At 65.7% G+C, this 57,095-nt stretch carries 51 protein-coding genes, 2 tRNA genes and 1 riboswitch (1 of these 54 running past the window's edge); of the genes, 32 read left to right on the top strand and 21 right to left on the bottom strand.

The window, feature by feature from the left end:
• A partial coding sequence (locus C7401_RS35530) for an NAD(P)/FAD-dependent oxidoreductase (protein ID WP_146758051.1) occupies window positions 1-584 on the bottom strand: 584 nt, incomplete at its 3' end.
• 176 nt (window positions 585-760) lie between these two features.
• Here C7401_RS35530 and C7401_RS35535 point away from each other — a divergent pair.
• A complete protein-coding gene (locus C7401_RS35535) occupies window positions 761-1,540 on the top strand; it encodes an SDR family oxidoreductase (protein ID WP_112176735.1) in 780 nt (259 codons plus the stop codon).
• A 63-nt stretch (window positions 1,541-1,603) separates the two neighbouring features.
• Window positions 1,604-2,044, top strand: a complete 441-nt coding sequence (locus C7401_RS35540) for an acyl-CoA thioesterase (RefSeq protein WP_112176736.1) — start codon at window positions 1,604-1,606, stop codon at window positions 2,042-2,044.
• Window positions 2,045-2,116: 72 nt separating this feature from the next.
• Here the strand turns inward: C7401_RS35540 and C7401_RS35545 are convergent, their stop codons facing one another.
• Window positions 2,117-2,689, bottom strand: a complete 573-nt coding sequence (locus tag C7401_RS35545; RefSeq protein WP_112176737.1) for a PAS and helix-turn-helix domain-containing protein — start codon at window positions 2,687-2,689, stop codon at window positions 2,117-2,119.
• A gap of 248 nt (window positions 2,690-2,937) precedes the next feature.
• Between C7401_RS35545 and C7401_RS35550 the strand changes: the two genes are divergently transcribed.
• The 16 genes from C7401_RS35550 (at window position 2,938) to C7401_RS35630 (ending at window position 18,341) form a co-directional block, all read left to right on the top strand.
• Complete coding sequence (locus C7401_RS35550; RefSeq protein WP_112176738.1) at window positions 2,938-3,657, top strand: CoA transferase subunit A; 720 nt, start codon at window positions 2,938-2,940, stop codon at window positions 3,655-3,657.
• Between the two features lie 15 nt (window positions 3,658-3,672).
• A complete protein-coding gene (locus C7401_RS35555; RefSeq protein ID WP_112176739.1) occupies window positions 3,673-4,314 on the top strand; it encodes a CoA transferase subunit B in 642 nt (213 codons plus the stop codon).
• A 286-nt stretch (window positions 4,315-4,600) separates the two neighbouring features.
• Complete coding sequence (locus tag C7401_RS35560) at window positions 4,601-5,494, top strand: alpha/beta fold hydrolase (RefSeq protein WP_112176740.1); 894 nt, start codon at window positions 4,601-4,603, stop codon at window positions 5,492-5,494.
• 88 nt (window positions 5,495-5,582) lie between these two features.
• Window positions 5,583-5,936, top strand: coding sequence for a RidA family protein (locus C7401_RS35565; protein ID WP_112176741.1), 354 nt, complete (start codon window positions 5,583-5,585; stop codon window positions 5,934-5,936).
• Window positions 5,937-6,032: 96 nt separating this feature from the next.
• On the top strand, window positions 6,033-8,282 hold the full coding sequence (locus tag C7401_RS35570; RefSeq protein WP_112176742.1) for a RelA/SpoT family protein: 2,250 nt from the start codon (window positions 6,033-6,035) through the stop codon (window positions 8,280-8,282).
• Between the two features lie 73 nt (window positions 8,283-8,355).
• Window positions 8,356-8,432 (top strand) — tRNA-Val (locus tag C7401_RS35575).
• Between the two features lie 295 nt (window positions 8,433-8,727).
• Complete coding sequence (gene thrS, locus C7401_RS35585) at window positions 8,728-10,635, top strand: threonine--tRNA ligase (RefSeq protein WP_112176743.1); 1,908 nt, start codon at window positions 8,728-8,730, stop codon at window positions 10,633-10,635.
• A gap of 50 nt (window positions 10,636-10,685) precedes the next feature.
• Window positions 10,686-11,207 carry a translation initiation factor IF-3 gene (infC, locus tag C7401_RS35590; RefSeq protein ID WP_083245567.1) on the top strand — a complete coding sequence of 174 codons (522 nt, stop codon included), beginning with the start codon at window positions 10,686-10,688 and terminating at the stop codon, window positions 11,205-11,207.
• 293 nt (window positions 11,208-11,500) lie between these two features.
• The gene (gene rpmI, locus C7401_RS35595) at window positions 11,501-11,698 is read left to right on the top strand and encodes a 50S ribosomal protein L35 (protein WP_004191477.1); all 198 of its coding nucleotides are present in this window, start codon (window positions 11,501-11,503) and stop codon (window positions 11,696-11,698) included.
• Between the two features lie 30 nt (window positions 11,699-11,728).
• Complete coding sequence (rplT, locus tag C7401_RS35600; protein WP_004192938.1) at window positions 11,729-12,088, top strand: 50S ribosomal protein L20; 360 nt, start codon at window positions 11,729-11,731, stop codon at window positions 12,086-12,088.
• 235 nt (window positions 12,089-12,323) lie between these two features.
• Window positions 12,324-13,337 (top strand): phenylalanine--tRNA ligase subunit alpha, encoded by a 1,014-nt coding sequence (gene pheS, locus C7401_RS35605; protein WP_165842092.1) that lies wholly within the window; start codon window positions 12,324-12,326, stop codon window positions 13,335-13,337.
• Between the two features lie 109 nt (window positions 13,338-13,446).
• Complete coding sequence (pheT, locus tag C7401_RS35610) at window positions 13,447-15,903, top strand: phenylalanine--tRNA ligase subunit beta (RefSeq protein ID WP_112176745.1); 2,457 nt, start codon at window positions 13,447-13,449, stop codon at window positions 15,901-15,903.
• A 91-nt stretch (window positions 15,904-15,994) separates the two neighbouring features.
• Entirely contained in the window at window positions 15,995-16,405 is a 411-nt protein-coding gene (locus C7401_RS35615; RefSeq protein ID WP_028204248.1) for an integration host factor subunit alpha, read from the top strand.
• A 128-nt stretch (window positions 16,406-16,533) separates the two neighbouring features.
• Entirely contained in the window at window positions 16,534-16,932 is a 399-nt protein-coding gene (locus tag C7401_RS35620; RefSeq protein ID WP_112176811.1) for a MerR family transcriptional regulator, read from the top strand.
• Window positions 16,933-17,070: 138 nt separating this feature from the next.
• A tRNA-Pro gene (locus C7401_RS35625) sits at window positions 17,071-17,147 on the top strand.
• A gap of 255 nt (window positions 17,148-17,402) precedes the next feature.
• On the top strand, window positions 17,403-18,341 hold the full coding sequence (locus C7401_RS35630) for a DMT family transporter (RefSeq protein WP_112176746.1): 939 nt from the start codon (window positions 17,403-17,405) through the stop codon (window positions 18,339-18,341).
• A gap of 78 nt (window positions 18,342-18,419) precedes the next feature.
• Here the strand turns inward: C7401_RS35630 and C7401_RS35635 are convergent, their stop codons facing one another.
• Window positions 18,420-19,832: an MFS transporter gene (locus C7401_RS35635; protein WP_112176747.1), complete on the bottom strand. Its 1,413-nt coding sequence runs from the start codon at window positions 19,830-19,832 to the stop codon at window positions 18,420-18,422.
• 493 nt (window positions 19,833-20,325) lie between these two features.
• Here C7401_RS35635 and C7401_RS35640 point away from each other — a divergent pair, with 493 nt between their 5' ends.
• The 3 genes from C7401_RS35640 to C7401_RS35650 all read left to right on the top strand — a co-directional run bounded on the left by C7401_RS35640 (window position 20,326) and on the right by C7401_RS35650 (window position 22,373).
• Window positions 20,326-20,895, top strand: coding sequence for an acyloxyacyl hydrolase (locus C7401_RS35640; protein ID WP_258397357.1), 570 nt, complete (start codon window positions 20,326-20,328; stop codon window positions 20,893-20,895).
• 85 nt (window positions 20,896-20,980) lie between these two features.
• A complete protein-coding gene (locus C7401_RS35645) occupies window positions 20,981-21,313 on the top strand; it encodes a DUF190 domain-containing protein (RefSeq protein WP_112176748.1) in 333 nt (110 codons plus the stop codon).
• Between the two features lie 199 nt (window positions 21,314-21,512).
• Entirely contained in the window at window positions 21,513-22,373 is an 861-nt protein-coding gene (locus C7401_RS35650; RefSeq protein WP_112176749.1) for a 3-hydroxybutyryl-CoA dehydrogenase, read from the top strand.
• A 24-nt stretch (window positions 22,374-22,397) separates the two neighbouring features.
• On the opposite strand, the gene C7401_RS35655 is transcribed toward C7401_RS35650, so the two are convergent.
• On the bottom strand, window positions 22,398-23,495 hold the full coding sequence (locus C7401_RS35655) for an aldose epimerase family protein (protein ID WP_112176750.1): 1,098 nt from the start codon (window positions 23,493-23,495) through the stop codon (window positions 22,398-22,400).
• Between the two features lie 61 nt (window positions 23,496-23,556).
• Window positions 23,557-24,771, bottom strand: coding sequence for a XylR family transcriptional regulator (locus tag C7401_RS35660; RefSeq protein ID WP_112176751.1), 1,215 nt, complete (start codon window positions 24,769-24,771; stop codon window positions 23,557-23,559).
• A gap of 309 nt (window positions 24,772-25,080) precedes the next feature.
• Here C7401_RS35660 and xylA point away from each other — a divergent pair, with 309 nt between their 5' ends.
• From xylA to C7401_RS35685, 5 genes are all read left to right on the top strand, one after another.
• Window positions 25,081-26,403, top strand: coding sequence for a xylose isomerase (gene xylA / locus C7401_RS35665; protein WP_112176813.1), 1,323 nt, complete (start codon window positions 25,081-25,083; stop codon window positions 26,401-26,403).
• A gap of 111 nt (window positions 26,404-26,514) precedes the next feature.
• Entirely contained in the window at window positions 26,515-28,005 is a 1,491-nt protein-coding gene (xylB, locus tag C7401_RS35670; protein ID WP_112176752.1) for a xylulokinase, read from the top strand.
• 229 nt (window positions 28,006-28,234) lie between these two features.
• Window positions 28,235-29,263: a D-xylose ABC transporter substrate-binding protein gene (gene xylF / locus C7401_RS35675; RefSeq protein ID WP_112176753.1), complete on the top strand. Its 1,029-nt coding sequence runs from the start codon at window positions 28,235-28,237 to the stop codon at window positions 29,261-29,263.
• Window positions 29,264-29,331: 68 nt separating this feature from the next.
• Window positions 29,332-30,885 (top strand): D-xylose ABC transporter ATP-binding protein, encoded by a 1,554-nt coding sequence (gene xylG, locus C7401_RS35680; protein WP_112176754.1) that lies wholly within the window; start codon window positions 29,332-29,334, stop codon window positions 30,883-30,885.
• On the top strand, window positions 30,882-32,081 hold the full coding sequence (locus tag C7401_RS35685; RefSeq protein WP_112176755.1) for a sugar ABC transporter permease: 1,200 nt from the start codon (window positions 30,882-30,884) through the stop codon (window positions 32,079-32,081). Before xylG ends, C7401_RS35685 begins: the two co-directional genes overlap by 4 nt.
• Before the next feature lie 157 nt (window positions 32,082-32,238).
• Here the strand turns inward: C7401_RS35685 and C7401_RS35690 are convergent, their stop codons facing one another.
• Complete coding sequence (locus C7401_RS35690) at window positions 32,239-32,532, bottom strand: hypothetical protein (RefSeq protein WP_112176756.1); 294 nt, start codon at window positions 32,530-32,532, stop codon at window positions 32,239-32,241.
• Window positions 32,533-32,578: 46 nt separating this feature from the next.
• Between C7401_RS35690 and C7401_RS35695 the strand changes: the two genes are divergently transcribed.
• The gene (locus tag C7401_RS35695; RefSeq protein WP_112176757.1) at window positions 32,579-35,431 is read left to right on the top strand and encodes an ATP-dependent Clp protease ATP-binding subunit; all 2,853 of its coding nucleotides are present in this window, start codon (window positions 32,579-32,581) and stop codon (window positions 35,429-35,431) included.
• An 82-nt stretch (window positions 35,432-35,513) separates the two neighbouring features.
• On the opposite strand, the gene C7401_RS35700 is transcribed toward C7401_RS35695, so the two are convergent.
• Window positions 35,514-37,805 (bottom strand): ATP-dependent DNA helicase, encoded by a 2,292-nt coding sequence (locus tag C7401_RS35700; RefSeq protein WP_112176758.1) that lies wholly within the window; start codon window positions 37,803-37,805, stop codon window positions 35,514-35,516.
• On the bottom strand, window positions 37,802-39,598 hold the full coding sequence (locus C7401_RS35705; RefSeq protein ID WP_112176814.1) for a VRR-NUC domain-containing protein: 1,797 nt from the start codon (window positions 39,596-39,598) through the stop codon (window positions 37,802-37,804). The genes C7401_RS35700 and C7401_RS35705 overlap by 4 nt, the downstream gene beginning before the upstream one ends.
• Window positions 39,599-39,741: 143 nt before the next feature.
• On the opposite strand from C7401_RS35705, the gene C7401_RS35710 reads away from it, so the two are divergent.
• Window positions 39,742-40,326, top strand: coding sequence for a hypothetical protein (locus C7401_RS35710; RefSeq protein ID WP_112176759.1), 585 nt, complete (start codon window positions 39,742-39,744; stop codon window positions 40,324-40,326).
• A gap of 55 nt (window positions 40,327-40,381) precedes the next feature.
• Here C7401_RS35710 and C7401_RS35715 read toward each other — a convergent pair whose 3' ends face one another.
• Together C7401_RS35715 and C7401_RS35720 are read right to left on the bottom strand one after the other, a co-directional pair.
• Window positions 40,382-41,698: a DUF3443 domain-containing protein gene (locus tag C7401_RS35715; protein WP_112176760.1), complete on the bottom strand. Its 1,317-nt coding sequence runs from the start codon at window positions 41,696-41,698 to the stop codon at window positions 40,382-40,384.
• Window positions 41,695-42,168 carry a DUF2844 domain-containing protein gene (locus C7401_RS35720; protein ID WP_112176761.1) on the bottom strand — a complete coding sequence of 158 codons (474 nt, stop codon included), beginning with the start codon at window positions 42,166-42,168 and terminating at the stop codon, window positions 41,695-41,697. Before C7401_RS35720 ends, C7401_RS35715 begins: the two co-directional genes overlap by 4 nt.
• 379 nt (window positions 42,169-42,547) lie before the next feature.
• Between C7401_RS35720 and bamC the strand changes: the two genes are divergently transcribed.
• Window positions 42,548-43,795, top strand: a complete 1,248-nt coding sequence (gene bamC, locus C7401_RS35725; RefSeq protein WP_112176762.1) for an NlpB/DapX family lipoprotein — start codon at window positions 42,548-42,550, stop codon at window positions 43,793-43,795.
• Between the two features lie 125 nt (window positions 43,796-43,920).
• Here the strand turns inward: bamC and C7401_RS35730 are convergent, their stop codons facing one another.
• From C7401_RS35730 to C7401_RS35750, 5 genes are all read right to left on the bottom strand, one after another.
• A complete protein-coding gene (locus C7401_RS35730; RefSeq protein ID WP_112176763.1) occupies window positions 43,921-45,522 on the bottom strand; it encodes an L-lactate permease in 1,602 nt (533 codons plus the stop codon).
• Between the two features lie 249 nt (window positions 45,523-45,771).
• Window positions 45,772-46,194, bottom strand: a complete 423-nt coding sequence (locus C7401_RS35735) for a hypothetical protein (RefSeq protein ID WP_112176764.1) — start codon at window positions 46,192-46,194, stop codon at window positions 45,772-45,774.
• Window positions 46,195-46,546: 352 nt separating this feature from the next.
• Entirely contained in the window at window positions 46,547-46,768 is a 222-nt protein-coding gene (locus C7401_RS35740) for a YMGG-like glycine zipper-containing protein (RefSeq protein ID WP_112176765.1), read from the bottom strand.
• 189 nt (window positions 46,769-46,957) lie between these two features.
• Complete coding sequence (gene thiC / locus C7401_RS35745) at window positions 46,958-48,889, bottom strand: phosphomethylpyrimidine synthase ThiC (RefSeq protein WP_112176766.1); 1,932 nt, start codon at window positions 48,887-48,889, stop codon at window positions 46,958-46,960.
• A 100-nt stretch (window positions 48,890-48,989) separates the two neighbouring features.
• Window positions 48,990-49,119: riboswitch (TPP riboswitch) on the bottom strand.
• A 93-nt stretch (window positions 49,120-49,212) separates the two neighbouring features.
• Window positions 49,213-49,620, bottom strand: a complete 408-nt coding sequence (locus C7401_RS35750; RefSeq protein WP_112176767.1) for a GreA/GreB family elongation factor — start codon at window positions 49,618-49,620, stop codon at window positions 49,213-49,215.
• A 668-nt stretch (window positions 49,621-50,288) separates the two neighbouring features.
• On the opposite strand from C7401_RS35750, the gene C7401_RS35755 reads away from it, so the two are divergent.
• Entirely contained in the window at window positions 50,289-51,212 is a 924-nt protein-coding gene (locus tag C7401_RS35755; protein WP_258397361.1) for an EamA family transporter, read from the top strand.
• 122 nt (window positions 51,213-51,334) lie between these two features.
• Here C7401_RS35755 and C7401_RS35760 read toward each other — a convergent pair whose 3' ends face one another.
• The gene (locus C7401_RS35760) at window positions 51,335-51,472 is read right to left on the bottom strand and encodes an entericidin A/B family lipoprotein (RefSeq protein ID WP_112176816.1); all 138 of its coding nucleotides are present in this window, start codon (window positions 51,470-51,472) and stop codon (window positions 51,335-51,337) included.
• A gap of 150 nt (window positions 51,473-51,622) precedes the next feature.
• Here C7401_RS35760 and C7401_RS35765 point away from each other — a divergent pair, with 150 nt between their 5' ends.
• Window positions 51,623-51,784: a DUF1328 family protein gene (locus tag C7401_RS35765; protein WP_112176768.1), complete on the top strand. Its 162-nt coding sequence runs from the start codon at window positions 51,623-51,625 to the stop codon at window positions 51,782-51,784.
• 54 nt (window positions 51,785-51,838) lie between these two features.
• Window positions 51,839-52,381 (top strand): ferritin-like domain-containing protein, encoded by a 543-nt coding sequence (locus C7401_RS35770; protein WP_112176769.1) that lies wholly within the window; start codon window positions 51,839-51,841, stop codon window positions 52,379-52,381.
• 50 nt (window positions 52,382-52,431) lie between these two features.
• Here the strand turns inward: C7401_RS35770 and C7401_RS35775 are convergent, their stop codons facing one another.
• The 5 genes from C7401_RS35775 to C7401_RS35795 form a co-directional block, all read right to left on the bottom strand.
• On the bottom strand, window positions 52,432-53,646 hold the full coding sequence (locus C7401_RS35775) for an MFS transporter (RefSeq protein ID WP_112176817.1): 1,215 nt from the start codon (window positions 53,644-53,646) through the stop codon (window positions 52,432-52,434).
• A gap of 125 nt (window positions 53,647-53,771) precedes the next feature.
• Window positions 53,772-54,599 carry a phosphodiesterase gene (locus C7401_RS35780; protein ID WP_112176770.1) on the bottom strand — a complete coding sequence of 276 codons (828 nt, stop codon included), beginning with the start codon at window positions 54,597-54,599 and terminating at the stop codon, window positions 53,772-53,774.
• Between the two features lie 22 nt (window positions 54,600-54,621).
• Entirely contained in the window at window positions 54,622-55,662 is a 1,041-nt protein-coding gene (locus C7401_RS35785) for an ABC transporter ATP-binding protein (protein ID WP_112176771.1), read from the bottom strand.
• Entirely contained in the window at window positions 55,659-56,606 is a 948-nt protein-coding gene (locus C7401_RS35790) for an ABC transporter permease (protein WP_112176772.1), read from the bottom strand. Before C7401_RS35790 ends, C7401_RS35785 begins: the two co-directional genes overlap by 4 nt.
• Before the next feature lie 28 nt (window positions 56,607-56,634).
• Window positions 56,635-57,095, bottom strand: partial view of an ABC transporter permease gene (locus C7401_RS35795; RefSeq protein ID WP_112176773.1) — the 3' portion only. It continues 364 nt past the right edge of the window; only the last 461 of its 825 coding nucleotides appear in the window; its start codon lies beyond the right edge, outside the window — the gene reads right to left on this strand; it ends in the stop codon at window positions 56,635-56,637.

The raw sequence follows: 57,095 nt of genomic DNA on the forward strand, positions 1-57,095 counted from the left end.
CAGAACAGCGTGTACTTCGCGTGCAACTCCATGCCGAGCTGGAAGTTCTCGGTCGGCTCGCCGTCCTTGCCCACGCCCATGTTGCCGGTGGCGACGCCTCGAACCGAGCCGTCTTCGTTGTAGAGAATTTCGGCGGCCGGGAAGCCAGGGAAAATCTCGACGCCCAGCGCCTCGGCCTGCTGGCCCAGCCAGCGCGTGACGTTCGCGAGACTGATGACGTAGTTGCCGTGATTCTTGAAGTTGTCGGGGAGTGCCCAGTTCGGCACAGATTTAGCCCCCGTTTCAGAAAGAAAAAGGAACTTGTCCTCGGTTACGGGCACGTCCAGCGGCGCGCCCTGTTCTTTCCAGTCAGGAATGAGTTCATTGAGCGCGCGCGGATCCATGACCGCGCCGGAGAGGATGTGCGCCCCGATTTCCGAGCCTTTTTCCAGCACGCACACGCCAATTTCGGCGCCTTTCTCTGCGGCCAGCTGTTTCAGGCGGATTGCGGCGGAAAGCCCGGCCGGGCCGCCGCCCACGATCACCACGTCGTATTCCATCGACTCGCGTGGACCGTACTGCTCCAAAAGACTTGCGGGGGTCATCTATGCTCCTCTTGCCATTAGAATGCTTTTTTCGGGTTCGTATTGTCGGGTAACGTTCCCCGTGCCGCAACCCAACGGGCTAACATTAGCACGCTCGTGCTATTCTGTGACCCCCGATTTGACGTGCGTACAACGCTGCGTTCTGGCGCTTTTTCACCTCTGAACAGGAACCGGAAATGGGCCGTTCGATCAATCTGGAAGGCAAGGTTGCGCTGATCACGGGGGCTTCCAGCGGGCTTGGCAAGCGCTTTGCCCAGGTGCTCTCGCAGGCGGGCGCAAAGGTCGTGCTGGCGAGCCGCCGCGTGGAGCGCCTGAAGGAGCTGCGCGCCGAAATCGAAGCCAGCGGGGGCGCCGCGCATGTCGTCTCGCTCGACGTGACCGACTATCAGAGCATCCGCTCGGCGGTGGCGCACGCGGAAACCGAGGCGGGGACGATCGACATCCTCGTCAACAATTCGGGGGTGTCGACGACGCAAAAGCTCGCGGACGTGACGCCCGCCGACTTCGAATACGTGTTTGACACCAACACGCGCGGCGCTTTCTTCGTGGCCCAGGAGGTTGCCAAACGCATGATGATGCGCGGCAACGGCGGCAGTACGAAACCAGCGTACCGGATCATCAACATCGCCTCGGTGGCGGGCTTGCGCGTGCTGCCGCAGATCGGCCTCTATGCGATCAGCAAGGCCGCGGTCGTGCACATGACGAAGTCGATGGCGCTCGAATGGGGCCGCCACGGCATCAACGTGAACGCGATCTGCCCCGGCTACATCGACACGGAGCTCAACCACCATCACTGGTCGACCGAGCAGGGGCAGAAGCTCGTTTCGATGCTGCCGCGCCACCGCGTGGGCAAGCCCGAGGACCTGGACGGCCTGCTGCTGCTGCTCGCCGCCGACGAATCGGCCTTCATGAACGGCGCAATCATCACCGCCGACGACGGTTTCGGGCTCGCCTGAGCGCCGGCGAGCCCGGCCGTTGCCGGCAATTTGTTTTCTCGAACCTACAGAAGTTGAAGTGCAATGAGTGATTACCACCCGGTATTTGAAATGACCATGCCGATCCGCTGGGGCGACATGGACGCGTTCGGACACGTGAACAACACGGTCTATTTCCGCTACATGGAGCAGGTGCGGATTTCCTGGTTCGAGCATCTGGGCGTCGTGGCCGAGGGCGGCGCCGATCAAGGGCCCGTGATCGTCAACGCTTCGATGGAATTCCTCAAGCAGCTCCATTACCCGGGGGACATCGTCTGCACGATGACCGTGGGGCAGCCCGGCCGCAGCAGCTTCGACACCGGTTTCGAGCTGCGCCGCGCCGACGAGCCGGACACGCTCTACGCGCGCGGCAACGCGCGCTGTGTATGGGTCGACTACGCGGCCGGCAAATCGGTGCCGATTCCCGACACGCTGCGCGCGACGATCGAGCACGCGGGGCTCGTCAAGTCCGGGCGCGTGGGCTGAGCCCGCAGGCCGTGCGCCAGCAGGCCGCCCGGCCGCTTTTTTCGCGCGCCTGCCCCGCCGGCTAACGCGCCTTCACTGGCCGAGCAGCCGCTGAAGCAATTCGGTGGCGTTGCCGGTGTCGTACTTGCGCATGAGCCGCGCGCGGTACACATCCACGGTGCGCGAGCTGATCGCCAGAATCCGCCCAATCTGCTTGCTGGTCTTGCCCGTGACGAGCTGCGCGGCGATTTCGCGCTCGCGCGGCGTGAGTTCGACCGCCACCCGGCGCGTCGCGCTCAGGTCCTCGAAAGTCCAGACGCCCGCCGCGTGGGGCGCTGCGCGGTCGATCGAGCGCCCCGTCACATGACACCAGAAGAGTTCGCCGTCGGCGCGCTTCATGATGCGGTCGTCGGCGTAGCTGCCTTGGGCGGTCATGATGGGCGGGATGCGCGCGCCGATGCGCTCGAATTCGTCCGCCGAAGGGTAGAGCACCTGGAACGACTGGCCGATCAGCGCTTCGCGCGGGCAGCGGAAGATGGCGGCGACCTGGTCGTTGCAGTCCATGATCGTGCGCTCGCGCGAAAGCACGAGGCCGATGGGCGCGAGATGGAACGCGGTCTGATAGTCCAGGGCGGAGCGTTCTGCGGGTTCGATTGGAGAGGGCATGGCGGGCGATGCGGGTATCGCTTTATGTAGTTTTGCGTATTGTGCCGCAACAGGCTGCCAGCGTACGCTTTGCACCCATCGGAGGGCCGGGCGCGCGGTGGTTTTTCAGTCCGCGTGCACGGATTGCCCAGGCGGCCGGCTTCACGGCAACGCCACCGGGGCATGACTAGAATTGAACATCCGGGCGCGCCAGACGTCCGCGCGCCAAACCGGATTGGCGAATTTCCATTCGAGGAAGGGACACACTGATGAACAAGGTCTACAAAAGCGCGGCAGCCGCGCTCGAGGGCATCGTCAAGGACGGCCAGACATTCGCGGTCGGCGGTTTCGGGCTGTGCGGCATTCCCGAAGCACTGATCGGCGCCCTGCGCGACACGGGCGTGAAGGGCATTACCTGCATCAGCAATAACGCGGGCGTGGACGGCTTCGGCCTTGGCCTGCTGCTGGAAACGCGCCAGATCAAGAAGATGATCTCGTCCTACGTGGGCGAGAACAAGGAATTCGAGCGCCAGTACCTCTCGGGCGAACTCGAGCTCGAATTCACGCCGCAGGGCACGCTGGCGGAAAAGCTGCGCGCGGGCGGCGCGGGCATTCCGGCGTTCTTCACGAACACCGGCTACGGCACGCTGATCGCCGAAGGTAAGGAAACGCGCCAGTTCGGCGACAAGCACTACGTCATGGAGCATTCGCTCACCGCCGACGTGGCGCTCGTGAAGGCCTGGAAGGCCGACAAGTCGGGCAACCTGGTCTATCGCCGCACGGCGCGCAACTTCAACCCGATGTGCGCGATGGCGGGCAAGATCACGGTCGTGGAAGTGGAGGAGATCGTCGAGAACGGCGAACTCGATCCGGACACGATCCATACGCCGGGCATCTTCGTGCAGCGTATCGTGCTCAACGCGCACCCGGAAAAACGCATCGAACAACGCACCGTGCGCGCAGCGTCGGGCAACCCTGCGGGCAACTGAGGAAGGAGACCGACCATGGCATGGAATCGTGACGAAATGGCCGCCCGCGCGGCGAAAGAACTTCAGGACGGCTTCTACGTGAACCTCGGCATCGGCCTGCCGACGCTCGTGGCCAACCATGTGCCCACCGGCATGGAAGTGTGGCTTCAGTCGGAAAACGGCCTGCTCGGCATCGGCCCGTTCCCGACCGAGGACGAAGTGGACGCCGACATGATCAACGCCGGCAAGCAGACGGTGACGACGCTGCCGGGCTCGTCGATTTTCTCGTCGGCGGACTCGTTCGCGATGATTCGCGGCGGCCATATCAACCTCGCCATTCTTGGTGCGATGCAGGTGAGCGAGAAGGGCGACCTCGCCAACTGGATGATCCCCGGCAAGATGATCAAGGGCATGGGCGGCGCGATGGACCTCGTGGCGGGCGTAGGTCGCGTGGTCGTGCTGATGGAGCATGTGGCCAAGGGCGACCAGCACAAGATTCTCGAAGCGTGCTCGCTGCCGCTCACGGGCGTGGGCGTGGTCGACCTGATCATTACCGACCTCGGCGTGATGGAAGTGAGCGACGCCGGTCTGAAGGTGACCGAGCTCGCACCGGGTGTGACGGTGGACGAGATCCAGGCGAAGACCGGCGCGCCGCTCGATGTGAGCGCGGTGAAGTAAGCGTCGTTGCATTGGCATGATTCGCGGCGGGCGGGACTTCGGTCCCGCCCGTTTCATTTGCGGTGCCTGAATTGTTGCGCGAGCACGCTCGCTTGAAACCTCGGCCGGACGGCATAGGCCGGATGGCCGAAGGCGCGCCGGTCGAAGCGCGGCCAGGCGGCGCTTCGACTCCGGCGGCCAGTCCTTCTGCGAGGTTTTCGCGTGCGGCTATGCCGCCCATGCCGCGGGGCAAAGCCGTTTACAATCGGCCGAACGCCTTGAAGCGCCTTTCAGCGAGGATCCTGCGATGACCGAATCGACCGCCGCGCCGCGCCAGCAGTCCGTCCAGTGCATCAGCCCCACGGGCCTGCACCGCATCGCGTACACGGAATGGGGCGACCCCGCCAATCCGCGCGTGCTCGTGTGCGTGCACGGGCTCACGCGCTCGGGCCGCGACTTCGACCGCTTCGCCGCCGCGATGGCGGGCGAGTATCGCGTCGTGTGTCCGGACGTGGCCGGGCGCGGGTTGTCGTCCTGGCTGCTCGATGCGCGCGGTTATGGCGTCGCGCAGTACGTGTCGGACATGGTCACGCTGATCGCGCGCACGGGCGCGGAGCAGGTGGACTGGTTCGGCACCTCAATGGGCGGCCTGATCGGCATGGCGCTCGCGGGGCTGCCCGGTACGCCCATTCGCGGCTTGCTGCTCAACGACGTCGGTCCGCATATCGAGCCTTCGTCGCTCGAGCGCATCGGCCAGTATGTCGGGCGCGACGAGCGTTTCGCCACGCTTCAGGAAGGCATCGACAATGCGGCGCTGCTCGCGGCCTCGTTCGGCCCGCTGAGCGCCGAGGACTGGCGCGAGATCAATACGCCGTTGCTGCACGAGGTGGAGGGCCAGTGGCGCTATCGCTATGACCCGCGCGTTGCGGAGCCCTTCAAGACACTCACGCCGGAACAGAGCGAGGAGGGCGAGAAGTTCCTGTGGCGCTCGCTTGCGGCGTTCGAAGGGCCGGTGCTGGTCGTGCGCGGCGCGCTTTCGGACCTGCTTTCGCGCGAAACGGTCGCGAAGATGGTCGAAACGGGGCGCAACGTGTCGAGCGTCGAAATCGAAGGCGTGGGGCACGCACCCGCGTTCCTCTCGGCGGACCAGATCGCGATCGCGCGCCGTTTCTTCGACGGCGAGGCCCTTCGCGGGTCATAATATGAGATTGGTCGGCCTATAACCGGTGGGCTTTCGTGCGCACCGGGTTGCACCGGCCCGCGTTTTCCACTCCCAGACAGGAATTTTCATGGCAGTCATTCGTCACCACGTTGGCCCGCGTCTTTCGGAAACCGCTATCCACAACGGCACCGTCTACCTCGCGGGCCAGATCGCCGAGGACACGAAGCAGGACATCGCCGGCCAGACGCGCGAAGTGCTCGGCCACATCGACCGCCTGCTGGGCGAAGCGAACAGCGACAAGTCGCTGCTGCTCTCGGTGCAGATCTATATCGCCGAGATGAAGGATTTCCCCGGCATGAATGCCGAGTGGGACAAGTGGGTCGCGCAGGGCGCGACGCCGCCGCGCGCGACGGTGGAAGCCAAGCTCGCGAATCCGGAGTGTCTGGTCGAGATCGTCGTGGTGGCCGCGCAGCGCGATTGAGTGCGCTCCGGCGCGATCCACGCAACCCGCGCAGACTGTCTGTTTATTTGATCCGTTCCGTTGTCGCCCGTCCGGTTTGCTGGCGGGCATCGCCTCATGAGTAGCGACACCGTACCTCCCGCTCCCGCGCTTCCCGCCGATTCCGTTGCGCTGCCGTCGCTCGACGACGCGCTTGCGTTCGTGCGCGAGCACGCGGGCGACGCACGTCTATCCACCGGCGAGCCGCTCATCGAGCACGCGCAGGGCACGGCGTCCATCATGGGCCGGCTCAACGTCGACCCGCCCGCGGTGCTCGCCGCGGCGCTCTTCAATCTCGCGCCGCATCTGGACGATCCGGAGGCCATGCTCGAGGCGCGCTTCGGCGCAGAGGTCGCGAAGCTCGTGTTCGACGTGCGCAAGCTCTTGCGGCTTGGCAGCGTGAGTCTGCGCGCGGCGCAGCAGGCCATGCCGGAGTCGGGGCGCGAAGGGCGCGACGCCCAGGCGGCGCGGCGCGCGCAGGTCGAGTCGCTGCGCAAAATGCTGCTGGCGTTCGCGCAGGACATTCGCGTGGTGCTGATCCGGCTGGCGTCGCGCTTGCAGTCGCTGCGCTACTACGCGGCGGCGAAAGTCACGCCGGCGCCGGAAATCGCGCACGAGACGCTCGAAATCTATGCGCCGCTCGCCAACCGCCTCGGCATCTGGCAACTGAAGTGGGAGCTCGAAGACCTGGCGTTCCGCTTCCAGGAGCCGGTCACCTACAAGCGCATCGCGAAGCTGCTCGACGAAAAGCGCGTGGAGCGCGAGAGCTATGTGTCCGAGGCGATCGCGCGGCTGCAACAGGAACTCGCGGCGGCGCACATCCCGGCCGAAGTGAGCGGGCGGCCCAAGCACATCTACAGCATCTGGAAGAAGATGCGCGGCAAGGAGATCGACTTCTCCGAGCTTTACGACGTGCGCGCGTTTCGCGTGATCGTGCCCGACATCAAGGATTGCTACACGGTGCTCGGCATCGTGCACAATCTCTGGCAGCCGGTGCCGCGGGAATTCGACGACTATATCTCGCGCCCCAAGGCCAACGGTTACCGCTCGCTGCACACGGTGGTGGTCGGCGACGACGGTCGCGCGTTCGAAGTGCAGATCCGTACGCAGGAGATGCATCAATTTGCCGAATACGGCGTGGCCGCGCACTGGCGCTACAAGGAAGCCGGCTCGAAGGGCTATGGCGGGCAGTTCAGCGCGAGCAGCAGCTACGACGAGAAGATCGCATGGCTGCGCCAGTTGCTCGCCTGGAAGGACGACGTGTCGGACGGGCGCCAGCCGTGGGAGCAGTTGCGCCAGGCCACGCTCGACGACGACCACATCTACGTCCTGACGCCCCAGGCGCGCGTGATCGCGCTGCCGCAGGGCGCGACGCCGCTCGACTTCGCCTACCACCTGCACAGCGAGCTCGGCCACCGCTGCCGCGGGGCGCGCGTGGACGGCGCGATGGTGCCGCTCAACACGCAGCTTCGCAGCGGCCAGACGGTCGAAATCGTCTCGGTGAAGGAGGGCGGACCTTCGCGCGACTGGCTCAATCCGCAGCTCGGCTATCTGCATAGCCCGCGCGCGCGCCAGAAGGTGCGCGCGTGGTTCAACTCGATCGAGGCGCAGGAAAATATCGCCAACGGCCGCGCGATGGTGGAAAAGACGTTGCAGCGTGAGGGCCGCACGTCCGTCAATCTCGATCAGCTCGCGGCGAAGCTCGGCTTCAAGTCGACCGACGATCTGTTCAGCGTGGTCGGCAAGGAAGAGTTCAGTCTGCGCAACGTCGAGCACGCGCTGCACGACGCGCCCCCGGCCGAGCCCGAAGAGGAGACGCCCGAGCAACTCACCAAGCGCGCGAGCGGCGCGAACGTGGCGCACGGCGGGTCGTCGGGCGTGCTGGTGGTGGGCGTGGACGCGCTGCTCACGCAGCTCGCGCGCTGCTGCCGCCCCGCGCCGCCCGACGACATCAGCGGTTTCGTCACGCGCGGCAAGGGCATGTCGATCCATCGCAGCGACTGCCCGACCTTCCTGCGCATGGCGAGCCGCGCGCCCGAGCGCGTGCTGCACACCACGTGGTCCGCCGACGTGATGGGCGGGCGCGGCCAGTCGGTCTATCCCGTCGATATCTCGATCGAGGCCACCGACCGCCAGGGCTTGCTGCGCGACATCTCCGAAGTGTTCGCGCGCGAGAAGATGAACGTGATCGGCGTGAAGACGCAATCGCGCCGCAATGCGGCATTCATGCAGTTCACGGTCGAAGTGTCGAACTCCGCGCAAATCCAGCGCGCCTGCGTGCTGCTGGGCGAGGTGGTTGGCGTGTTGCGTGCGTCGCGCAGGGGCTAGGGCGGCTTTTCATTGCCGCGCTGCAAAAAAGACTTGCCAAGTCTGTGAACACTTCATATAATCTTTCTTCTTCAGGCTCGTAGCTCAGCTGGTTAGAGCACCACCTTGACATGGTGGGGGTCGTTGGTTCGAGTCCAATCGAGCCTACCAACGAAATCGGGTTCCTGGTGCAGGCTGCCGGGAGCTTAAAAATGCAGTGAGCAGTAAGCGCTGGATCCTTAAAGGAAGCGCCAAAAGGCGAATACGGTTATGACACCGCGAACGTTTACCGAAACAACTTCGGAGCGACGCTAGTCGAGGACCTCTTTCGCCTCTGCTGTCTGGTTTGAAAAGTGAATGCGGCCCCTCGAAAGCGGGGCCGCATTTTTTTTTCGCCGCGAGATTCTGCGCGGGTCTGTCCTCACAAGAAATTCGACGTGCCCGCATGGCACTTTTGGAGAAAAGAATGGTTGCGATACGTCTGCCCGACGGTTCGGTTCGACAGTACGATCATCCCGTCACGGTCGCCGAAGTGGCGGCTTCGATCGGTCCCGGTCTCGCCAAGGCGGCGCTGGGCGGCAAGCTCGACGGCGAACTGGTCGATACGTCGACGCTGATCGATCGCGACGCATCGCTCGCCATCGTCACGGACAAGGACGCCGACGGTCTCGACATCATCCGTCACTCCACGGCGCACTTGCTGGCGTACGCGGTCAAGGAGCTGTTTCCCGAAGCGCAGGTCACCATCGGGCCGGTTATCGACAACGGCTTCTACTACGACTTCGCCTACAACCGTCCCTTCACGCCCGAAGATCTCGAAAAGATCGAAAACCGCATGCAGGAACTTGCGAAGAGGGACGAGCCGGTGTCGCGCCGTGTCGTGACGCGCGGTGAGGCGGTCGACTACTTCAAGAGCATCGGCGAGAAGTACAAGGCCGAGATCATCGAGTCGATTCCGGGCGCGGAAGAAATCAAGCTGTACTCGCATGGCGGCTTCACGGATCTGTGCCGCGGCCCGCACGTGCCGTCCACGGGCAAGCTCAAGGTCTTCAAGTTGATGAAGGTCGCAGGCGCCTACTGGCGCGGCGACGCGAAGAACGAGCAGCTTCAGCGCATTTACGGCACGGCCTGGACGAAGAAGGAAGACCAGGACCAGTACCTGCACATGCTCGAAGAGGCCGAAAAGCGCGACCACCGCAAGCTCGGCAAGCAACTCGACCTGTTTCACATGCAGGACGAGTCGCCGGGCATGGTGTTCTGGCACCCGAAGGGCTGGACGCTCTGGCAGCAGGTCGAGCAATACATGCGCGGCCGTCTGCGCGTGGCCGGCTACGACGAGATCAAGACGCCGATGATCATGGACCGCTCGCTCTGGGAAGCGTCGGGTCACTGGCAGAACTATCGTGAAAACATGTTCACGACGGAGTCGGAAAAGCGCGACTACGCGATCAAGCCGATGAACTGCCCGGGCCACGTCCAGGTGTTCAACCACGGCCTGCGCTCGTACCGCGATCTGCCCCTGCGTTACGCGGAATTCGGTTCGTGCCACCGCAACGAGGCGTCTGGCGCGCTGCACGGCCTTATGCGAGTGCGCGGCTTCGTTCAGGACGATGCGCACATCTTCTGTACGGAAGACCAGATCATCAGCGAGTCGATCGCCTTCAACACGCTGGCGATGAGCATCTACAAGGATTTCGGGTTCGATCACATCGACATCAAGCTCTCGCTGCGCCCGGATTCGCGCGCGGGGACGGATGAGACGTGGGATCGCGCCGAGCAGGGTCTGCGCGAGGCGCTCACGGCCTGCGGTCTGCAATGGGAAGAGTTGCCGGGCGAGGGCGCCTTCTACGGCCCGAAGGTCGAGTACCACATCAAGGACGCGCTTGGCCGCTCGTGGCAGTGCGGCACGTTGCAGCTCGACATGGTGCTGCCGGAGCGCCTTGGCGCCGAGTACGTGGCCGAGGACAACAGCCGCCGCCGCCCGATCATGCTGCACCGCGCCATCCTCGGTTCGATGGAGCGTTTCCTCGGCATTCTGATCGAGCACCATGCCGGCGCGATGCCGCCGTGGCTCGCTCCGGTGCAGGCCGTTGTGATGAATATCGCGGGAAATCAGGCCGAATACGCCGCGAATGTGGCCCAATCGTTGCAAAAACAAGGGCTTAGAGTGACGGCCGATTTGCGCAACGAGAAAATTAGCTATAAAATACGCGAGCACACGCTTGAGAAGGTCCCGTACCTGCTTGTCGTCGGCGACAAGGAGCGTGAAGCACAAACGGTAGCCGTGCGTGCCCGTGGCGGCGTCGATCTGGGTGTCATGCCCGTCGAAGCCTTTACTGCGCGTCTTGCGGAAGACGTCAAGACGTTCAAGTAAGCCACTGCGGCAGCGCGGCTCGTTTTTTTAATTTTTAGAGGAAACGTAACATCGCTACGGATAAGTCGCATCGCATCAACGGTGAAATCACTGCACCCGAGGTGCGTCTCGTCGGAATCGAGAACGAGCCGCTCGGCATCGTAAAGCTGGCCGATGCGTTCCGCATGTCGGAACAGCAGGACGTCGATCTGGTTGAAATTGCCCCCCAGGCGGTGCCGCCCGTGTGCCGCTTGATGGACTACGGCAAGTTCAAGTACCAGGAATCGAAGAAGCAGCACGAAGCCAAGCTTAAGCAGAAGGTCATCCAGGTCAAGGAAGTCAAGTTCCGCCCGGGTACCGACGACGGCGATTACAACGTCAAGCTGCGCAATCTGATCCGCTTCCTCGATGACGGCGACAAGACGAAGATCACGTTGCGTTTCCGCGGCCGCGAAATGGCCCACCAGGAAATCGGCATGCGCATGCTCGAGCGCCTGCGCACCGACCTCGAAGAAGTCGGTCAGGTCGAGCAGATGCCGAAGATGGAAGGGCGCCAGATGATCATGGTGCTCTCGCCGAAGAAGAAGAAGTAATCCGGCGTGCCGCGCGGTTCGACCTGCGTGGCGGCCAAATGAAGTTTTGAAAGACGTCTTTTCCGTGAGTGCATGGAGAAGGCGGGAAGCAGGTTCCGGAACGGCGCCCGCGCGCTGCACGTGAAGTGCGGCAAACGGGCGTTTTTCCTGAAAGCGGCGGCAAGCTTGTTTTTCAAAAGCCAGCCAGTCGCCAAAACAAGTGGAGTGGGTTTCGAAGGGCGGAGTCCCGGCCAGGTGTGTGAACACCGTGCCAACCGCACACCCATGTCCATCAAATAATGGAGTTGTCTGTCATGCCGAAGATGAAGACCAAGAAGAGCGCTGCAAAGCGCTTCGTGGTTCGTCCGGGCGGTACCGTCAAGCGCGGTCAAGCCTTCAAGCGTCACATCCTGACCAAGAAGACCACCAAGAACAAGCGTCATCTGCGTGGTGCAACGGCCGTTCATGATTCCGATCTGAACTCCGTGCGCGCAATGCTGCCGTTCGCGTAATCCTCAACCGATAACTCATAGGAGCGAAACATGCCTCGAGTCAAACGTGGGGTTACCGCACGGGCCCGCCACAAGAAGATCATCAACCTGGCCAAGGGTTACCGCGGCCGTCGCAATAACGTCTATCGCATCGCCAAGCAGGCGGTCATGCGCGCAGGCCAGTACGCCTACCGCGATCGCCGCAACAAGAAGCGTGTGTTCCGCGCACTGTGGATCACGCGTATCAACGCGGCGGTGCGTCAGCACGACATGACCTACAGCGTGTTCATCAACGGCCTGAAGAAGGCTTCGATCGAACTCGACCGTAAGGTTCTGGCTGACATGGCTGTGTTCGACAAGGCTGCATTTGCTGCGATCGTCAAGCAGGTGAAGGCCGCCGTCGCTGCCTGATTTCAGTCACTGAATTAGGTATTGCGCAGGTTCGTTGCAGCAGACATTCCGGTCGTTTCGGTGATGCTGCAACAAAAACGGGGCTCCTCACCGAGCCCCGTTTTTGTTGGTAATTACGCTTCTTGCGCCGCTTCATGGAGTGTCTTCGCGCGGTCATTGCCAGGTGTCACCATGGCGTGCCGCGAGCGCGGAGAGGCTCCAAGTCTCAAACTCTGACGCTGAAAAGATGGGATCAATGGATCTGGACCAGATTGTCGCCGACGCGCAACGCGCGTTCGCTGGCGCCCCCGACGTCAACACGCTTGAAAACGAAAAGGCCCGCTTTCTCGGCAAGTCCGGCGCGCTGACCGAACTGCTCAAGGGCCTCGGCAAGCTCGACCCGGAAACGCGCAAGACCGAGGGCGCGCGCATCAACGCCGTCAAGCAGCAGGTGGAAGCCGCGCTTAACGCGCGCCGCCAGGCGCTCGCCGACGCGCTGCTCAACCAGCGTCTCGCCGCCGAGGCGATCGACGTCACGCTGCCGGGCCGCGGCACGGGCACGGGTAGCCTGCACCCCGTGATGCAGACGTGGGAACGCGTCGAGCAGATCTTCGGCTCGATCGGCTTCGACGTGGCCGACGGTCCCGAGATCGAAACCGACTGGTACAACTTCACCTCGCTCAACAGCCCGGAAAACCATCCGGCGCGCTCCATGCAGGACACGTTCTACGTGGACGGCAAGGACGCCGATGGCCGTCAGCTTTTGTTGCGCACGCACACGAGTCCGATGCAGGTGCGCTACGCGCGCGCGCACACGCCGCCCATCAAGGTGATCGTGCCGGGCCGCACGTATCGCGTGGACAGCGACGCCACGCACTCGCCGATGTTCAACCAGGTCGAAGGCCTGTGGATCGAAGAGAACATCAGCTTCGCAGACCTGAAGGGTGTCTACACCGACTTCCTCAAGAAGTTCTTCGAGCGCGACGACATCCAGGTGCGTTTCCGCCCGTCGTACTTCCCGTTCACGGAACCGTCGGCCGAAATCGACATGATGTTCGAGCACGGCAAGAACGCCGGCAAGTGGCTCGAAATCTCGGGCTCGGGCCAGGTGCATCCGACCGTGATCCGCAACATGGGTCTGGACCCGGAGCGCTATATCGGCTTTGCGTTCGGCAGCGGCCTCGAACGCCTGACGATGCTGCGTTATGGCGTGCAGGACCTGCGCCTGTTCTTCGAAGGCGATCTGCGCTTCCTGCGTCAGTTCGCCTGAAACGGCGACGCACGCGTTAGCAGTGCGCGAGGCGGACGCTGCACCTGAAAAAAGGTGCGCGGGAACCCGCCTTCGCGACGGTCACAATCTGTCTGGAACGTAAAACCAAATGCTATTCCCCGAATCCTGGCTGAGAAGCTTTGTCGATCCGAAGCTCACGACCGATGAACTCGCCCACGCACTCACCATGGCCGGCCTCGAAGTCGAAGGCCTGAGCCCGGCCGCGCCGCCCACCACGAAGATCGTCGTGGGCCGCGTGCTCGAAGTCGTGAAGCACCCGGACGCGGACAAGCTCAACGTCACGCAGGTCGATGCCGGCACCGGCGCGACGCTGCAAATCGTGTGCGGCGCGCCCAATGTCGCGCCCGGCATCAAGGTGCCCGTGGCGCTCGTGGGCGCGGAACTGCCGCCTGCCGAAGAGGGCGGCAAGCCCTTCGCGATCAAGCTCTCGAAGCTGCGCGGCGTGGAAAGCCAGGGCATGCTGTGCTCGGCGCGCGAGTTGAAGCTCTCGGAAGACCATAGCGGTCTGATGATCCTGCCGGAAGACACGCCGATCGGTCAGGACATCCGCGAAGCGCTGAATCTCGACGACACCATCTTCGAAATCAAGCTCACGCCGAACAAGGCCGATTGCCTTTCGGTGTACGGCATCGCGCGCGAAACGGCCGCGATCACCGGCGCGCCGCTCGAAGCGCCCGTGTACCCGAAGGTCGAAGTCAAGCTCGATGAGAAGCTGCCCGTGAAGATCTCGGCGCCCGATTTGTGCGGGCGATTCTCGGGCCGCGTGATTCGCGGCGTGAACGCGCACGCGAAGACGCCGATGTGGATGGTCGAGCGCCTCGAGCGTTCGGGCCAGCGCAGCATCTCGGCGCTCGTCGATATTTCGAACTACGTGATGCTCGAACTCGGCCGCCCGTCGCACGTGTTCGATCTCGACAAGATCCACGGCTCGATGGACGTGCGCTGGGGCAAGAAGGGCGAAACGCTCAAGCTGCTCAACGGCAACACCGTCGAAGTCGATGAAACCGTCGGCGTGATCGCCGACGACCGCGAGATCGAAAGCCTCGCGGGCATCATGGGCGGCGACAGCACGGCAGTGACGCTCGACACCACGAACATCTATCTCGAAGCCGCATTCTGGTGGCCGGACAGCATTCGTGGCCGCTCGCGCCGCTACAACTTCTCGACCGATGCAGGCCATCGTTTCGAGCGCGGCGTGGACTGGTCGACGACCGTCGAGCACATCGAGCGCATCACGCAACTGATCATCGACATCTGCGGCGGCGCAGCCGGCCCGATCGACGATCAAACCGTGAACGTGCCCAAGCGCGAAGCGGTGAAGATGCGCGTCGCGCGCGCGAACCGCATCATCGGCGTGAAGATCAGCGCCGACGAGATCGCGCAAATCTTCACGCGCCTCGGCCTCACGTTCGAACGTAGCGTTGACAATGCGGGCGACGAGAGCTTCAGCGTGACGCCGCCGCCGTACCGCTTCGACATCGAGATCGAGGAAGACCTGATCGAGGAAGTCGCGCGTATTTACGGCGTCGAGAAGATTCCGGCGCTGCCGCCGGTTGCGCGCAGCGAAATGCGCGCGACGAACGAAACGCGCCGCTCGATCCACGCGATCCGCCACGCGCTCGCCGCGCGCGACTACGCCGAGACGATCAACTTCAGCTTCGTCGACGCCGAGTGGGAGCAGGACTTCGCGGGCAATGCGAATCCCGTGAAGCTGCTCAACCCGATCGCAAGCCAGCTTTCGGTCATGCGCACGACGCTGTTCGGCAGCCTCATCAACGTGCTGCGCCACAACCTCAACCGCCGCGCTGACCGCGTGCGCGTGTTCGAGTCGGGCCGCGTGTTCCTGAACGATCCGTCGATCAAGGCAGGCGAGATGACGGTGGAAGGCTTCGCACAACCGAAGATGATCGGTGCGCTCGCCTACGGTCCCGCGCTCGAAGAGCAGTGGGGCGCGCAGACGCGCGGCGTGGACTTCTTCGACATGAAGGGCGATCTCGAAGCGCTGTTCGCGGGTCTTGGCGTGGCAAAAGCGCCGCGTTTCGTGAAGGCCGAGCATCCTGCGCTGCATCCGGGACGTAGCGCGCGCATCGAAGTCGATGGCCGTGCCGTGGGCTGGATCGGCGAGCTGCATCCGCGCTGGATGCAGAAGTACGATCTGCCGCACGCACCGATCCTCTTCGAGGTTGAAGCCGAGGCGCTGATGGCGCGCGAGCTGGCAGCGCCTGGCGACGTCTCGAAATTCCCGCCTGTCCGTCGTGACATTGCTCTTGTCGTAGATCAAAAGATTGAAGTGCAAGCGCTGCTCGACGAGTTCCAGAAGGGCATGCAAGACGAGCCTTGCCGGATTGTGCAGAGGGTTGCGTTGTTCGATGAATTTCGTGCAAAATCAAATACTTCCGGACTTGGCGCGGACGAGAAAAGCCTTGCCTTCCGGGTGACCCTGCAAGATACTGGCGGAACCCTTCAGGACGAAACGGTCGATGCGGCCATCAAGTCCCTGGTGGATCGCCTGGCTCGAGTGCATGGCGCCCGGTTGCGCGGATAAGCTCCACGGCTCATCACCTACCGACATCGGCTTCCGGTTTGCGAGGTTGCAAGACGTTCTTGCAACCGGAAGCGCGCCATTTCATAGATAGATGAACGAAATGAACTCGAGTGATTTCGAAGCCCTTCTCGCGGCACAGCGTAGCGCCATGATTCGCGACATTCCTGCCTCGTCGGCAAGCGCCACGAACGACACGCCCACGCTGACGAAAGCCGAACTCGCTGAGCTGCTGTTCGACAACGTCGGTCTCAACAAGCGCGAAGCGAAGGACATGGTCGAAGCCTTCTTCGAAGTGATTCGCGACGCGCTTGAAAGCGGCGACAGCGTGAAGCTGTCGGGCTTCGGCAATTTTCAGTTGCGCGACAAGCCGCAACGTCCTGGCCGCAATCCGAAGACGGGCGAGGCGATTCCTATCGCCGCGCGCCGCGTCGTGACGTTCCATGCGAGCCAGAAGCTGAAGGCGCTCGTGGAGAGCGGCGCCGAGGCGAGCTTCCCGCGTTGACGCTTTGAGTTAGCGCGCCCGCGCTGGTGGCAAGATGGCGGGCGTGTATGGATTGAGCGGAATGAGCGGGCTACAAGGACCCAGGCGGCAACGCCTAATTGCGCAACCACCACGACGGCAACCCGGCGATGACATCGACAAGCGAAAAGGTCGTCTTGCCTCCGATACCGGCCAAGCGTTACTTCACCATTGGCGAGGTGAGCGAACTGTGTGGCGTGAAGCCCCATGTGCTGCGCTATTGGGAGCAGGAGTTCACGCAGTTGAAGCCGGTGAAGCGGCGAGGCAATCGCCGCTATTACCAGCATCACGAGGTCTTGCTGATCAGGCGCATACGCGAACTGCTTTACGAGCAGGGGTTCACGATCAACGGTGCGCGCAATCGTCTTGATTCGCATGGTGCGATGGTCAGCGAGGGCGCGCAATCCGAAGCATCAGGTGAGCCCGTTGTTGAAGGCACGATGGCGCTCGTTGATGTCGATCAGTTGCGCAAGGAGTTGCTGCACGTGCTCGATGCGCTGGGTCGGTGAGGCGTCGTTCTGAACGCCTGCATGCGGGTTGTTCGAACGGGCCGTTCGCGCTCATGCGAATCAGTCATGCGGATTGTTCAAGATTTACTCGCGAAGTGGTTCTAATTAGAGAAAGCCTCTGTTATACTTTCTAGCTCTCGGGGCGTAGCGCAGCCTGGTAGCGTACCTGCATGGGGTGCAGGTGGTCGGAGGTTCAAATCCTCTCGCCCCGACCAAGAAATAGAGCCCGCGTAATCGAAAGATTGCGCGGGCTTTGTCTTTTGTGCGCCGCCAAACAGGTTCCAGGCAGGTTCCAGGCAGGTTCCAGGCGGGGTAGGGTACCGCAGGGCGCCGGGATGACACCGCAAGATCCGGCTGTCAATTTTTCTCACATATCGGTGAGAATCCTTCGTTATACGGCGAGCTTCACTCGCCTTACGATACGCGTACTCCCGCGCGCGCAATGCCGTGCTCACCCAGCACCTCCAATCATGAATCCCATCGAACTCGCGCAACTCATCGTCCTCGCCGCCCTGTGGGGTGGGTCGTTTCTGTTTATCCGTGTCGGCGTGACCGACTTCGGCGTGGCGCCGCTGATGGCGCTGCGCGTCGGCATCGGCGCGCTGTTTCTGCTCATCGTGCTGTTCTCGCGACGTCCCGCGCGTGAGGCGATCGGCTCGCTGCGCGAGCGCGCCTGGCCGCTCTTCGTCGTCGGCATCCTTAATTCGGCCGCGCCTTTCTGTCTGTTCGCATGGGCCGAGCTCACGCTGTCGGCCGGCGTCACGTCCGTCATCAACGCAACCACGCCGCTGTGGGGCGCCGTGGTTGCGTACTTCTGGCTCAAGGACCGGCTGAGCGGTCTGCGCGTCGTCGGACTTGCGATCGGTTTCGCGGGTGTGCTGGCGCTGGTCTGGGATCAAATCTCGACGCACGCGGGCGATGGCGCGTCGTCGACGAGCGCGGCGCTCGCCGCACTCGCGGCACTGGTCGCGGCGGCGCTTTACGGCGTTGCCGCGAGCTACACGAAGCGTCACCTCACGGGCGTCGATCCGCTCACGGTGGCCGCCGGCACGATGACGGGCGCAAGCCTCGTGCTCGCACCGTTCGCCGTGGCGACCTGGCCGGCCGCGCCCATTTCTCTGCATTCGTGGGCGGCGGTGCTGGGGCTTGGCGTGGCGTGTACGGGCGTGGCGTATCTGCTGTTCTTCCGGCTGATCGCAGCCATCGGCCCGGCGCGCGCAATTACGGTGACGTTCGTGATTCCGATCTTCGGCATTCTGTGGGGCGCGCTCTTTCTCGGTGAGCGTGTCTCGATGGGGATGGTCGAGGCGTGCGCCGCGATTCTGGTGGGCACCGCGCTGGCCACCGGTTTCGTGAAGCGTTTGCCTGGCTTCACGACGCGCCGCAGCGGCGCAGGCGCGGAGCGCTAAACGATTCGGCCCGCGCAAGGCGGGCCGACAGTCAGTGCTTCACGTCAGGCACCCCGCGCCATCGCGCGGGGTTTGCCCTCAGCCTGCCGCGCGCGGCACGGCCTTCACTTCCTTCTCGCGTCCGAGCGGCAGCGTCGCGACGATCACGGCCCCGAGCACGAGTAGCACGGCGGAATAGATGAGCCCTGCGGCGTAGCTGTGCGTCGCATCCTTGAGCCAGCCCACTACGAGCGGATTCGCCGCCGAACTGATATTGCCGATCGCGTTGATCACAGCAATGCCAATCGCGCGTGCCTGCGGCGTGAACGCCTGGTCGGGCGTGGTCCAGAAGATCGACATCGCCGTATAGGAGCCCGCCGAGGCCAGGCATACGCCCAGCAACTGCACGAGCGGTGCGCCGCCTTGCGCGGTCAGCACGCAACCGAAGCCGGAGAGCAGCATCGGCGCGGCGAGGTGCCATTTGCGCTCCTGGAGGCGGTCGGAGCGGCGGCCCCAGGCAATCATCGCGACGATGGTCACGAGCTGCGGAATCGTCGCGACGAGGCCCACCGTCACGTTGCTCGCACCGGCGCTGAAGCCCTTCACGATCAGCGGCGCCCATACGGCGACCATCGCGAGCGTGTTGACGAGGCAGAAGTACGCCGCTGCGAAACGCAGCACTACGGGCGAGCGCAGTTGCTGCCAGAGGCCGGGCGGCTGCGTCGGCTGGGTGCCGGGCGTCGTGTGCGCTGCTTGCATGGCGTGCACGGCGTGCATTTCGCCCGGTTCGGCCAGCGCGGCTTCGAGCGTGCGTTTCTCTTCCGTGCTGAGCCAGCGCGCGGCGCGCGGCGTGTCGTCGAGATAGAAGAACGCCACGCAGCCGAGCAGCGCCGCCGGCATGCCTTCGAGCACGAAGAGCCATTGCCAGCCCGCGAGCCCCGCGTGGCCGTCGAGCTTGAGGATGTAGCCGGAGACCGCGGAGCCGAGCGCGGCCGTCACGGGCATGGCGATCATGAAGAGCGCGTTGGCGCGGGCACGCCACGCGCTCGGGAACCAGCAGGTGAGATAGAGCAGCATGCCGGGCAGAAAGCCCGCCTCGGTCACGCCGACCAGCATGCGCAGCCAGTAGAGCGTGGTGGCGTTGGAGGCGAACATCGTCGCGGTGGAGGCGAGGCCCCACGCGATCATGATGAAGCTGATCCAGCGGCGTGCGCCCACGCGTGCGAGCATGAGATTGCCCGGAATGCCGCACGCGATATAAGCCACGTAGAAGAGGGTGGTGGCGAAGCCGAACTGCGTGCTCGACAGGCCGAGGTCCTTCATCATCGTCAATCCCGCGAAGCCGATGTTGATGCGGTCGAGGAACGAGACGACGAACAGCAGGAACAGGAAGCCGAGCAGATGGCGCGAGACTTTGCGCGTGACCTGCTCGGTGGCGGCTGCATGGCTGGACTGCGCTTGCGCGCACGATTGCGGCACGCGCGATGCGTGCCCTTGCGGGATTGGGCTCATGGGTCTCCTCCGAAGCACCGGGACGTGAGCGGGGCAAGGGTTATGCCGTTGTTGTTTGCCGCGGATCACAATTCAGGCGGATTATGCGAGGGCCCTGGGCGTTGTCTGTCCTCAATTTGGGTACAACGCACGATTGAACGTCCCAACAGTGCGATGGCAGCACTCGCGGCAATAGCGGCAATGCCATCAACAGCGGCCTATGCCTGTTGCCGGAAATGCCTCCGCAGAATGGCCGGTCCTCGCCATTTATCCCATGCAGTCGTTAGAAAGAAAGCGATGGGTCAAGAAGCGCGTATGCGCTCCGGGCATGCCTGGCTCCCGCCAGGATTGTGTGGGCGCGGTAACGGGCACCTTCATTTTTCGAGGCTACACTCCCGACTGATAGGTGCGCCGGTCATTAGTGAACATGTGTGCTTTTGGCTGTCATTCGCACTGCCGTAGTCGATAGGCTTTATCCAGCGCGTCGTGCCGGATCGTTCGAGTCGGGGCAAACGTGAGACCAGGAAAGTCGGCCTGGCGGGGCCGGATCGTGAGCGGGGCGGCCGCCGCGTGCTGCGCGTTCGCCGCGGTCAGCGCCCATGCGGAGAATACGTTCGGCATCCAGTTCGGCGCGGGCGTTGCGGATAACGACGTGAAGAAGCTCGACCTCGGCCTCGTGTGGGATCCGAGTCTGCAATGGTGGCACTTCGGCGGCTATCACTTCACGCTGGTGGGCGAGGCGCACGTCGCGTACTGGAAGCTCGACGACCCCAACGCCATCTATGCCAACACCTGGGAATTCGGTTTGACGCCGGTTTTTCGCATCATCAAGGATACCGGCTGGTTCAAGCCCTTTTTCGAGGCGGGCATCGGCATCCGTTTCCTCTCGCACGTGCGCCAGACGCCGTTTCGCACGATGTCGTCGTCGTTCCAGTTCGCCGACGTGGTGGGCGTGGGCGCGCAGTTCGGCGAGCACGGCAACTATCAGTTGGGATTTCGCTTCGAGCACATTTCGAATGCGGACATCGAGCAGCCGGACCCCGGCCTGAACTTCAGCCAGATCTATTTCCAGTACAACTTCTAGCGCGGCAGCGCCCGCACGGGTGCGTGCTAGAATTTTTTCGTATGCCGCCTGTTGCGCGGCGGCCATTCGCCGCACGAGCGGCTGCATGGAGGTTCCCGTGCCCGCAGGCAGTCAACTCACGCTCTACACGAGCCGCAAGCACAAGAAGGGCCACAAGTCCGCGGTCTCGTGGATCATCGACATCGCGCGCGCCCAGGGCTGTTTCGGCATCACCGTGCTGGAAGGCTATGAAGGTCTCGATGCCCACGGCAAGCTGCACGCCGCTCACTTCTTCGATCTGGCCGACGAACCGGCCGTAGTGCTGATCGTCGCCGACGAGCCCAGCATCGACGCGCTCCTCGTCACGCTGGAAGCGGGCGGCATCGAGCTTTTCTATACCCGCAGCGCGATCGAGTACGGCCGCCTCGCCGGCGCCTGAGCGTTTGCGCTCCCAGGCTTCGGCGCCGCGCGCTTTGCGGCGGCGGCAGTATCGTGCACGCCCCCCTGTCAAGTGAGTTCCGGTCGTTTCTCCCAACCCGTTACACTGTGGGCTTTGGTGCGGTGCACCACGCGCCGCATGACCGGCATTTTCCATAGGCGACACGCCGGCGTCGCAGACAAGGAGTGAGGAGCGAAGGATGGCAATCGAATCTGTAGGGATCGTGGGCGCGGGCACGATGGGCAACGGCATTGCTCAGGCGGTGGCGGTGGCGGGGCTCAAGGCGGTGATGATCGACGTGACCGACGCGGCGCTCGCCAAGGGCGTCGCCGCGCTCACGCACAGCCTCGAGCGGCTCGTCTCGAAGGGCAAGCTCGATGCCGGCGTGCGCGATGCCGCGCTCGCGCGCATCGAGACGTCCACCGATTACCAGCGCCTGTCCGGCGTCGATCTCGTGATCGAGGCGGCGACCGAGAACGCCGAGCTCAAGACGCGCATCCTCAAGCAGATCGAGGCCGCGGCCCGCCCCGACGCGATCATCGCTTCGAACACCTCGTCGATCTCGATCACGGCGCTCGCCACGACGCTCGCCGACCCGTCGCGCTTCATCGGCATGCACTTCTTCAATCCCGTGCCGATGATGCCGCTCGTCGAAGTGATTCGCGGCCTGCAAACGAGCCCGCAGGTGGCCGAGTCGGTGCGCGAGATGGCGGTGCGCCTCGAAAAGACGCCGATCGCCGTGAAGAACGCCCCCGGCTTCGTCGTGAACCGCATTCTGGTGCCGATGATCAACGAAGCGTTTTTCGTGCTCGCGGAAGGCATTGCGAGCGCCGAGGAAATCGACGCGGGCATGAAGCTTGGCGCCAATCATCCGATCGGCCCGCTCGCGCTGGCGGACCTGATCGGCCTCGACGTGTGCCTGTCGGTGATGGACGTGTTCCTCAAGGACTTCGGCGATTCGAAGTATCGTGCCTGTCCGCTGCTGCGTGAAAAGGTCGCGGCGGGTCAGCTCGGCCGCAAGACCGGCCGCGGCGTGTATCAGTACGACAAGGTGTCCTGATCCACGCCGGCGCGGCACCCGGCTTCAGGTGAGCACGCTCACCTGATACTGCGTGACCTGGCGGTACGGTTTGCCAGGCTGTAGCACCACCTCTTCGCACGCGGGCGCTTCCATGTTGATCTGGTTCGGGAAACCGCCTGCTTCCAGACACAGCCCCGCGTAGCGCACGCACGGCGCGCCCCGGCGCGCCGGCTGTCCTTCCAGATAGTTCCCCGTATAAAGCTGCAAGCCGCGCTGGTCGGTCGAGACGGCGAGCTCGCGCCCGCTGCCCGGCTCGTAGACGCGCGCCACGGTGCGCAGCGGCCAGCGGCCCGTCGCCGCGTGCAGCGTGCCCGCCGTGTTTTCCGGCGCGCGCAGCACATAGCAGTGGTCGAATCCGTGCGCGCGGGCGAGCTGCGCGTGCGGCCAGTCGAGCCGCGCGCCGAGCGGCGCGCCGTGGCGGAAATCGAACGCGCTGCCCGAGACGTCGGCGATGCGCACGGGAATCATCTGAAGATCGACTTCGAGGAACGCGTCCGCATCGATCGTGAGCACGTGGCCGCGAATATCGGCGCCCGGCTCGCCCGTCAGATTGAAGTAGCCGTGGCTCGTGAGATTGAGCGGCGTGGGCGCGTCGCTCACGCCCTCGTATTCGATCGTGAGCGTGCCGTCGTCGTCGAGCGTATAGCGCACCTGCACGCCGACATTGCCGGGAAAACCGCCGTCGCCTTCGGGCGAGTCGAGGCGCAGCAGCAGCGAGCCGCGGTCGTCTTCCACCTGCCAGAGCTGCCGGTGAAAGCCGTTCGCGCCGCCATGCAGCAGATTGCCGTTCTCGTTGCGATCGAGTGCATAGTCGATGCCGGCGAGCGTGAAGCGCGCCCCGGCGATGCGGTTGGCCCAGCGGCCGACCAGCCCTCCCATGTAGGTGGTCGCTTCGAGGTAGGCGGCGGGCGTGTCGTGACCGAGCAGGATGTCCGCGAGGCGGCCCGCGCGGTCCGGCGCGAGCCATGAGACGAGCGTCGCGCCGAGGTCGCTGACCGTCACCTTCATGCCTTGCGCGTTGCGCAGCGTGTAGAGCCGGACGGCGTCGCCGCCGGGCAGTGCGCCCCACGGCCCGGAAGTCAGTTGGGCAAGACTGTTCATGAGGTGAAGTGGAAAGTGAGCAGTAAAGGTAGCCTGAATGACCGGGCGGACAATGCCGCCTTCAAGGTGTGGACACGCGCGCGCCGGATGCGTTCGCCACGCGGTCCTGATATTCGCGCGGCGTGCAGCCCAGCTCGCGCCGGAACACCGCATACATGTACTGCAACGACGTGAAGCCGCAGCGGATCGCCACCTCGGCGCTCGCGGCGTCGCGGCTCGCGAGCATGGCCTTCGCCGCGTCGAGTTTGTGGCGCAGGATCTCCTGGTGGACCGTGCACTGGAGTTCACGCCGGAAATATTCTTCCAGCGACGAGCGCGACACGCCCACATAGTCGGCCACCTGCTCGGTCTTGATCCCCTGGCAGGCGTACTGGCGGATGAAATGGCGCGCGCGCATGACATGCGGGCTCGACAGCGGTTCATGGCGGGTCGATTCGAGCACATTGATGCCGACCGGCGGAACCAGAATGCGTTGTCCCGGAAAACGTGCACCGCGTAGCATCTGGTGCAGCAGGTGCGCGGCCGTCTTGCCCATTTCCTCGGTCCCCTGGATCACTGACGAAAGCGGAATGCGTGTGAGCGTGCGGGTGAGCGGGTCGTTGTCGATACCGATGATCGCCACCTGCTCGGGCACCGCGATGCCGTGGATGAGGCAAGCCTGAAGCAAATGCCGCGCCCGCGCGTCGGTCACGGCGATCACGCCCACCGGCTTGGGCAGGCTATGCAGCCAGACGCTCAATTGTTCGACGGCCTGGTTCCACGCGACCGCGCTCGTGGCCAGCCCGCGGTACACCGGCGCCGCCATGCCTTCCTCGCGCGCGAGCGCCTGGAACGCCAGTTCGCGCTCCTGCGCCCAGCGGTTTTCCTGTGCGACGGGCAAGCTGTACATGGCGAGATTGGGCAAGCCTGCGCCGATCAGGTGCGTCAACGCGAGCGAGACCAGCTTGCGGTTGTCGGTCGCGATATAGGGCAGTTCGGCCGGGTACTGCGTCGCGTCCTCGAACGACGAGCCCACGGCCACCACCGGCAGCGGGCAGCCGCGCAGCGCGTCGGCCACGGCGGGGTCGTCGAAGTCGGCGATGATGCCGTCGCCGTCGAAGCGCTCGATGCCGGCAAGGCGGCAGCGGAAGTCTTCTTCCAGAAAGAGGTCCCACGCCACGCGTGTGGAGCGCAAATAGTGGCCGATGCCGGCAATGATCTCGCGGTCGTAGACCTTGTTGGCGTTGAAGAGCAGCGCAATGCGGTGAGGCGTCTGGGAAGCGGGGGCGCGGGTCATATCGTTTCGGCGGCGTACGGGCGGGCGAGGTGCGCGCGCGTTCGCTGCCATGTCTCCGGTTCGGGCGCGGTGCATGCCGCCAGGCGCCGCGCTACGATGTCTCTCACGCCAGTGGCGCGTCGTTTTAAGCGTCGGGTTATTTTAGGCCCACATGCGGGCTTGCGGGCGTAACGGTTGCGTGCGTCGGCAGGAAACATTAAAGGTCTCACGCAATTTCGCAATTGCCGCGCTTTGCGCACAGCGGGCAGTATGGCGTCACACAGACCGGTGTGCGCCACGCCGCTGCGCCGCAACAACCTTGGAGACATCATGTCGTATTTCGAATCCATCCCCGCAATTCGATACGAAGGCCCGCAATCGGACAACCCGCTTGCGTACCATCATTACGATCGGACGAAGAAGGTGCTCGGCAAGACGCTCGAAGAGCACCTGCGCATCGCCGTGTGCTACTGGCATTCGTTCGTCTGGCCCGGTAACGATATTTTCGGGCAGGCGGCGTTTCACAGGCCGTGGCAGCAGCCGGGCGACGCCATGGAGCGCGCGCGCCAGAAGGCCGACGCCGCGTTCGAGTTTTTCACGAAACTCGGTACACCTTACTATACGTTCCACGACACCGATGTCGCGCCCGAGGGCAAGAACCTGAAGGACTACACGGAGAATTTCAAGCGCGTGGTCGACTACCTCGGCGAGCGTCAGCAGGCGAGCGGCGTGAAGCTGCTCTGGGGCACTGCGAACCTTTTTTCCAATCCGCGCTATGCGGGCGGGGCGGCGACGAATCCCAATCCCGAAGTTTTCGCCTATGCCGCAACCCAGGTCTGCCATGCGCTCGACGCCACGCGCAAGCTCGGCGGTGAAAACTACGTGCTGTGGGGCGGTCGCGAGGGCTACGAGACGCTGCTCAACACCGACCTGAAGCGCGAGCGCGATCAGTTCGCGCGCTTTCTTTCGATGGTGGTCGAGCACAAGCAGCGCACGGGCTTCACGGGCACGCTGCTGATCGAGCCCAAGCCGCAGGAGCCGACCAAGCACCAATACGACTATGACGTGGCGACGGTGCACGGTTTCCTCACGCAATACGGCTTGCAGAATGAGATCCGCGTGAATATCGAGGCGAATCACGCGACGCTCGCGGGTCACTCGTTCCATCACGAGATTGCGACGGCCTACGCGCTGGGCATCTTCGGCAGCGTCGACGCAAATCGCGGCGACCCGCAAAACGGTTGGGACACCGATCAGTTTCCCAACAGTGTCGAAGAACTCACGCTCGCGTTCTACGAGATCCTGCGCCACGGTGGCTTCACCACGGGCGGCATGAACTTCGACGCGAAAGTGCGCCGCCCGAGCATCGATCCTGAAGACTTGTTCTACGGCCACGTCGGCGCGATCGACGTGCTCGCGCTCGCGCTGGAGCGCGCGGCCGTGCTCGTGGAAAACGACCGGCTTGAGCAGTTCCGCAGCCAGCGCTACGCGGGCTGGGACAGCGAGTTCGGGCGCAAGATTCTCTCGGGCGGCTATTCGCTTTCGTCGCTCGCCGCCGACGCGCTTGCGCACGGCATGAATCCGCAGCACGTGAGCGGCCAGCAGGAGCGGCTCGAAAACGTCGTGAATCAGGCGATCTACGGTCAGCGCTAGGCGCGCCACGGCGCGTGCAAGCCGCGAAAAAACATTAGCGCGCGCCGTCAAATTCGCAATTGCGCCAGTTTGCGTTGAAGGCAAACTGGCGCAAAAAAGAAGGAAGGAGACATGTTCATCGGTATCGACCTCGGCACGTCGGGCGTGAAGGCCGTGCTGCTCGACCGTGCGGGCGACGTGCTCGCCAGCGCGAGCGCGCCGCTCACGGTGAGCCGGCCGCAGCCACGCTGGTCCGAACAGGCGCCGCAAGACTGGTGGCTCGCCACGCGTGGCGCACTGCGCGCGCTCATCGAAGAGGCGCGCGCTCGCGGTATCGACGCTGCGCGTATCGAGGCGCTGGGACTCACCGGACAGATGCACGGCGCGACGCTGCTCGACGCGCAAGGCGAAGTGCTGCGCCCCGCGATTCTGTGGAACGACGGTCGTTCGGATGCCGAATGTATCGAGCTGGAGCGCGCCGCGCCGCAACTGCATGCGGTTGCGGGCAATCTCGCGATGCCGGGCTTCACCGCGCCGAAGCTGCTATGGGTGCGCAAGCACGAGCCGGACATTTTCGCGCGCATCGCGCATGTGTTGCTGCCCAAGGACTATTTGCGCTGGTTGCTCACTGGCGTATTCGCGACGGACCCGTCGGACGCCGCAGGCACGCTGTGGCTCGACATTGCCCGGCGCGACTACAGCGACACGCTGCTCGCGGCGTGCGGCCTCACGCGCGAGCAGATGCCGGACGTGCACGAAGGCAATCAGGTGACTGGCACGCTGCGCCCGGAACTCGCGCGGGAATTCGGTCTGCGTGAAATTCCTGTCGTGGCGGGCGGCGGCGACAACGCGGCGGGCGCAGTGGGCGTGGGCATCGTGCGGCCGGGCGACGCGATGCTTTCGCTCGGCACCTCGGGCGTGTATTTCGCCGTCTCGGACGGCTTTCTCGCCAATCCCGATTCCGCCGTGCACAGTTTCTGCCATGCGTTGCCGCACACGTGGCACTTGATGTCCGTGATGCTCAACGCCGCGAGTTGCCTCGACTTCACGGCGCGGCTCACGCATTACGAAAGCGTCGCCGCATTGCTTGCCGACGCCGAAGCCAACTCGAACGCCGATCTCGATGCGCGCCGGCCCTGGTTCCTCCCGTATCTGAGCGGTGAGCGCACGCCGCACAACAACGTCAACGCAAAGGGCGTGTTTTACGGCATGACGCCACAGACTTCGCGCGCCGATCTCGCGAATGCGACGCTCGAAGGCGTGGGCTTCGCGCTGCTCGACGGCATGGACGCGCTGCATGCGGCGGGGCTCGTGCCCGAGACGATCACCGTGATCGGCGGCGGCTCGCGCAGCGCCTGGTGGACGCAAATGCTCGCCGATATCAGCGGCCGCGCGCTCACGTTGCGCGCGGGCGGCGAGGTCGGCCCGGCGCTTGGCGCCGCCCGGCTCGCGCATCTTGCGCTCGAACCCGGCGCCTCGCTCGACGAGGTGTGCCCGCAACCGCCCGTGCTCGCGGTACGCGAGCCGCACGCCGCGCGTCACGCGTGGTATCGCGATGCGCGCCGTCCGACCTTTCGCGCGCTCTACCGCGCGCTAGAACCGGTTTTCGCAACCGGCGCCTGAAAAGGCGCGGGTGAAGAAAAAGCTGCGCGGCCGGCGTAGCCACGCAGTCGATTGGCAGTCCTATGGTTATACCGCGCGCTATGCTGCTTGGCGTGCGTCCCGGAGCTATCCAGGTAGAGGCAGTAAGGCCCAGGCAATAACGTCCAGGCAATAACGATCTGGCAACCGTCGCCGCGCCGGCAGCGCCAGCGCATGACCGTGCAGCGGCAATCAAGAGGAGTGTGGAGACATGAAATTCGCCAAACGTCGTTCGGTTCTAGGCTCGCTCATTTGTGGCGCCGTGCTTGCGAGTCTCTCGCTTGCCGCGCCGCTCGCGCACGCAAGCAAGGATCACCCCGAAATCGGCTTCTGCATCGACGACCTGCGCGTGGAACGCTGGTCGCGCGACCGCGACTATTTCGTCGCGGCGGCGGAAAAGCTGGGCGCGAAAGTCTCGGTGCAGTCCGCCGACGCGAGCGAGGAGCGGCAGATCTCGCAGATCGAAAACCTCATCTCACGCGGCGTGGATGTGATCGTGATCGTGCCGTTCAATTCGAAAACGCTCGGCAATGTGGTGGCCGAAGCGAAGAAGGCGGGCATCAAGGTCGTCTCGTATGACCGCCTGATTCTCGACGCCGATATCGACGCCTACATTTCGTTCGACAACGAAAAGGTCGGCGAGCTTCAGGCGAAGGGCGTGTACGACGCGCAGCCCAAGGGCAACTACTTCCTGCTGGGCGGCGCGCCCACCGACAACAACGCGAAAATGCTGCGCGAAGGACAACTGAAGGTCTTGAAGCCGGCGATCGATCGCGGCGATATCAAGGTGGTCGGTCAGCAGTGGGTGCCGGAGTGGAGCGCTTCCACGGCCCTGCGCATCATGGAAGACGCGCTCACCGCGAACAACAACAAGATCGACGCCGTGGTCGCCTCGAACGACGGCACGGCGGGCGGCGCGATCCAGGCGCTCGCCGCACAGCATCTCGCGGGCAAGGTGCCGGTGTCGGGCCAGGACGCGGATCTCGCGGCGGTCAAGCGTGTGGTGGCGGGCACCCAGACCATGACGGTCTACAAGCCGCTCAAGCTCATCGCGGGTGAAGCCGCGAAGCTCGCCGTCGATCTCGCGAAGGGACAGAAGCCCGCTTACAACGCGCAGTACGACAACGGCAGGAAGAAGGTCGACACGGTGCTGCTGCAACCCACGCTGCTCACGAAGGGCAATGTCGACGTCGTCGTGAAGGACGGCTTCTATACGCAGGCGCAACTGGCGAGCCAGTAACGTCCTTGGCCAGACGGCCCGCGCGCGCCACGGCGGCGCGCGGGCCATCGCAGCGAGTGAACCAGCGTATGAGTGAACCCTTGCTGACGATGCGCGGCATCGTCAAGTCCTTTGCGGGCGTGAAGGCGCTCGACGGCATCGACCTCACGGTGCGGCCGGGCGAATGCGTGGGACTGTGCGGCGAGAACGGCGCCGGCAAATCCACGCTCATGAAAGTGCTCTCGGGCGTGTACCCGCACGGCACCTGGAGCGGCGAGATCCGCTGGGAAGGCGCGCCGCTCGAAGCGCAGAGCGTGCGCGACACCGAGCGTGCGGGCATCGTCATCATCCATCAGGAACTGATGCTCGTGCCCGAGCTTTCGGTGGCCGAGAACATTTTCCTCGGCAACGAAATCACGCTGCCGGGCGGGCGCATGAATTACGCGGCGATGTACCAACGCGCCGACGAACTGCTGCGCGAGCTGAACATCGACGCCATCAACGTGGCGCAGCCGGTGATGAACTACGGCGGCGGCCACCAGCAGCTCATCGAGATCGCGAAGGCGCTGAACAAGCGCGCGAAACTGCTGATACTCGACGAGCCCTCGTCGTCGCTCACGGCGGCGGAAACGAAGATTCTGCTCGACATCGTGCGCGACCTGAAGCGGCGCGGCGTGGCGTGCGTGTATATCTCGCACAAGCTCGACGAGGTCGAGGCCGTGTGCGACACCGTCACCGTGATTCGCGACGGCCGCCACGTGGCCACCGAGCCGATGGCGACGCTCGACACCGACCGCATCATCGCGATGATGGTGGGGCGCGAGATCCGCAATCTCTTTCCGCGCGAGCCGCACGATATCGGCGACGTCGTGTTCGAGGCGCGCAACGTGACGTGCTACGACGTGACGAATCCGCGCCGCAAGCGCGTCGATGATGTGTCGTTTGCGGTGCGACGCGGTGAAATCGTGGGCGTGGCGGGTCTCGTGGGCGCGGGCCGAACAGAGACGATGCAGGCGATCTTCGGCGCGTATGCGGGCGCCTGCACGGCCACGGTGCGGCTCGAAGGCAAGCCGTTGAAAATCCGCTCGCCGCTCGACGCGATCCACGCCGGTATCGCCATGGTGCCCGAAGATCGCAAGCGCCACGGCATCGTGCCGCAACTGGGCGTGGGCCACAACATCACGCTTTCGGTGCTGCAACGCTTTTCGAAGCACGGCCGCATCGACACGGCCGCCGAGCTCGACACCATCCGCACGGAGATGCAGCGGCTTTCGGTGCGCGCGGCGAATCCCATGCTGTCGATCGCGAGCCTTTCGGGCGGCAACCAGCAGAAGGCGGTGCTCACCAAGATGCTGCTCACCGACCCGAAGGTGCTGATTCTCGACGAACCGACGCGCGGCGTGGACGTGGGCGCGAAGTATGAAATCTACAAGCTGATCTTCCAACTGGCCAAACGTGGCGTGGCGATCGTGATGGTGTCGTCGGAGTTGCCCGAAGTGCTCGGCATCAGCGACCGCGTGCTCGTGATCGGCGAGGGCGAGTTGCGCGGCGACTTCGCGAACGTTGGCCTTACGCAGGAAGACATTCTCGGCGCGGCGATCCAGAGCGCGCGCGCCCAACCCGAAAGAGCGAGTGCAGCATGACACCGGACGTCACGACCCAGGGGGCGCGCGAAAACCAGCAGCCAGGCGGCAATGGCTTCGCGCTACGTTTCCAGCAACTCTTCGCACGCTACAAGATCCTCGCGTTGCTGCTCGCGGTGGCGGTGATCTGGTTGTTCTTTTCGATGCTCACGCATGGCGCGTTCGTCACGCCACGCAATGTGTCGAACCTGCTGCGGCAGATGTCGATCACGGGCATGCTCGCTTGCGGCATGGTGTTCGTCATCATCGCGGGCGAGATCGATCTTTCCGTCGGGTCGCTGCTCGGCCTGCTAGGCGGCGTGGCCGCGATTCTCGACGTGAACCGTGGCTGGCCCATCGGCGTGACCGTGCCGGTGGTGCTCGCGCTCGGCGTGCTCGTGGGTCTCTTCAACGGTTGGTGGTCGACCTACCGGCGCGTGCCGTCGTTCATCGTGGGGCTGGGCGGCATGCTCGCGTTTCGCGGCGTGCTGCTCGGCATCACGGGCGGCTCGACCATCGCGCCGGTGTCCGATCACTTCGTGTTCCTCGGGCAGGGCTATTTGCCGCGCGTGGCGGGCGACGTGCTCGCGCTCGCGATGTTCGTGCTGCTCGCGGTGCTCACGGTGCGCCAGCGCGCGAACCGCAGGCGCTATCAGTTGAGCGTGGTGCCGCTCTGGCAGGACGGCGTGAAGATCGTGGGTGCGGGAGCGATCCTGCTGGCGTTCGTGCTGATGCTCGACAGCTATGGCGGCATACCCGTGCCCGTGTTGTTGCTGCTCGCGCTGCTCGGTATCTTCACATGGATCGCCACGCAAACGGTGTTCGGTCGCCGTATCTACGCAGTGGGCTCGAACCTCGAGGCGACACGTCTTTCAGGCGTCAACACGAACCGCGTGAAGCTTGCGATCTTCGCGCTGATGGGCCTCATGTGCGCATTCGCGGGCATCGTCAACACGGCGCGTCTTGCCGCCGGTTCGCCTTCGGCGGGCACGATGGGCGAACTCGACGCGATTGCGGCGTGCTTCATCGGCGGCACTTCGATGCGCGGCGGTTCCGGCACCGTGTATGGGGCGCTGATCGGCGCACTCGTGATGGCGAGCCTCGATAACGGCATGTCGATGCTCGACGTCGACGCCTACTGGCAGATGATCGTGAAGGGCGGCATTCTCGTGCTCGCCGTGTGGATCGATGTGGTGTCGGGATCGAACCGCCGTTGAGCGTGCCGTGTCGCGACGATTGCAAACCTGCATTCGTCGTCAGATAGATGACCGTGTTCTTGCACCGCGTGTGACATTGCGTCGCTTCACGCAAAAGGTTGGTCGTCACGCGTAGTTGCTCTCCTCGCGCGCCCACAGCGCGTTCTCGGGGCGGGACTCACGTCCCGCCCTTTTTCTTCGCTGCGTGCGCGATCCGCGCGCGCATGCGCCGCATTGCACGCTCGATGCGTGGGCCGGCGAATCCTGCCACAATCATTTCCACCGATGCGGGGTGGTTCGCGCAGGCGATGCGCGAGTGTTGTGCCGCCCCCGCGGTCATCGTTCGTCGCAGCGCCGCGCCGAAAGCATCGTGCGCGGCCGCCGCTTTCCCGCTCTGCCGGCGCAGCCGTTGCCCGTGCCTGTTCGCGCGGCCGGCGCGCGGCACATCGCGCCGTGCGCGTGCTCGTTGCATGCTTCGTTGCGCGGCGTGATGGCGATCCTCCGGAGATAAGCCGACCATGCCCACCCTCTGCGAAATCTGTAATACCCGTCCCGCGGTCGCACGCGTCACCGTCGTCCAGAACGGCCAGCGCAAGTCGATGTCGATATGCGACTACGACTACCGCCAGTTGATGCGTCACCAAAGCATGCTCAATCCGTTCGACTCGCTGCTGGGCGGCAGCGGCCTGTCGCGCTTTTTCGGCGGCATGGGCGGCGAAGGCGAGCATGATGACGACGAAGGTCCGGGCCTCGCCGCCGAGGTGCCGCGCGAATCCGTGGACGCCACCGACGCGTTCAGCGAGCAGACGCTCGAAATCCTCCAGCGCGCCGCGGAAAAAGCCCACGAACTGCAACGCAACGAGCTCGACACGGAGCATCTGCTCTACGTGCTCGCGGACACCGACGTTTGCGCCGCACTCCTGAAGGAGTTGAAGCTCTCGCCGCAGGACATCAAAGGCTATATCGACCAGCATGCGCAAAAGGGCTCGGCCTCGCCCGATTCGCCCATCGACAAGATGACGATCTCGCCGCGGCTGAAGAAGGCGTTTCAGTTCGCGTTCCAGGCGTCGCGCGATCTCGGTCATTCGTATGTCGGCCCCGAGCATCTGCTGATCGGTCTCGCGGCGGTGCCGGACAGCATTGCGGGCGCGCTGCTCAAGAAGTACGGCGTGACGCCCGAGGCGCTGCGCCAGAAGGTCGTGAAGGTGGTGGGCAAGGGCGCGGAGGATGGCCGCGTCGATGCGCCCACGGGCACGCCGACGCTCGACAAGTTCGGCCGCGACCTCACGGCCATGGCGCGGCAAGGCAAGCTCGACCCCGTGCTCGGCCGCGCACAGGAAATCGAGAGCACGATCGAGGTGCTCGCGCGGCGCAAGAAGAACAACCCGGTGCTGATCGGCGAGCCGGGCGTGGGCAAAACCGCCATCGTGGAGGGCCTCGCGCAGCGTATCGTCAACGGCGACGTGCCCGAAGTGCTGCGCGGCAAGCGTCTTGTCGAAGTGAACATCAACTCGATGGTCGCGGGCGCGAAGTATCGCGGCGAGTTCGAGGAGCGCGCGAAGCAGTTGATCGACGAGGTCACGGCGAAGCACGACGAACTGATTCTTTTCATCGACGAGTTGCATACGATCGTCGGCGCGGGGCAGGGCGGCGGCGAAGGCGGGCTCGATATCGCGAACGTGCTCAAGCCCGCGCTCGCGCGCGGCGAGTTGAGCCTCATTGGCGCAACCACGCTCAACGAATATCAGAAGTACATCGAGAAGGACGCGGCGCTCGAACGGCGCTTTCAGCCCGTGCTGGTGCCGGAGCCCACGGTCGAGCAGACCATCGTGATCCTGCGCGGGCTGCGCGACAAGCTCGAAGCCCACCACCAGGTGACCTTCGCCGACGACGCCTTCGTGGCCGCCGCCGAATTGTCCGATCGCTACATCACGTCGCGCTTCTTGCCCGACAAGGCGATCGACCTGATCGATCAGGCGGCTGCGCGCGTGCGCATCGGTGCCACCTCGCGGCCCGCCGACATTCAGGAGCTCGAAGCGGAGATCGTGCAGCTCAAGCGCGAGCAGGACTATGCGGCTTCGCGCAAGCGCTTTGACGAAGCCAAGGGCTTCGAAGAACGCATCAAGGAGAAGCAGGAAAAGCTCGACGAACTCACCGAGGCCTGGCAACGCAAGACGGGTTCGGAAACGCTGGAAGTGACGGTGGCTTCCATTGCCGAGGTCGTCTCGCGTCTCACCGGCATTCCGGTTGCCGACCTCACGCAGGAGGAGCGCCAGAAGCTGCTCAAGATGGAAGAGACGTTGCGCGAGCGTGTGGTGGGTCAGGAAGACGCGGTGGTCGCGGTCAGCGACGCCGTGCGTCTGTCGCGCGCGGGTCTCGGCCAGTCGAACCGGCCGATCGCGACCTTCCTGTTCCTCGGGCCCACGGGCGTTGGTAAGACGGAGCTTGCGAAGGCGCTGGCGGAAACCGTGTTCGGCGACGAGCAGGCCATTATCCGCATCGACATGAGCGAGTACATGGAGCGTCATACGGTGGCTCGCCTGATCGGCGCGCCGCCGGGATACGTCGGCTATGACGAAGGCGGCCAGCTCACCGAGCGCGTGCGGCGGCGCCCCTATAGCGTGATCCTGCTCGACGAGATCGAGAAGGCGCACGCCGATGTCTACAACGTCCTGCTGCAAGTGTTCGACGACGGTCGCCTGACCGACGGCAAGGGACGCGTGGTGGACTTCAGCAACACGATCCTGATCGCCACGAGCAACCTGGGCGCGTCCATCATCATGGACAACCTCGAGCGCCCCGAGAAGTCGCGGCTCGACGAAAAGACGATTCGCGCGGAACTCATGAAGGTGCTCAAGGGGCATTTCCGGCCCGAGTTCCTCAACCGGATCGACGAGATCATCGTGTTTCATGCCCTCTCGCGCGACAACATCCGGGCGATCGTGCAGATTCAGCTCGACCGCGTCACGCGCACGGCGGCCGCGCAGGGCATCACGCTTCGTATGGGCGATGCGCTTGTCGATCATCTCGTGGAAGCGGGCTATCAGCCCGAGTTCGGCGCGCGCGAGCTCAAGCGGCAGATTCGCCAGGAAGTGGAGACGCGCCTCGCGAAAGAGATACTCGGCGACGCGTTGCAGTCGGGAGACACCGTCGAGATCGGCTACGACAAGACCAACGACGAGGTGACGGTCAACAAGATCGCGGTGCCGCCCGACGTGAAGGAGGGCAAGCCCGCGAAGAAGGCGAAGAAAGCCGATACGCCGCCCGTTGACGAGGTCGCCTCCGAGCTGGCCGCCGACGACCTGGAAGGCGATCCGCCTCCGCCGCCAAAGAAGAACAGCAAGGGTGCGGGCAAGGCGAAGCCGGCCTGACGCGTTCGTGGCACGGCTGATGCGGCTGGCGCTGTTCGTCGCGCCAGCCGTTTTTTCATTGCACGATGATTCGGACTCTTGATCAACCGGCGGCAATGCGCCACCACGCGGGCAGCAGCGCGCGCACGCCCGGCTGGCCGAAGCGGTCGTCGAGCAGATGCACGACGCCGCGATCGTCCTCCGTGCGGATCACGCGGCCCGCGGCCTGCACGACCTTGCGCAGGCCAGGAATCAGATAGGTGTAGTCGAAACCCGCGCCGTAAAGCGCTTGCATGCGCGCGCGCATGGCTTCGTTCACGGGGTTCACCTGCGGCATGCCGAGGGTCGCGATGAACGTGCCGATAAGGCGCGTGCCGGGCAGATCGATGCCTTCGCCGAACGCGCCGCCGAGCACGGCGAAGCCAATGCCGCAGCCGCCCTGCGCGAAGCGCGCGACGAAGGCTTGCTGGCCCGCTTCGTCCATCGTGCGCGATTGCAGCCAGACTTCCACCTGCGGGTGGCGCAGCATGAACGCATCGGCGGCTTGCTGGAGATAGTCGTAGCTGCTGAAAAAGCACAGATAGTTGCCGGGGCGCTCGGCGTATTGCGAGGCCACGCGTGCCACAAGCGCTTCGAGCGAACGCTCGCGGTCCTTGTAGCGCGTCGAGATATGGCGGGCGATGTGGACGTCGAGCTGCTCGGCGCGAAACGGCGTGTCGATATCGATGCTCACCGTGTTGGCGGGCAAGCCGAGCATGTCGGTGTAGTAATGCGTGGGCGAGAGCGTCGCCGAAAAGAGCGTGATGCTGTGCGTCGCGCCAATGCGCGCGCGCAATGCGTCCGCCGGCACGATGTTGCGGATCGCGAGCGTCGAGCGCGGGCGGCGCGCGGGTTGTCCCGGCACAGGCGTCACATCGAAGAGCGAATGGGTATCGAAGCGCTCGGCGATGCGCGTGAAATGCAGGGCGTCGAAATAGAAGCGTTCCAGCTCGGGGTCGCGCACGAGCGCGGGCTCGGCGAGCTGGTCGCCCATCGCGCCGATCACGTCGCCCAGCGCCGTCACGAGTCCGTCGGGCAGCGTGTCGCTTGCGCGCCAGGCGTCCGGTTGCAGGGCGTTCTGTGCGTTCCAGTGCTTTTGCAGGCGGGCGAGCGCGCGCTTGAGCGGCGCGCTCGCGTTGCGGCGTACGGTGTCGATGCGCGTTTGCACGAGTTCGGCCGAGTACATCGCGCGGGCGCGCTCGGGCAGATTGTGCGCCTCGTCCACGAGCACGCTCGCACGCCACTGGTTGTGCGCGGCGAGCATGAACAGCATCGCGCTCGTGTCGAACCAGTAGTTGTAGTCGCCGACGATCACGTCGCTCCAGCGCGCGAGTTCCTGGCCGAGGTAGTAGGGGCAGACGGCATGCTCGCTTGCCACGTCGCGCAACGTGGCGCGATCGAGCCGCACGCGTTCGAGCGCCGCCGCGCGCGCCGCCGGCAGCCGGTCGTAGAAGCCGCGCGCGAGCGGGCACGATTCGCCGTGGCACGCCGCTTCGGGATGCTCGCAAGCCTTCTCGCGCGCGACGAGTTCGAGCACGCGCAGGGGCAGGCGCTCAGATTGCGGTGACGCGTGCGGTTCCTCGCGAATTCCCGCGAGCGTGGCGAGGGCGTCGAGCGCCAGTTGCCGCCCCGAGCTTTTCGCACTCAGAAACACCACCTTGTCGATCGCCGAGCGCGGGCACGCTTTCAGTTGGGGAAAGAGCGTGCCGATGGTCTTGCCGATGCCCGTGGGCGCCTGGGCGAGCAGGCAGCGTCCTTGCGTTGCCGCGCGCCAGACCGCCTCGGCAAGATCGCGCTGGCCGTGGCGAAACGCCGGATGCGGCAGGCGCAAGGTGGTGAGCGCGGCGTCGCGCGCGGCGCGGTGCGCGGTTTCCTGCTCGGCCCACGCGACGAAGCGGTGGCATTGTGTCTCGAATGCGGCGCGCAAGTCCGCGGCGCTGGCTGTTTCGACGAGCGCCGTCTCGCGGCCCGAGCCGATGTCGTAGTAGACGAGCGCGAGTTCGAGCGCATCGACGCCGAGCTTTTCGCACATGAGCGCGCCATAAACGCGAAGTTGCGCCCAGTGCAGCGCGCGCTGGTTCTCGCGCATCGCATCGAGGTCGCCGCGATAGGTCTTGAACTCTTCGAGCCTGCGGCGCGCGGGATCGTAGCCGTCGGCGCGGCCGCGCACGGTGAGCGTCGCGAACGTGCCGCTGAGCGCGATTTCGGTTTCGTAGCCGGGCGGGCGGCGCGCGGCGATGGCGGCGTGGCCCGCGCGGCCGTCTGCGGCGTCGGGCGAGGGCGTGAAGCGCAGATCGAGGTCGCCGCGCTTCGCGGTGAATTCGCACAGCGTGCGCACGGCGACGGTGTAGCTCATGGCGTGTTCGACGCCTGCGCGGTGGCGCTCGCGCCGCCGCTTTCGTCGGTCTTGTCGCTCTGGTCCGATTCGTCCGATTCGGCGGATTCGCCGGGCCAGCGTACTTGCAGCACCGAGACCGGCATGCCATGCGTCGCGCAATACGCGAGCCAGCGGCGCTGGTTGTCCTGTAGCCGGTCGCCAGGGCCTTTCACTTCGATCAGCTCATAGCGCCGCTCCTGTGGCCAGAAACGCACGAGATCGGGCAGGCCAGAGCGGTTCGCCACGGGCTCGCGCAGCAGCCGCTCGAACCACAGGCGCAGGTGCGCAGCCGGAAAGCAGTCGAGCGCGAACGCAAGCAAGTCGTCACTCAGCGCGGGCCACGCGACGTACGGCGACTGGATGCCGGCTTTCTCCGCATAGCGCCGCACGATCGATTCGCGGTAGGCCTGCGTATCGAGCTCGCCGAGGCAGGCTTCGAACTGCGTGGCGCGGCGTGCGACGAAATCGGCGGCGTGCAGATCGGCGGGGCCGCGCTGGAACGGATGGAAGAACGCGCCCGGCAGCGGCGCGAACAGCGCGGGCCAGCAGAGCAGGCCGAAGAGGGCGTTGATCAGCGTGTTCTCGACGTAGAACACGGGCGCGTCCGCCGTGGCGAGCGAGAGGCGCGCGGCTTCCTCGACGCGCAGGCCCACGGGTGCGCGGGGCAGCGTGAGTTCGCGTTGCGCGAATGCCGGCGCGGCGGCAGCCGATGGCGTGGCCTTCGACCTGGCCCGCGTGCGCGCGAGACGCCCGAGCGTGCGAGTCGCCCGCTGGGCTTCTTCCTCGTTCGCGGGTGCGGCGGCAATGGCTTGAGCGAGCGCGAGCGCTTCGTCGCGTCGCGCCAGTTGTTCGAGCACGCGCACGCGCCGGTAACGCGACTCGGGATGGCCGCAGTCGAGATACGCGCGCCATGCCAGTTCGGCCGCGCCCACGCGCTCGGCGGCGAGCCCCACGGCGTGACGCAGCTTGTCGTGGCGTGCGCGCAGCCAGGGGTTGGCATGAGTGCGCGCAGCGAGGCCGTCGAGCGTGGCGAGCGTCGTGGCGATGGCCGCATCGGCATCGGCCGGCGCTGCCGCGTTGCTGGCGGCGTCGCGGAGCGCGCTGTCCAGCGCCTCGCGGCAGTCGCGCAGCGCGAGATACGCGTCGATATCGTCGCGGCGCTGGAACGCGCGCGAGGCGTCGTCCAGCGGCACGCTCTCGTAGCGATACACGCCGAGGTCGGCGAGCACGAACTCCGTCCAGTCCTGATGCAGGTTGCCGAAAAACATGAGGCGCAGGCGCTCGCAAAGCGGCGCGGCGGCGAACAGCAGCACGGTATCGGGCGAAGCCGGGAACCAGGCATGCCACGCGCGCGGCTCGGGCGCGGCGGCGTGCAGCGTCTCGAGCGTGGCGGCGCGGGTGGCGCGCGCTTCGAACGCGATGCCGAGGCTTGACGCGAGCGCCTGAAGCTCGGCCTTCGTCACGAGCGGCGCGAGCGCCCCGAGCTCGAGCGTGGGCGCGCCGTCGAGCCAGCCCGCAGCGACGAGCGGCGCGGCGGCCGCGCGCGGGCAGCCGATTTCGTCGTATTGAAGGCGGCTCGCGCGAAAGTGCGGGCCGAGGCGCATGAGCATACGCACGAAAAGTGCGCGCGCGGGCCGCGGCAGGCGGGCGAAATCGTCGACGAAACGGCGCTCGGCCTCGTCGAACAGGTCGGCGCAGCGGGCATCGAGCCACGCGAGCGCGCGCTCGAAGTTCGCGAGGTAGTAGAACGGATCGGGAGAGTCGGGGAGCACGCGCGGCACTGTACGGATATACAGCGGCGATGATAGCAGGCTCGCGGGGCTCAGTAGACCGGTTAGCGCCGTTCACGCGAGTGGCCTAAGGGATTCCCCGGCCCGTACGCTACAATTGCCGCAGCCTGAAAAACGGAAGAGCGATGAACAAACGGAACGCATGCTTTGCCGGCCTCGCCGCCGCGGTCACCCTGCTCGCGGGATGCGCGGCGCAATACCGCAATACCGGCGCCTGCGAAGAGGAGATGCGTAACCGGCTGGCCGACACCACGTTCGGCGAGCTGAAGGTCACGCATAGCGCGACGACCTATCGCGGCGCGCGCGTCGTGATCGAAGGGCAACTCGATCACGGCATGGCGCCTGCCGAGCCGGCATCGTCCGCGCAGGCGGCGCGGGCTGCGCAGCCCGCGTCGGCAGCGGCGCGCGCGGCGTCGGCGCAGAACTCGGGCTCGCCTGAGTCGAACTCACTCGCGGCGCCGGCGAATGTGGCCACGGTGGTGCCCGGCATGAGGGCGGTTCCCACGGCACCGGTTGCCACCCAGAGCACCGAAGCCGCGCCGACCACGCCGATCGGGGCGCTTGCCGCAAAGCTCGGCATCAAGAAGGCCGTGCGGCCCGCCGCCGCCGCGGAGTGCACTTTCAACGAAACGGGCCTCTCGACGTTCCGCTGGCTGGCGCCGCCGGTGCTCGCGAAGACCACGCCCGCTCCGGACGACGACAGCGAGTAAGCCGACTCGGGCGGGGCGCTCGCTGCGCCGTTGCCGCTATCCCCGCCACTGTCCTTCAGAACGCAAAGTACGGCCCGGTCCCCGCAGGCGTGACCTGGGCCTCGATCGCCGTGAATACGCGCCGCCCGAAGAAAAACGGCAGTCCCCAGCCGAACGCGTGGGCGTTATAGCCCGCCAGGTCATCGAATGCCCAGTTGCCGCTCGCGAGGAGCGTCGTCGAACTCGAGACGGAAACGTTCACGGAAGCGCCCACGCCGTCGAGGCCGCTGATCGTTGCGCCAAGGCTCGCGGGCGAACTCGGGCAATACCAGAGGCCGCAGCGCGTGAGCGTCGAGTTGTTGAAGTAGAGCGCGTTCGAGCCGCTGTCGATATAGCTTTGCGAATAGACGGTGCCGTCCGACGTCGTCGTCTTCACGTAGCCCGTGCCGGTGTTCGCGCGCAGCACGGTTGCGCCGCCGAGCGCGTTGTTCGCCTGCGAGCCGATGCCGAAGACGAGCGAGCCGCTCACCGACGACGCACCGCTGTCCGCCACGGCAGGCAGGTCGATCAGGACGCCGTTGTTATCGGTGGCGAAGGTGGCGACAGGATTGCCGACCTGCTGCGCGAGCGGTTGCGCGCTGGCCGTGCAGCCGCTCGCCGGGCACGCGTAGTACCAGCCCGCGAGCGCGGCGTTCACGCAGCTCACCCCGCAATCGGCGCTGAACGGGCCCACGCCGAGAATGCCGTTCGCGCGCAGCGTGGCGGGGCTGTTCATCGCGAGTCCGAAGCCCGTGCAGCCCGATGGCGTGGCGGGCACCGCCGCGTCGGCGATCACCTGGATCGGGAGCGACGCGGCGACTTCGCCTGCGAGTTTCACATCGGCGCTGCGCACCGCACCCCACGTATAGCCCGTGCCGAACGCCGCGCATTCGCCCGCGATGGCGCCGCTCGCGCCGCCCCCGCCGGTCGTGACGGCCGGCAGCGCGAAGCCCGCGGGCAGCGCCGAGGCCAGCACGCGCAGGCCCTGAGAGCCGGTGTCGACCTGCACGTTGTCGATGGTCGCGCAATTGGCGGTGCCCGGCACGCAGAGCGTGACGCTCGTCATGAGCATGTTGCGCGTCGAGGTGGGCGTGGGGCCGACCGTCACGGCCAGCACGTTGGGCGTGTTCGATTGCGGCACGGTGCCGGTGGTGCTGGCGGGCGCGGATGCGCTCACCGGGCTTGCCGCACTGGCGGCGGCCGGGGCGCTCGCGGCCACGGGCGAGGTGGGGCTCGCGGCAGCCGTGCCGCCACCGCCGCCACCGCCGCAGGCGGCGAGCACCGCGCAAAGCGCGAAGGCGGCGAATCCCGCGAAAGCGGACACGCGCGAAAGGCGTTGCGGAAGGGCGCTCATTGCAGGTCTCCTTCGGCGACGCCCTCGGGCAGCGCGGCGGGCAGCCAGGCGCGGCCTGCATACGCGCGCATGTGGCCCCCCGTCTCGACCACGACCTGTGCGCCGACCACGCGCGCGCCGTGCAGATCGTCGCGGCCCGCGGCGTGCTGGGCGGCCGCGGCGCTGCGCCAGTCGGCCGCGTAGCGGCCCAGCAGCGCCTCCAGGTTGGGCTGCGTCGGCCCTTGCCATGTGTAGGCGAACACGGTGCCGCTGGCGCTCGCCACGTACTCGTTGACAGTGGCGCCGCCGTCGTCGACGTAGCTGACGACACGGGCGGCGCCGCCCGCCAGGGGATGGCTGCTGGCGCCGGGAGGCACCGTGGGGGCGTCGCCGAGCGCGGCGTGCGCCGGCGCGGCGGCGAGGCTCAGGCAACTGAGCGCGCAGGCGCAGGCCGCGGCGCGGCCCGCCTGGATGAGGCTGCAAGTTTTCATGACGCTCTCCGGTCCTGCTCTTTGTGAACTTCTTTTTTTGAGATTTGCAGAGGGAAATTAGCACCGGGGTCGTTTTCGCAAGAGGCTCGCGTCGTCAGGGCTGTCGGGCGCAACGTGGCGTTTCGCCGCGATCAGTAGCTAATGTATTGATTCAAAAGAAAAATACGCATACGGACGGGCACGGATGTCGACGCTTCAAATGTTGATGAATGTTTCTCTGGAGGAGCCGAAGGGGCCGCGCAGCCGCCTGGCGGCGATCTTCGTAGCGAATGGAAACGGAGTCAGGACGCGGTTTTTGCACAGCGGGCCGTCGGCCCGGTAAAATGGCTGGTTGATCCACGGAAACTGGCCGTGGCGTAGCCGAAGGGATTACCCGAACATGAGTGATTTTCATCAACGTCTTGCCGCGCGCGCGCTTGTGCTCTTGATGGCGGGCGGGCTGGTCGCCGGATGTAGCTCGCCGACGCCAGGCAAGATCGATTACCGTAGTGACGCAAAGGCGAAGCAGTCCTCGCTTGCCGTGCCGCCGAACATGCTCGACGAAGCGTCCGACCAGCGTTCGCTGGCGCCGCAGGGCGGCGAGACCTCGCTGTCCGCGCTCAAGCAGACTCAGGCCGAAGCCGCGCCGTCCGATCAGACCCAGGTGCTCCCGCAGGTGCCGGGCATGCATATCCAGCGTGACGGTACGGAAAGCTGGCTCGTCATCGACAGCCGCACGCCCGACCAGGTCTGGGCGCAGGTACGCCGCTTCTGGCAGGAGCAGGGCTTCCTGCTGGTGGTCGACCAGCGCAACAAGGGCGTGATGGAAACGGACTGGAACGAAACGCACCCGAAGATCAGCGACGGCCTCATCCGTAACACGCTCTCTTGGGCCACGGGCAACTCGTACGTGACGGCCGAGCGCAACAAGTACCGCACGCGTCTCGAAACGTCGCCCGCGGGCGGCACCTACGTGTTCATCAGCCAGAAGGGCCTGAGCGAGCAGCTCACGGGCACGAACAACGACACCAGCAAGTGGGTGCCCAAGCCCAACGATCCCGCACTCGAGGCCGAGTACCTCAAGCGCCTCATGATGACGCTCGCGAACGCGAAGCCGGGCGTGCCCGACGCGCAGGTCGCGGCCGAAGCCGACGCCAAGGCGAACAGCAAGGGCACCGACGCGAAGTCGAAGGCTCCGGATGCAGCCGCCGCCGCTGTCGCCGCGCAGAACGTCGCGGCAGTCGGCCAGCAGTCGGGCAGCGGGTCGGATTCGAAGGCGGGCGCGGAAGGCACCTCGGGCCAGTACAGCTCAACGGAGCTCACGCTCGGCGAGCCGTATGACCGCGCGTGGGTGCGCGTGGGCATCGCGCTCGACCGCGCGAACTTCACGGTGGACGACCGCGACCGCTCGAAGGGCATGTACTACGTGCGCTACGTCGATCCGAAGGACATGTCGTCCGACGAACAGGGCTTCTGGAACCAGATCTTCCACGGCCGCAAGGAAAAGGTCGCGAAGCAGTACAAGCTCAACGTGCGCGCCGTGACCGAGAGCCAGACGCGCGTGGCGATCGTGGACGACAACGGCCAGATCGACTCGTCGCGCCCGGCGCGCGAGATCATGAATCTCGTGGTCGGCGAACTGCACTAAGCGTCGCGCTCGCGCCGGCATGCGCCGGCACGCGCAAAAAACCCGCCCGCGCTTCACGGCGCCGGCGGGTTTTTTCATGCGCGCACACCGGGTGCACCGGTGCGCCTGGGACATTCGCCGCGCGTTCAGTGCGGCGGAATCATCCACGTCAGCACGTTCTGCTGGAGCCACACGAGGATGCCCAGCAGCACCGTCAGCAGAATGGAGTGCTTGAAGGTCTTCGCGAACACGTGGCCTTCCTTGCCCTTGAGGTCGGTGGTGGCGACGCCCGTCGCGATGTTCTGCGGCGAGATCATCTTGCCCATCACGCCGCCCGAGGAGTTGGTCGCCGCCATCAGCACGGGGTTGAGGTTGAGTTGCTGCGCGGCCACCACTTGCAGGTTGCCGAACAGCGCGTTGCCCGAGGTATCGCTGCCCGAGAGGAACACCGCCACCCAGCCGAGGAAAGCCGAGACGAGCGGGAAGAACGCACCGACTGAAGCGACGCTGAGGCCCAGCGTGTAGGTGAGCCCCGAGTAGTTCATGAGGAACGCGAGGCCGACGATGGTCGCAACGGTCAGGATGGCGATGCGCGTCTGCACCCATGTATCGACGATCGCGCCGCCGAAGTCGGCGGGCTTCAGCCGCACGACGAACGCGGTGATGATCGCGGCCACGAGAATGGCCGTGCCGGTGGCGAGCGGCTGGAAGTCCCAGATCGCGCCGTAGGGCGTCTTGTACAGCGTGATGAAGACGGCCTTGTCGAGACCCGGCCAAGGCACTTTCATGTCGCCGATCGTGAAAATTTTCGCGACCGTCCAGATGATCACCACTGCCGCGACGATGATCCACGGATACCAGCCCTGCGCCCCCGTTACCGCGCCGCGCGTTTCTTTCGTGCGATCGACCTTGATGGCGAAGCGCGGGTCGGGCGCGGGCTTCCACACGCGCAGGAACACGATGGTGAGGATGAGCGAAACGAGCGACGAGAGCACGTCGGTGAGGCTGTAGTTGATGAAGTTCGAGGTCACGAACTGGGTGATCGCGAAGCTGCCGCCCGAGACGAGCAGCACCGGCCAGATGCGCAGCATGCCGCCCACGCCCGCATAGATCGCGATGACGTAGAACGGCAGCAGCAGCGCGAAGAACGGCAACTGGCGGCCGACCATCTGGCCGAGCACGTCGGCGGGCAGATGCGTGACCGCGCCGAGCACGGTGATCGGCACGCCGAGCGCGCCGAAGGCCACCGGCGCGGTGTTGAAGATGAGCGTGAAGGTGAGGGCTTCGAGCGTCGGGAAGCCGAGCATGATGAGCAGCGAGCTCGTGATGGCGATCGGCGTGCCGAAGCCGGAAATGCCTTCGAACAGCGCGCCGAACGAGAAGCCGACTACGACGAGCACGATGCGCCGGTCGTTGGGCAGGTTCTCGAGCAGCCACATGCGAAAGGCCGCGAAGCGGCCCGAGCGCAACGCGATGTTGTAGAGCAGGATGGCCGTGACGACGATCCACATGACGGGCCACAGCGCGAACACCACGCCGGCGAGCACCGAACTGATCGCAAGATTGACCGGGAATTGCCAGCCGGCGATCGCGACGATCAGGCCGACCACGAGGCCCGCGAGCGAAGCCTGCCAGGCGGGCCGGCGCGCCCAGCCCAGCAGGGCGAGCACGGTAACGATAGGCAGCACGGCTACGAGGAACGAAAACAGCAGCGAATTGCCGATTGGGGTCAACAACTGGTGGAACATGACGTCTCCTTTGTGCTGGTTTGTTATCGGCGCAGCGGTGCGGCTCGGAGCGCCGGGGCGCGTCGTTGGCTGAGGCGTGCTTCGTCCGGCAGGCGGGCTTATTAAGGCTGTGCTTCAAACGCCGGTAGCCCACTTGGAGAATAGAAAACCGGGCGCGAGCGTCAAGGAGGGAAAGTACGGTCCGGCACCGTTTTGCAGTGCGGCGAAAGCGGGTGCGATAGCGGGAAATGAGGCGGCGTTGCCGGGGAATCAGTGATGCCAGTGCCCGCCGCCTCCGCCCCAGTAGCCGAAGCCGAACGAGATGGCAGGCGCGCCCCAGCCCCAGCCGTATGCGGGATAAGGGTAATACGCGGGGTAGGCCGAATAGGCCGGGTAAGCCTGGTAAGCGGGATAAGCGGGGTACGCGGCATAGGCCGGATAAGCAGGCCACGCGGGCGCGGCGATTGCAACAGGCGGCGACGGATAGAGCGGCCCCGGATATTGCGCATCGGCCACGGCGGCGGGCGCGGGGTTAGGCGCGGTTTGCATGACCGCGGTTTCCTGCTGGGTGTTCGCCGCAGGCACCACGCCCGTGTAGTAAGGGCCGTAACCGTAGGGGTAATAGTAGTAGCAGCCGGAAAGCGTGAGGAGCGAGCACGCGGCGGCGATCACTGGCACGGACGGGCATTTCATGGCGGGCTCCGCGATTGGGCGAACGGCCGCGCAGGTGCATCGCGTCTGGATCGGGCCGTGATCGTTTGAGCTTACGCTGTGCGCGCGTGTTTTGTGTTGCGTCCCGATAACGGAATGTTTCGTACCGGGCGCGCCAAGCAAACGCGGCGCAGCCCTTGTGAGGAACTGCGCCGCGCATCCTTCCCTGATGCACGCCCGGCGGGCGTGTTGCCTGTCGTATCGTTTGTGTTCTGTACCGTCGCTTCGATCGCGCAGCCAAGTGCGTGGATGACGCGGCCGCATCGTCGATGCATATCGGCGTATCGGTTCTGTGAATCCTGGTGCGATGAATCCCGGTCAGCCGATGCCCGGCTTACTTGCCGACCTGATTGCCGACAACGCCGCCCACCGCCGCGCCACCGAGCGTGGAAAGCGCATTGCCGCCGATCGCCGCGCCCGCGACGCCGCCAACGCCTGCGCCGATCACCGTGTCGCGGTCGCGCCTCGACATGTTGTCGCAAGCCGAGAGACTGCCCAGCACGGCGACGAGTGTCGTCACCGTGAGCAGCGTGCGGGTTCGTTTGAAGGTTTTCATTGTTCGACTCCCCAAATTGAGTGTGCGGTGCGGCATGCGGGTTGCTCGCACGTCGCACCTCCAGTACCCCCATCGTAGGCACACGACCCGTATCCGGGTGTGTGCGCTTGTCAGAGAGTTGTGGGAGTCGTTAGAAAATGTTTCGGCGGACGGCGAGCGCCCGCCTGCACCGGGTTGGCGCCGACCGGCTTACTGACGCTGATAGATCTCCGCGCCTTGCTTGACGAACTCGACGGCCTTCACTTCCATGCCCTTCTTCAGGGCTTCGTCGTCGCTCACGCCTTGCTTCGCGGCGAAGTCGCGCACGTCCTGGGTGATCTTCATCGAGCAGAAGTGCGGGCCGCACATCGAGCAGAAGTGCGCGACCTTGGCCGAGTCTTTCGGCAGCGTCTCGTCGTGGAACTCACGCGCCTTGTCCGGATCGAGGCCGATGTTGAACTGGTCTTCCCAGCGGAACTCGAAGCGCGCCTTCGACAAAGCGTTGTCGCGCACCTGAGCGCCCGGATGGCCCTTCGCGAGGTCGGCCGCGTGCGCCGCGAGCTTGTACGTGATGATGCCTTCCTTCACGTCGTCCTTGTTCGGCAGGCCCAGGTGTTCCTTCGGCGTGACGTAGCAGAGCATGGCCGTGCCGAACCAGCCGATCATCGCGGCGCCAATGCCCGAGGTGATGTGATCGTAGCCCGGCGCGATGTCGGTGGTGAGCGGCCCGAGCGTGTAGAAGGGCGCTTCGTCGCACCATTCCAGTTGCAGGTCCATGTTCTCCTTGATGAGCTGCATCGGCACGTGGCCCGGACCTTCGATCATCACCTGCACGTCGTGCTTCCATGCGATCTGCGTGAGCTCGCCGAGCGTCTTGAGTTCGCCGAGCTGGGCTTCGTCGTTGGCGTCGTAGATCGAGCCGGGACGCAGGCCGTCGCCAAGCGAGAAGCTCACGTCGTATTCCTTCATGATTTCGCAGATCTCTTCGAAATGCTCATAAATGAAGGACTCCTTGTGATGCGCGAGGCACCACTTGGCCATGATCGAACCGCCGCGCGAGACGATACCCGTCATGCGGTTGGCCGTGAGCGGCACGTATTGCAGACGCACGCCCGCGTGGATCGTGAAGTAGTCCACGCCTTGCTCGGCCTGTTCGATCAGCGTGTCGCGGAACATTTCCCACGTGAGGTCTTCGGCTTTGCCGTTGACCTTTTCGAGCGCCTGGTAAATCGGCACCGTGCCGATGGGCACCGGCGAGTTGCGGATAATCCACTCGCGCGTTTCGTGAATGTGCTTGCCGGTCGAGAGATCCATGACCGTGTCGCCGCCCCAGCGGATCGCCCACGTCATCTTGTCGACTTCCTCGCCGATCGACGACGTGACCGCCGAATTGCCGATGTTCGCGTTGATCTTCACGAGGAAGTTGCGGCCGATGATCATCGGCTCGCTTTCCGGGTGATTGATGTTCGCGGGGATGATCGCGCGGCCGCGCGCGATTTCCTCGCGCACGAATTCGGGCGTGATTTCCTTGAGCGCATTCGCACCGAAGGCTGCCGCGCCGAACGCCTGGCCCGGATGCTGGCGGCCCATCATGGCGGCGAGCTTCGCGCCGTTCGGGCCGCTCGACTTGAGGCTTTCCAGATACTCGGCGCGGCGCTGGTTCTCGCGAATCGCGATGTATTCCATCTCGGGCGTGATGATGCCCTGACGCGCGTAGTGCATCTGCGTGACGTTCTTGCCGGACTTGGCGCGGCGCGGCGTGCGGTGCAGACCGGGGAAGCGCAGCTCGGCCGTGGCCGCATCAGCGGCGCGCTCGCGGCCGTATTCGGAGGAGAGGCCCGGCAGCGCTTCGGTGTCGCCGCGCTTTTCGATCCAGCCCTGGCGCAGAGCCGGCAGGCCGGCGCGAATGTCGATCCTGGCTTCCGGATCGGTGTACGGACCCGAGGTGTCGTAGACGTAGATCGGCGGGTTCTTCTCGCCACCGAAGCCCGTGGGCGTATCCGACTGCGTGATCTCGCGCATCGGCACACGGATGTCGGGCTGCGAACCGGTCACATAGATCTTGCGGGAATTGGGCAGCGGCGCGATCGCGGCTTCGTCGACGTGCGCGTTGGCGGAAATGAACTTCGGATTCGCGTTCATGCGTCTCTTTCTCCATGCAAAGCAAAGTGGGAACAGCGGCTTAGCAGGAGATGAGACGGAACGTGGACGGACTTCGCTGTGACGAGGTGAGGCGGTGATGCTGCGAAGTCCGGACGCTTCCCTGCGCTGGCATTATCCAGATCAGGTTCAAAGGGTATTTCTCACCCGCGAAATACGCTGCACGACTTTCGATCGAAGCGGCGCATGACGCAGGACCCCCGCGTAAGCAGGCCAAACGATACACCGCGCTGCGACGATCTGGCAAGTGCCTTGTCGCGCGGGATGCGCTAAACGCGGCGCGCGGCGCGCGGCGCATTCGCCCCTTACAGCGTGAAATCGTTCGACGCTTCGGGCTGGAACAGGATGCGCTCGATCTTCAGCGTCTCCACCGCGCCGCCCGGCGTGGTGAATCGCACGGCGTTGCCGCGCTTCGCGCCGAGTAACGCGAGGCCCGCGGGTGAGAACACGTTGAGGCGGCCGGCGTCGAGGTTGGCGTCGTGCGGGTAGGCCACCGTGTACGTGAGCGTTTCGCCGTTGCGCTCGTTCACGAGCGTGACCTGCGAATTCATCGTGACGACATTGGCCGCGACTTCGCGCGGCTCCACGATCACGGTATTTTCGAGCAGCTCGTCGAGCATGATTTGGCGCGCGGGCGCGGCGCCCGGTTCGGCGGCGGCTTTTTCGAGGCGGGCGAGGTCCAGCTCGGTCAGATAACGGATTTTCTTCGACATGAGGGTTCTCCTTGCGATCCAGAAAGGGAGCGATGTAAAGGCGAGGCCTGGAGGGCGACAGCGGAACAAGGGCGCAACGGATCGGCCCGGAGCCCGACCGAACGGCTCCGGTTCAACAGGGGAGGCAGGTTCAGTGCGGACGCCGGGCGGCGGGGAGCGGGGCGAGAGGACGGGGAGCGAAAGTTCGCGTGGCCGTTCGCATGCGCGCGGCGCGCGCGCGCACCGGCGCGCCGCGCGAGGGGCGCGGCGGCAGGGCGAGTCTGGAGCGCGAAACGAACGAACGCATGGCCGAGATTGAAAGCTAAAAGAAAGATATCTACGTATGCTAGCACGAACTCAGGAGCGCGGCGCCATATGGGAAGCCGCACGTTTCAGACCTGCCCGATCCGCCCCTTTGGCCGCTTTCGCGCTGCAACAACAGTCCGACGTGTAAAGCACTCTGAAAGCCTCCGAAACGTCAGACGTTGTTGCATAATGCGGAGCGCCCGCCCGGGTGTCTTTCGTACTCCGTCCTTTTTTCGCGCCTGCACCATGCCGTCGAGCTTGACCCGTCCCGCCGCCTTGCCGCCGGGGCGCCCGCGGTCCGTCCCATCACCCACCGCGGCGACATGACGATGCTTGCGCGTTTGTTTTCACGTTCATCCGCCCGCAATCTCGCCAGCGGGGCGTTGCTCGCCGGGGCGACGCTTTGGCGACTCGCGCGCGCCGTGCGCCTGCCGCAGTCGCGCAGCGGACGCGTCGCGCTCTCGCTTGCCGTCGTCTATTTCGTCTGGGGCTCGACCTATCTGGGCGTGAAGGTCGCGCTCGATTCGTTCCCGCCGCTCCTGCTCTCGGGCTTGCGCAACCTGCTTGCCGGCATCGGGCTGTTCGTCTTCGCGATGCGTCGGCGGCCCGTCATGCCGACGCTCATCGAGGTGCGCAACGCGGGCGTGGTGGGTACGCTGCTGGTCGGTCTTTCGAGCGGCATGCTCGCCTACGGCATGCGCACCGTGGGCACTGGCACGGCGGCCGTGATGGTCGCCACGGTGCCGCTTTTCGCCACCGTGATCTCGGCGGTCACCGGGCGGCGCGTGGCGAAGGCCGAATGGGCCGCAGTCGCGCTCGGGCTCGTAGGCATCGCCATACTGAGCCACGGCGGCGCGGGCGCGGACTCGGCGGGCGGCAGTCTCGCGATCCTGTGCGGCGCGCTCTTCTGGGCGATCGGCGCGCACCTGGCCGGGCGGCTGGCGTTGCCTACCGACCTGTTCATCGCGACGGCGTTGCAGATCGGTCTTGGCGGCGCCATCTCGACGGCGGTCGCGTGGATTAGCGGCGAGCGCATGGGGACGCTGCATGCCCTGCCGCTTACCGCGTTTCTCTATCTGCTCTTCATCGGCACGATGGCGGCGTATGTCGCCTACGGCTATCTGATTCGCCACACCAGTCCGCTCCTTGCGAGCAGTTGCATGTATGTGAATCCGGTGGTCGCCGTCGCGCTCGGCGCGCTGTTGCTGGGCGAGCCGGTCACGCGCGCCACGGTTGTCGCGACCGTGCTGATTCTCGGCAGCGTCGGGCTGTCGTTCGTGTTCGACGACCGGCGCCGCCCGTCCTGATTTCAAGCGGGCTCGAGCGCGCGCCGGCGCTCGTCCCTCCATCACACCGCAAGCCACCGCTCGATCGCGCTCACGCGCGGGCGAGCGGTGGCCGTTGCGGCGCGTTCAGCGGCCGCTGCTCACTACTTCGCCTTTTCCGCGGAATTCGTGAGGGCGTGGCCGCCTGCGGAAACGTCCTCGCCGGCGCCCGCCATTGTGTTGCACGCCGAGAGACCGGCAACCGAGGCGGTAACGAGAAAGAGGGCAATCAGGCGTTTCATGAGGAAGTCCTCCACGGTGTCAAAGGAACCGTGACTCAGCACGTTGCGTGCCCGGTCATTCGTTCCGCCTCGTGTCGCGCGCCTTGGGCCCGGCGATTGCGCAAGCGGAGGTGTAAGCGCTGCACATCCGCCCACAAGGAGGACGACGCCATGCTTCATTACGCCATCGTGTTTTTCATCATCGCGATCATCGCTGCGGTGTTCGGCTTCACGGGCATCGCCGCGGGCGCGGCCGAAATCGCCAGGATCCTGTTCTATCTCTTCCTGGTGGTCTTCGTGGTCACGCTGCTGCTCGGCGTCTTCCGCGCATGACGCGCGCGAACCCTCCCGTCCCATCCCTGCATGTCATGTTCGAAGGAGAGCCAGATGTCGAAGACACACGCTTCGTTTGATTTCGACCTCAAGCGCGTGCGCGAAGAGGCGCGCCGCAATCTCGATCAGGGGCCGGTCACGCCGGACTACCCCGCGAACCGCGAGACCGTGCTCAAGATGCTCAACGATTCGCTCGCCACGGAACTGGTATGCGTGCTGCGCTACAAGCGGCACTACTTCATGGCGAAGGGCATCGAATCGGAGTCGGTCGCGGCCGAATTTCTCCAGCACGCGAACGAGGAGCAGCAGCACGCCGACATGCTCGCCGCGCGTATCGTGCAGCTAGGCGGCGAGCCCGACTTCTCGCCCGCGACGCTGATCGCGCGCTCGCACTCGGAATACAAGGAAGGGGCCGACCTGAAGGATATGATTCGCGAGAACCTGATCGCCGAGCGCATCGCGATCGAGAGCTATCGCGCGATCGTCAATTATCTCGGCCACGGAGACACCACCACGCGGCGCATTTTCGAGGAGATTCTCGCGGTGGAGGAGGAGCACGCCGACGATATGACCGACTTGCTCTACGCCCGTAAATAACGCGCGTAAATCACGCGCGCAAGCAACCCGCGATATTCAGGCCGCCCGTATCAGGACGACGCCTGTGCGCCCGCGCCCACGCGCGGGCGTGTCGCGTAGTGAATCACGCCCGCGAGCGCGGTGAATGCGAGGCCGGCCACGCACACGCCGATCCAGCCGAAGGCGTGCCACGCGGCGACGCCCACGGCCGAGCCGGTGGCGCCGCCGATGAAGTAGCACACCATGAAGACGGTGTTCACGCGGCTGCGCGCTTCGGGGCGCAGCGCGTAGATGCGCGACTGGTTCGAGATCTGCGCGGCCTGCACGCCCACGTCGAGCACGACCACGCCGATCACGAGGCCAATGAGGCTCGTGCCCGAGAGCGCGAAGATCGCGAAGGCGATCGCCATCAGCACGATCGACATGGTGATGACCGCGCGCGGCCCGCGCTTGTCGGCCGAGCGCCCGGCGATCGGCGCGGCGAGCGCGCCTGCCGCGCCGACGATGCCGAACAGACCCGCGGCCTGCGGCCCGAGATGGAACGGCTCGCCCGCGAGCAGCAGCGTGAGCACGGGCCAGAAGAGGCTGAACGCGGCGAACAGGCACGCGCCCGTGGCGGACGCCTCGCGCAGCCCGCGCAACTCCACCACGAGATGCCACATCGAGCCGAGCAGCTTGCCGTAGCCGAGCGTGGAAGTGGGCTGGCTTTTCGGCAGCTTCTTCACGATCACGACCGCGAGCGCGAGCAGCGCGATGATCGACGCGCCAAATACCGTGCGCCAGCCAAAATACTGTCCGACGAAACCGGCCGCCGTGCGCGCGAGCAGGATGCCGAGCAGCAGGCCGCTCATCACCGTGCCCACCGCGTGGCCGCGCGCCTCGGGCGGTGCGAGCTCGGCGGCGAACGGCACGGCCTGCTGTGCGATGGTCGCGAGCACGCCGATCGCGAGGCTTGCGCCCACCAGCACGCCGAGCGTCGGCGCCGTGGCCGCGACGAGCAGGGCGACGCACACGCCCGCGGTTTGCAGCAGGATGATGCGGCGGCGGTCGTAGCGGTCGCCGAGCGGCGCGAGCAGCAGCATGCCGGCCGCGTAGCCCAGCTGGGTCGCGGCGGGCACCGCGCCGATCCAGGCGGCGCCGGCGGGGAAGCTCTTGCGGAAGTCGTCGAGCAGCGGCTGGTTGAAGTAGATGTTCGCGACCGTGACGCCCGCAATGGTTGCGAGCAGGAGCAGCAGGCCGGGCAGCGACTGGCCTGCGCCAGCGCTTGCGGAATCGGGTGTGGACATGTGCGTGATGCGGGCGGCGCCCGGAGGGACGGAAAGGCAGGCTTCGAGCGTGCCGATCATACCGGAGCGCGCGCGATCGCGCTGGGCGCCCCGCGACCGGTTTCGACGCCGGTCAGGGGAACGCTTCAGTCGATCAACTCGCCCGAGGGTTCGTAGAACGGATAAGGCCCGTCGAACGTGTCCACGTAGCCGTGGTGCGTCACGATCCCGCCGTGCGGATCGTAGCGGTGCAGCGCGAACGCGGGCGGCTCCAGCGTGAAGGTGGAGGGCGCGCCGGGCGCGAGGTCGAGCGTCACCTGGTGCGCGGGCGCGGGCACGGCCGAGGCGATCGTGCCGCCAAAGCGCACGAACATGGGCCGGTGCACGTGGCCGCACAGCACGCGCTCGACGTTCGGGTGCCGGGCGATGAGCGCTTCGAGCGCCTGCGCGGCGCGGGCGTCGAGCCGGATCGCATCCATGTGGCCGATGCCGCAGTCGAACGGCGGATGATGCAGCGCGACAATCACGGGCTTGCCGCGCGCGTCGTCGAGCGCCTTCGCGAGCCACGCAAGGCGCGCTTCGCAGAGCGTGCCCGCGCTTTGCCCCGGCGCCATCGAATCGAGCGCGATCACGCGCAGCGCGCCGAGGTCCAGCGCGTAGTGGACGAACGCGCCGCCCTCGCGCAATTCGGGCCGCTCGGCGAACACGTCGCGCAGCGGTTCGCGCGCGTCGTGGTTGCCGATCAGGAGCCAATACGGAATCTCCAGCGTATCGAGCAGCGCCTTGAGGTGCCGGTATTCCTCGACCGAACCGCGATCGACGAGGTCGCCGGTCACGAGCACCGCGTCGGGGCGCGGGGCGAGCGCGTTCAGGCGCGCGATGGTGCGCTGGAGGCTCGCGGCCGTGTCGACGCGGCGATAGGCGAGCGCGCCCGGTTGCTTGATGTGCAGATCGCTGATCTGGGCGAGCAGCATGGGGAACCTCGTTGTGTAAGATTTACGCAAGCGCGATGAGCGCTTCGGGGGCGATCGAGATGCCGACCGGCGTGCCGCGCGCGAGCTCGATGCGGCCCGCCACGTCGACGAGCAGGGCATCGGGGGCGGCGCCGCCGATCGTGAGGCGCGTGCGCTCGCCGAGGAAGGTCGTCTGTTCGATCACGCCGCGCAGTTGCGCGGCGGCGGGATCGGCGAGCATGGCGTCTTCGGGGCGGAAAAAGAGTTCGGCGGCGCCCGCCGTCGGCTGCGTGCCGGCCGCAACGGCGCCGCCGTTCGTGCGCAGGATGCCGTCTTGCCATTGTCCCGCGATGCGGTTGAGCGTGCCGACGAATTGCGCGACCGCGCGGCTCGCGGGCTGGTAGTAGATCTCGCGCGGCGTGCCGATCTGCTCGATGCGGCCCGCGCTCATCACGACGATGCGGTCGCCCAGCTCCATCGCCTCGGCCTGATCGTGCGTGACGTACACGGTCGTCACGCCGAGTTCGCGCAGCAGCGCGTTCATCTCGCCGCGCAAGGTGTCGCGCAGGCGCGCATCGAGCGCGGTGAGCGGCTCGTCGAGCAGCAGCACGCGCGGGCGGGGCGCGAGGGCGCGCGCGAGCGCGACGCGCTGGCGCTGGCCGCCCGAAAGCTGGCCGATGGGCTTCGCGGCGTGCGCTTCGAGCCGCATCATCGCGAGCAGCTCGTCTACGCGCGCGCGCGCGTCGGCCGTGGGAACGCGCTGGATCTTCAGGCCGTAGCCGATGTTGGCGCGCACGTCGAGATTCGGAAAGAGCGCGTAGTTCTGGAACACCATGCCGACCTTGCGACGCTCGATGGGCAGCGCCGTCACGTCTTCGTCGCCGAAGGCCACGCGGCCGCCCGCGTCGGGCGTTTCCAGACCCGCGATCATGCGCAGCGTGGTGGTCTTGCCGCAACCGGAAGGGCCGAGCAGCACGAGCGTCTCGCCCGCGCCGATCGTGAGGTCGAGCGGTTCGAGCACGCGCGTGCCGCGAAACGTCTTGGCGCAGCGCGTGAGGGTAATCGGTATCGATTCGAGTTTCATTCGGAATCCTTGTTTTTCTTCGCTGCGCTGGCGTTCACGTTCGCGGCGGTTCCCGCAATGCGCCGTTTGCCCTGCGTGCCGGGCACGTCCACGCCGAGCCACTGCATCGCCACGAGCAAGGGCATCGTCATGAGGAAGAACAGGATCGTGTAGGCGCTGCCTACCTCGATGCGCAGCGACGCATACGTATCCGCGAGGCCCACGGGCAGGGTTTTGGTGTCGGGCGTGTGCAGCATCCACGTGAGGTTGAATTCACCGATCGAGAGCGTGAGCACCGCGAGCGCGCCCGCCACGATGCCGGGCCGCGCGTTGGGCAGCACGATCGTCGTGAAGCGCTGCCAGAAGCTCGCGCCGAGGCTCGCCGCGCCTTCCTCCAGCGTGCGCAAGTCCGCCGATGCGCACACGGCCGCCACGGGCCGCACCATGAACGGCAGCGTGAACACCACGTGACCGACCACGATGAACGCCGCGCTCATGCGAAACGCGCTGAAGCCGCCGTACACGACGAGCAGCGCGAGCGCCGAGGCGAGACCCGGCAGGGCCACGGGCAGCACGAGCAATTCCTCGATCACGCGCGAGAGGCGCGTGCGGCTGCGCGCGAGCGCGTAGCCCGCGGGCACGCCGGTCACGAGCGTGACGGCGAGCGTGGCCGCCGCCACTTCGAGCGAGAGGAACACGCTCGAGTGATATTGCGCCCAGACCTGATCGAGCCAGCGCAGCGTGAGGCCGCTTGCCACGCCGCGAAAGTAGTTGACCGTGAGCCCGGCGAGGATCGACATCCCCACGGGCACGATGAGAAACGCGCAGGTGGCGAGCGTGACGAGCCACTGCGCGCAGGCAAGCCAGGTGCGCGCGGTGGGCAGGGCGACGCGCCGCCGCGCGGCGGGCGGCTGGCCCGGCGCGTCGTGCATGCCGGGCGCCGTCGGGTTGGCGAGCGAATTCATTCGGGAGTCCTCGATAGCCGGGGGGCGCTCATGCGGTGGCTGCGACAGCCGAACCCGTCATGCTGCGCGCGAGCGTGAGCACCGCCCACGTGACCACGCCGAGCACGATGGAGAGGCCCGCGGCCGTGACCATGTTGGCGTTGAGCGTGAACTCGGTGTAGATCGTCATCGGCAGCACGTCGATGTCGGTGGCGAGCGTGAAGGCCGTGCCGAACGCGCCCATGGCGGTCGCGAAGCAGATCGCACCCGCCGCGACGAGGCCGGGCGCGAGCGCGGGCAGGATCACGTCGCAGAGCACGCGCCACGACGACGCGCCGAGCGAGCGCGCCGCCTCTTCGAGCGAGGCGTCGAGCTGGCTCGCGCAGGCCATCACCGTCACGATCACGCGCGGGATCGAGAAATACAGATAGCCCACGAAGAGTCCCGCCATCGAGTAGGCGAACACCCAGCGCTCGCCCGTGAAGCGCAGCGCGAGCGCGCCGATGAGAC

The organism is Paraburkholderia unamae (genome assembly GCF_003268775.1).
GTDB lineage: Bacteria > Pseudomonadota > Gammaproteobacteria > Burkholderiales > Burkholderiaceae > Paraburkholderia > Paraburkholderia unamae.

Bases quoted from the DNA above. Each gene is read 5' to 3' on its own strand.
- bamC (WP_112176762.1), top strand. From the start codon at position 42,548: ATGAGTGATTTTCATCAACGTCTTGCCGCGCGCGCGCTTGTGCTCTTG.
- C7401_RS35540 (WP_112176736.1), top strand. From the start codon at position 1,604: ATGAGTGATTACCACCCGGTATTTGAAATGACCATGCCGATCCGCTGG.
- C7401_RS35765 (WP_112176768.1), top strand. From the start codon at position 51,623: ATGCTTCATTACGCCATCGTGTTTTTCATCATCGCGATCATCGCTGCG.
- xylA (WP_112176813.1), top strand. From the start codon at position 25,081: ATGTCGTATTTCGAATCCATCCCCGCAATTCGATACGAAGGCCCGCAA.
- pheS (WP_165842092.1), top strand. From the start codon at position 12,324: ATGGATCTGGACCAGATTGTCGCCGACGCGCAACGCGCGTTCGCTGGC.
- C7401_RS35730 (WP_112176763.1), bottom strand. From the start codon at position 45,522: ATGTTCCACCAGTTGTTGACCCCAATCGGCAATTCGCTGCTGTTTTCG.
- thiC (WP_112176766.1), bottom strand. From the start codon at position 48,889: ATGAACGCGAATCCGAAGTTCATTTCCGCCAACGCGCACGTCGACGAA.
- C7401_RS35630 (WP_112176746.1), top strand. From the start codon at position 17,403: ATGAATCCCATCGAACTCGCGCAACTCATCGTCCTCGCCGCCCTGTGG.
- C7401_RS35715 (WP_112176760.1), bottom strand. From the start codon at position 41,698: ATGAGCGCCCTTCCGCAACGCCTTTCGCGCGTGTCCGCTTTCGCGGGA.
- C7401_RS35690 (WP_112176756.1), bottom strand. From the start codon at position 32,532: ATGCAACGAGCACGCGCACGGCGCGATGTGCCGCGCGCCGGCCGCGCG.
- xylB (WP_112176752.1), top strand. From the start codon at position 26,515: ATGTTCATCGGTATCGACCTCGGCACGTCGGGCGTGAAGGCCGTGCTG.
- C7401_RS35615 (WP_028204248.1), top strand. From the start codon at position 15,995: ATGAACGAAATGAACTCGAGTGATTTCGAAGCCCTTCTCGCGGCACAG.
- C7401_RS35660 (WP_112176751.1), bottom strand. From the start codon at position 24,771: ATGACCCGCGCCCCCGCTTCCCAGACGCCTCACCGCATTGCGCTGCTC.
- C7401_RS35720 (WP_112176761.1), bottom strand. From the start codon at position 42,168: ATGAAAACTTGCAGCCTCATCCAGGCGGGCCGCGCCGCGGCCTGCGCC.
- C7401_RS35710 (WP_112176759.1), top strand. From the start codon at position 39,742: ATGAACAAACGGAACGCATGCTTTGCCGGCCTCGCCGCCGCGGTCACC.
- C7401_RS35635 (WP_112176747.1), bottom strand. From the start codon at position 19,832: ATGAGCCCAATCCCGCAAGGGCACGCATCGCGCGTGCCGCAATCGTGC.
- C7401_RS35740 (WP_112176765.1), bottom strand. From the start codon at position 46,768: ATGAAAACCTTCAAACGAACCCGCACGCTGCTCACGGTGACGACACTC.
- C7401_RS35750 (WP_112176767.1), bottom strand. From the start codon at position 49,620: ATGTCGAAGAAAATCCGTTATCTGACCGAGCTGGACCTCGCCCGCCTC.
- C7401_RS35620 (WP_112176811.1), top strand. From the start codon at position 16,534: ATGACATCGACAAGCGAAAAGGTCGTCTTGCCTCCGATACCGGCCAAG.
- C7401_RS35570 (WP_112176742.1), top strand. From the start codon at position 6,033: ATGAGTAGCGACACCGTACCTCCCGCTCCCGCGCTTCCCGCCGATTCC.
- thrS (WP_112176743.1), top strand. From the start codon at position 8,728: ATGGTTGCGATACGTCTGCCCGACGGTTCGGTTCGACAGTACGATCAT.
- C7401_RS35645 (WP_112176748.1), top strand. From the start codon at position 20,981: ATGGAGGTTCCCGTGCCCGCAGGCAGTCAACTCACGCTCTACACGAGC.
- C7401_RS35655 (WP_112176750.1), bottom strand. From the start codon at position 23,495: ATGAACAGTCTTGCCCAACTGACTTCCGGGCCGTGGGGCGCACTGCCC.
- C7401_RS35780 (WP_112176770.1), bottom strand. From the start codon at position 54,599: ATGCTGCTCGCCCAGATCAGCGATCTGCACATCAAGCAACCGGGCGCG.
- C7401_RS35560 (WP_112176740.1), top strand. From the start codon at position 4,601: ATGACCGAATCGACCGCCGCGCCGCGCCAGCAGTCCGTCCAGTGCATC.
- C7401_RS35550 (WP_112176738.1), top strand. From the start codon at position 2,938: ATGAACAAGGTCTACAAAAGCGCGGCAGCCGCGCTCGAGGGCATCGTC.
- pheT (WP_112176745.1), top strand. From the start codon at position 13,447: ATGCTATTCCCCGAATCCTGGCTGAGAAGCTTTGTCGATCCGAAGCTC.
- C7401_RS35695 (WP_112176757.1), top strand. From the start codon at position 32,579: ATGCCCACCCTCTGCGAAATCTGTAATACCCGTCCCGCGGTCGCACGC.
- xylG (WP_112176754.1), top strand. From the start codon at position 29,332: ATGAGTGAACCCTTGCTGACGATGCGCGGCATCGTCAAGTCCTTTGCG.
- xylF (WP_112176753.1), top strand. From the start codon at position 28,235: ATGAAATTCGCCAAACGTCGTTCGGTTCTAGGCTCGCTCATTTGTGGC.
- C7401_RS35700 (WP_112176758.1), bottom strand. From the start codon at position 37,805: ATGAGCTACACCGTCGCCGTGCGCACGCTGTGCGAATTCACCGCGAAG.
- C7401_RS35685 (WP_112176755.1), top strand. From the start codon at position 30,882: ATGACACCGGACGTCACGACCCAGGGGGCGCGCGAAAACCAGCAGCCA.
- C7401_RS35735 (WP_112176764.1), bottom strand. From the start codon at position 46,194: ATGAAATGCCCGTCCGTGCCAGTGATCGCCGCCGCGTGCTCGCTCCTC.
- C7401_RS35785 (WP_112176771.1), bottom strand. From the start codon at position 55,662: ATGAAACTCGAATCGATACCGATTACCCTCACGCGCTGCGCCAAGACG.
- rplT (WP_004192938.1), top strand. From the start codon at position 11,729: ATGCCTCGAGTCAAACGTGGGGTTACCGCACGGGCCCGCCACAAGAAG.
- C7401_RS35535 (WP_112176735.1), top strand. From the start codon at position 761: ATGGGCCGTTCGATCAATCTGGAAGGCAAGGTTGCGCTGATCACGGGG.
- C7401_RS35775 (WP_112176817.1), bottom strand. From the start codon at position 53,646: ATGTCCACACCCGATTCCGCAAGCGCTGGCGCAGGCCAGTCGCTGCCC.
- C7401_RS35565 (WP_112176741.1), top strand. From the start codon at position 5,583: ATGGCAGTCATTCGTCACCACGTTGGCCCGCGTCTTTCGGAAACCGCT.
- C7401_RS35790 (WP_112176772.1), bottom strand. From the start codon at position 56,606: ATGAATTCGCTCGCCAACCCGACGGCGCCCGGCATGCACGACGCGCCG.
- C7401_RS35760 (WP_112176816.1), bottom strand. From the start codon at position 51,472: ATGAAACGCCTGATTGCCCTCTTTCTCGTTACCGCCTCGGTTGCCGGT.
- C7401_RS35545 (WP_112176737.1), bottom strand. From the start codon at position 2,689: ATGCCCTCTCCAATCGAACCCGCAGAACGCTCCGCCCTGGACTATCAG.
- C7401_RS35555 (WP_112176739.1), top strand. From the start codon at position 3,673: ATGGCATGGAATCGTGACGAAATGGCCGCCCGCGCGGCGAAAGAACTT.
- C7401_RS35650 (WP_112176749.1), top strand. From the start codon at position 21,513: ATGGCAATCGAATCTGTAGGGATCGTGGGCGCGGGCACGATGGGCAAC.
- rpmI (WP_004191477.1), top strand. From the start codon at position 11,501: ATGCCGAAGATGAAGACCAAGAAGAGCGCTGCAAAGCGCTTCGTGGTT.
- C7401_RS35770 (WP_112176769.1), top strand. From the start codon at position 51,839: ATGTCGAAGACACACGCTTCGTTTGATTTCGACCTCAAGCGCGTGCGC.